The 57,671-nt window shown below is 55.2% G+C and carries 50 protein-coding genes (2 of these 50 cut by a window edge); 32 read left to right on the forward strand and 18 right to left on the reverse strand.

Going from position 1 to position 57,671, the window contains the following annotated elements:
• From ISX93_RS00760 to ISX93_RS00820, 13 genes are all read left to right on the forward strand, one after another.
• A protein-coding gene (locus ISX93_RS00760) for an AAA family ATPase (RefSeq protein WP_195776778.1) crosses the window boundary here: on the forward strand, positions 1-1,471 show its 3' portion. Its footprint begins 476 nt before the window's first position; only the last 1,471 of its 1,947 coding nucleotides appear in the window; its start codon lies beyond the left edge, outside the window; it ends in the stop codon at positions 1,469-1,471.
• Positions 1,468-1,860 (forward strand): hypothetical protein, encoded by a 393-nt coding sequence (locus ISX93_RS00765; protein ID WP_195776779.1) that lies wholly within the window; start codon positions 1,468-1,470, stop codon positions 1,858-1,860. The genes ISX93_RS00760 and ISX93_RS00765 overlap by 4 nt, the downstream gene beginning before the upstream one ends.
• Positions 1,861-1,985: 125 nt before the next feature.
• Positions 1,986-2,471, forward strand: coding sequence for a single-stranded DNA-binding protein (ssb, locus tag ISX93_RS00770; RefSeq protein ID WP_195776780.1), 486 nt, complete (start codon positions 1,986-1,988; stop codon positions 2,469-2,471).
• 178 nt (positions 2,472-2,649) lie between these two features.
• A complete protein-coding gene (locus ISX93_RS00775) occupies positions 2,650-2,853 on the forward strand; it encodes a hypothetical protein (RefSeq protein WP_195776781.1) in 204 nt (67 codons plus the stop codon).
• Positions 2,854-2,914: 61 nt separating this feature from the next.
• On the forward strand, positions 2,915-3,562 hold the full coding sequence (locus tag ISX93_RS00780) for a DUF4433 domain-containing protein (RefSeq protein WP_195776782.1): 648 nt from the start codon (positions 2,915-2,917) through the stop codon (positions 3,560-3,562).
• Positions 3,559-4,266 carry a macro domain-containing protein gene (locus ISX93_RS00785; protein WP_195776783.1) on the forward strand — a complete coding sequence of 236 codons (708 nt, stop codon included), beginning with the start codon at positions 3,559-3,561 and terminating at the stop codon, positions 4,264-4,266. The genes ISX93_RS00780 and ISX93_RS00785 overlap by 4 nt, the downstream gene beginning before the upstream one ends.
• 176 nt (positions 4,267-4,442) lie before the next feature.
• Positions 4,443-5,114, forward strand: a complete 672-nt coding sequence (locus ISX93_RS00790; RefSeq protein WP_195776784.1) for a vWA domain-containing protein — start codon at positions 4,443-4,445, stop codon at positions 5,112-5,114.
• Complete coding sequence (locus tag ISX93_RS00795) at positions 5,114-5,806, forward strand: PP2C family serine/threonine-protein phosphatase (RefSeq protein WP_195776785.1); 693 nt, start codon at positions 5,114-5,116, stop codon at positions 5,804-5,806. The genes ISX93_RS00790 and ISX93_RS00795 overlap by 1 nt, the downstream gene beginning before the upstream one ends.
• 5 nt (positions 5,807-5,811) lie before the next feature.
• Positions 5,812-7,245 carry a protein kinase domain-containing protein gene (locus ISX93_RS00800; RefSeq protein WP_195777179.1) on the forward strand — a complete coding sequence of 478 codons (1,434 nt, stop codon included), beginning with the start codon at positions 5,812-5,814 and terminating at the stop codon, positions 7,243-7,245.
• A 6-nt stretch (positions 7,246-7,251) separates the two neighbouring features.
• Positions 7,252-10,653: a DEAD/DEAH box helicase gene (locus ISX93_RS00805; RefSeq protein WP_195776786.1), complete on the forward strand. Its 3,402-nt coding sequence runs from the start codon at positions 7,252-7,254 to the stop codon at positions 10,651-10,653.
• Complete coding sequence (locus ISX93_RS00810; RefSeq protein WP_195776787.1) at positions 10,637-12,127, forward strand: hypothetical protein; 1,491 nt, start codon at positions 10,637-10,639, stop codon at positions 12,125-12,127. Before ISX93_RS00805 ends, ISX93_RS00810 begins: the two co-directional genes overlap by 17 nt.
• Positions 12,127-14,574: an AAA family ATPase gene (locus ISX93_RS00815; protein ID WP_195776788.1), complete on the forward strand. Its 2,448-nt coding sequence runs from the start codon at positions 12,127-12,129 to the stop codon at positions 14,572-14,574. The genes ISX93_RS00810 and ISX93_RS00815 overlap by 1 nt, the downstream gene beginning before the upstream one ends.
• A complete protein-coding gene (locus ISX93_RS00820; protein ID WP_195776789.1) occupies positions 14,574-16,400 on the forward strand; it encodes a hypothetical protein in 1,827 nt (608 codons plus the stop codon). The genes ISX93_RS00815 and ISX93_RS00820 overlap by 1 nt, the downstream gene beginning before the upstream one ends.
• 108 nt (positions 16,401-16,508) lie before the next feature.
• On the opposite strand, the gene ISX93_RS00825 is transcribed toward ISX93_RS00820, so the two are convergent.
• A complete protein-coding gene (locus ISX93_RS00825; protein WP_229731963.1) occupies positions 16,509-16,976 on the reverse strand; it encodes a hypothetical protein in 468 nt (155 codons plus the stop codon).
• Positions 16,973-17,623: a HEPN domain-containing protein gene (locus ISX93_RS00830; protein ID WP_195776790.1), complete on the reverse strand. Its 651-nt coding sequence runs from the start codon at positions 17,621-17,623 to the stop codon at positions 16,973-16,975. Before ISX93_RS00830 ends, ISX93_RS00825 begins: the two co-directional genes overlap by 4 nt.
• A gap of 566 nt (positions 17,624-18,189) precedes the next feature.
• Between ISX93_RS00830 and ISX93_RS00835 the strand changes: the two genes are divergently transcribed.
• The 5 genes from ISX93_RS00835 to ISX93_RS00855 all read left to right on the forward strand — a co-directional run bounded on the left by ISX93_RS00835 (position 18,190) and on the right by ISX93_RS00855 (position 26,541).
• Positions 18,190-18,747: a hypothetical protein gene (locus ISX93_RS00835; protein WP_195776791.1), complete on the forward strand. Its 558-nt coding sequence runs from the start codon at positions 18,190-18,192 to the stop codon at positions 18,745-18,747.
• 821 nt (positions 18,748-19,568) lie between these two features.
• On the forward strand, positions 19,569-22,013 hold the full coding sequence (locus ISX93_RS17065; RefSeq protein ID WP_229731964.1) for a hypothetical protein: 2,445 nt from the start codon (positions 19,569-19,571) through the stop codon (positions 22,011-22,013).
• On the forward strand, positions 22,010-25,135 hold the full coding sequence (locus ISX93_RS00845) for a tyrosine-type recombinase/integrase (protein ID WP_195776792.1): 3,126 nt from the start codon (positions 22,010-22,012) through the stop codon (positions 25,133-25,135). Before ISX93_RS17065 ends, ISX93_RS00845 begins: the two co-directional genes overlap by 4 nt.
• 475 nt (positions 25,136-25,610) lie before the next feature.
• Positions 25,611-26,108, forward strand: a complete 498-nt coding sequence (locus ISX93_RS00850; protein ID WP_195776793.1) for a hypothetical protein — start codon at positions 25,611-25,613, stop codon at positions 26,106-26,108.
• On the forward strand, positions 26,095-26,541 hold the full coding sequence (locus tag ISX93_RS00855; RefSeq protein ID WP_195776794.1) for a hypothetical protein: 447 nt from the start codon (positions 26,095-26,097) through the stop codon (positions 26,539-26,541). The genes ISX93_RS00850 and ISX93_RS00855 overlap by 14 nt, the downstream gene beginning before the upstream one ends.
• 150 nt (positions 26,542-26,691) lie before the next feature.
• On the opposite strand, the gene ISX93_RS00860 is transcribed toward ISX93_RS00855, so the two are convergent.
• Together ISX93_RS00860 and ISX93_RS00865 are read right to left on the reverse strand one after the other, a co-directional pair.
• Complete coding sequence (locus tag ISX93_RS00860) at positions 26,692-31,461, reverse strand: DUF3320 domain-containing protein (protein ID WP_195776795.1); 4,770 nt, start codon at positions 31,459-31,461, stop codon at positions 26,692-26,694.
• Positions 31,462-31,578: 117 nt separating this feature from the next.
• Positions 31,579-31,719, reverse strand: a complete 141-nt coding sequence (locus tag ISX93_RS00865) for a hypothetical protein (RefSeq protein ID WP_195776796.1) — start codon at positions 31,717-31,719, stop codon at positions 31,579-31,581.
• A gap of 1,062 nt (positions 31,720-32,781) precedes the next feature.
• On the opposite strand from ISX93_RS00865, the gene ISX93_RS00870 reads away from it, so the two are divergent.
• Entirely contained in the window at positions 32,782-32,994 is a 213-nt protein-coding gene (locus tag ISX93_RS00870; protein ID WP_195776797.1) for a hypothetical protein, read from the forward strand.
• 143 nt (positions 32,995-33,137) lie between these two features.
• On the opposite strand, the gene ISX93_RS00875 is transcribed toward ISX93_RS00870, so the two are convergent.
• Positions 33,138-34,007 (reverse strand): WYL domain-containing protein, encoded by an 870-nt coding sequence (locus ISX93_RS00875; protein WP_195776798.1) that lies wholly within the window; start codon positions 34,005-34,007, stop codon positions 33,138-33,140.
• Positions 34,008-34,123: 116 nt separating this feature from the next.
• Here ISX93_RS00875 and ISX93_RS00880 point away from each other — a divergent pair, with 116 nt between their 5' ends.
• The 10 genes from ISX93_RS00880 to ISX93_RS00925 all read left to right on the forward strand — a co-directional run bounded on the left by ISX93_RS00880 (position 34,124) and on the right by ISX93_RS00925 (position 42,248).
• Positions 34,124-34,423 carry a hypothetical protein gene (locus tag ISX93_RS00880; RefSeq protein WP_195776799.1) on the forward strand — a complete coding sequence of 100 codons (300 nt, stop codon included), beginning with the start codon at positions 34,124-34,126 and terminating at the stop codon, positions 34,421-34,423.
• A gap of 360 nt (positions 34,424-34,783) precedes the next feature.
• Positions 34,784-34,924, forward strand: a complete 141-nt coding sequence (locus ISX93_RS00885; RefSeq protein ID WP_195776800.1) for a hypothetical protein — start codon at positions 34,784-34,786, stop codon at positions 34,922-34,924.
• Between the two features lie 56 nt (positions 34,925-34,980).
• The gene (ssb, locus tag ISX93_RS00890; RefSeq protein WP_195776801.1) at positions 34,981-35,469 is read left to right on the forward strand and encodes a single-stranded DNA-binding protein; all 489 of its coding nucleotides are present in this window, start codon (positions 34,981-34,983) and stop codon (positions 35,467-35,469) included.
• Positions 35,470-35,579: 110 nt separating this feature from the next.
• Positions 35,580-36,068: a hypothetical protein gene (locus tag ISX93_RS00895; protein WP_195776802.1), complete on the forward strand. Its 489-nt coding sequence runs from the start codon at positions 35,580-35,582 to the stop codon at positions 36,066-36,068.
• Positions 36,065-36,889, forward strand: a complete 825-nt coding sequence (locus ISX93_RS00900) for a PGN_0703 family putative restriction endonuclease (RefSeq protein ID WP_195776803.1) — start codon at positions 36,065-36,067, stop codon at positions 36,887-36,889. The genes ISX93_RS00895 and ISX93_RS00900 overlap by 4 nt, the downstream gene beginning before the upstream one ends.
• 280 nt (positions 36,890-37,169) lie before the next feature.
• Positions 37,170-37,700: a DUF4184 family protein gene (locus ISX93_RS00905; RefSeq protein ID WP_195776804.1), complete on the forward strand. Its 531-nt coding sequence runs from the start codon at positions 37,170-37,172 to the stop codon at positions 37,698-37,700.
• The gene (locus ISX93_RS00910; protein ID WP_195776805.1) at positions 37,693-38,250 is read left to right on the forward strand and encodes a hypothetical protein; all 558 of its coding nucleotides are present in this window, start codon (positions 37,693-37,695) and stop codon (positions 38,248-38,250) included. The genes ISX93_RS00905 and ISX93_RS00910 overlap by 8 nt, the downstream gene beginning before the upstream one ends.
• A 995-nt stretch (positions 38,251-39,245) precedes the next feature.
• Positions 39,246-40,001 carry a class II aldolase/adducin family protein gene (locus ISX93_RS00915; protein WP_195777182.1) on the forward strand — a complete coding sequence of 252 codons (756 nt, stop codon included), beginning with the start codon at positions 39,246-39,248 and terminating at the stop codon, positions 39,999-40,001.
• A gap of 29 nt (positions 40,002-40,030) precedes the next feature.
• Positions 40,031-41,077 (forward strand): 2-dehydropantoate 2-reductase, encoded by a 1,047-nt coding sequence (locus ISX93_RS00920; RefSeq protein WP_195776806.1) that lies wholly within the window; start codon positions 40,031-40,033, stop codon positions 41,075-41,077.
• An 874-nt stretch (positions 41,078-41,951) separates the two neighbouring features.
• A complete protein-coding gene (locus tag ISX93_RS00925) occupies positions 41,952-42,248 on the forward strand; it encodes a DUF4143 domain-containing protein (RefSeq protein WP_229731965.1) in 297 nt (98 codons plus the stop codon).
• Positions 42,249-42,609: 361 nt separating this feature from the next.
• Here the strand turns inward: ISX93_RS00925 and ISX93_RS00930 are convergent, their stop codons facing one another.
• Positions 42,610-43,497 (reverse strand): MaoC/PaaZ C-terminal domain-containing protein, encoded by an 888-nt coding sequence (locus ISX93_RS00930; protein ID WP_195776807.1) that lies wholly within the window; start codon positions 43,495-43,497, stop codon positions 42,610-42,612.
• A 178-nt stretch (positions 43,498-43,675) separates the two neighbouring features.
• On the opposite strand from ISX93_RS00930, the gene ISX93_RS00935 reads away from it, so the two are divergent.
• The gene (locus tag ISX93_RS00935) at positions 43,676-44,119 is read left to right on the forward strand and encodes a thioesterase family protein (protein WP_195776808.1); all 444 of its coding nucleotides are present in this window, start codon (positions 43,676-43,678) and stop codon (positions 44,117-44,119) included.
• A 12-nt stretch (positions 44,120-44,131) separates the two neighbouring features.
• On the opposite strand, the gene ISX93_RS00940 is transcribed toward ISX93_RS00935, so the two are convergent.
• The 4 genes from ISX93_RS00940 to ISX93_RS00955 all read right to left on the reverse strand — a co-directional run bounded on the left by ISX93_RS00940 (position 44,132) and on the right by ISX93_RS00955 (position 47,851).
• Positions 44,132-44,305 carry a hypothetical protein gene (locus tag ISX93_RS00940; RefSeq protein WP_195776809.1) on the reverse strand — a complete coding sequence of 58 codons (174 nt, stop codon included), beginning with the start codon at positions 44,303-44,305 and terminating at the stop codon, positions 44,132-44,134.
• 382 nt (positions 44,306-44,687) lie between these two features.
• On the reverse strand, positions 44,688-45,485 hold the full coding sequence (locus ISX93_RS00945; RefSeq protein ID WP_195776810.1) for a transglutaminase family protein: 798 nt from the start codon (positions 45,483-45,485) through the stop codon (positions 44,688-44,690).
• Positions 45,482-46,429: an alpha-E domain-containing protein gene (locus tag ISX93_RS00950; RefSeq protein ID WP_195776811.1), complete on the reverse strand. Its 948-nt coding sequence runs from the start codon at positions 46,427-46,429 to the stop codon at positions 45,482-45,484. The genes ISX93_RS00945 and ISX93_RS00950 overlap by 4 nt, the downstream gene beginning before the upstream one ends.
• Before the next feature lie 12 nt (positions 46,430-46,441).
• Positions 46,442-47,851 carry a circularly permuted type 2 ATP-grasp protein gene (locus ISX93_RS00955; protein WP_195776812.1) on the reverse strand — a complete coding sequence of 470 codons (1,410 nt, stop codon included), beginning with the start codon at positions 47,849-47,851 and terminating at the stop codon, positions 46,442-46,444.
• Positions 47,852-48,117: 266 nt separating this feature from the next.
• On the opposite strand from ISX93_RS00955, the gene ISX93_RS00960 reads away from it, so the two are divergent.
• The gene (locus ISX93_RS00960) at positions 48,118-49,788 is read left to right on the forward strand and encodes a WS/DGAT/MGAT family O-acyltransferase (RefSeq protein WP_195776813.1); all 1,671 of its coding nucleotides are present in this window, start codon (positions 48,118-48,120) and stop codon (positions 49,786-49,788) included.
• 123 nt (positions 49,789-49,911) lie between these two features.
• Here the strand turns inward: ISX93_RS00960 and ISX93_RS00965 are convergent, their stop codons facing one another.
• The 4 genes from ISX93_RS00965 to ISX93_RS00980 all read right to left on the reverse strand — a co-directional run bounded on the left by ISX93_RS00965 (position 49,912) and on the right by ISX93_RS00980 (position 53,609).
• Positions 49,912-50,316 carry a ribonucleotide reductase subunit alpha gene (locus ISX93_RS00965; protein ID WP_195776814.1) on the reverse strand — a complete coding sequence of 135 codons (405 nt, stop codon included), beginning with the start codon at positions 50,314-50,316 and terminating at the stop codon, positions 49,912-49,914.
• 293 nt (positions 50,317-50,609) lie between these two features.
• Positions 50,610-51,308: an anaerobic ribonucleoside-triphosphate reductase activating protein gene (locus tag ISX93_RS00970; protein ID WP_195776815.1), complete on the reverse strand. Its 699-nt coding sequence runs from the start codon at positions 51,306-51,308 to the stop codon at positions 50,610-50,612.
• Positions 51,309-51,312: 4 nt separating this feature from the next.
• A complete protein-coding gene (nrdD, locus tag ISX93_RS00975; RefSeq protein WP_195776816.1) occupies positions 51,313-51,471 on the reverse strand; it encodes an anaerobic ribonucleoside-triphosphate reductase in 159 nt (52 codons plus the stop codon).
• Positions 51,472-51,590: 119 nt separating this feature from the next.
• Positions 51,591-53,609 carry a ribonucleoside triphosphate reductase gene (locus tag ISX93_RS00980; protein ID WP_195776817.1) on the reverse strand — a complete coding sequence of 673 codons (2,019 nt, stop codon included), beginning with the start codon at positions 53,607-53,609 and terminating at the stop codon, positions 51,591-51,593.
• A gap of 205 nt (positions 53,610-53,814) precedes the next feature.
• On the opposite strand from ISX93_RS00980, the gene ISX93_RS00985 reads away from it, so the two are divergent.
• Positions 53,815-54,207, forward strand: coding sequence for an MAPEG family protein (locus tag ISX93_RS00985; RefSeq protein WP_195776818.1), 393 nt, complete (start codon positions 53,815-53,817; stop codon positions 54,205-54,207).
• 38 nt (positions 54,208-54,245) lie between these two features.
• Here ISX93_RS00985 and ISX93_RS00990 read toward each other — a convergent pair whose 3' ends face one another.
• From ISX93_RS00990 to ISX93_RS01005, 4 genes are all read right to left on the reverse strand, one after another.
• Positions 54,246-54,680 (reverse strand): OsmC family protein, encoded by a 435-nt coding sequence (locus ISX93_RS00990; RefSeq protein WP_195776819.1) that lies wholly within the window; start codon positions 54,678-54,680, stop codon positions 54,246-54,248.
• A gap of 317 nt (positions 54,681-54,997) precedes the next feature.
• Positions 54,998-56,038, reverse strand: a complete 1,041-nt coding sequence (locus tag ISX93_RS00995; protein WP_195776820.1) for a tetratricopeptide repeat protein — start codon at positions 56,036-56,038, stop codon at positions 54,998-55,000.
• Between the two features lies 1 nt (position 56,039).
• The gene (locus ISX93_RS01000; RefSeq protein ID WP_195776821.1) at positions 56,040-57,008 is read right to left on the reverse strand and encodes a type II secretion system F family protein; all 969 of its coding nucleotides are present in this window, start codon (positions 57,006-57,008) and stop codon (positions 56,040-56,042) included.
• Positions 57,009-57,037: 29 nt separating this feature from the next.
• Positions 57,038-57,671: the 3' portion of a type II secretion system F family protein gene (locus ISX93_RS01005; protein WP_195776822.1), read on the reverse strand. 353 nt of this gene lie beyond the right edge of the window; only the last 634 of its 987 coding nucleotides appear in the window; the start codon falls outside the window, past its right edge — the gene reads right to left on this strand; the stop codon is at positions 57,038-57,040.

Raw genomic sequence — 57,671 nt, forward strand, 5'->3', positions numbered from 1 at the left:
CGATAAAAAATTTAAAGATAAAAAAATTGAACATGACCAATATGATAAAAAACGGGTATACCTTTCAGGCAAGAAGAAAAAACTTGACCGTGATACAGGGCAAATAGCGATCACGCAAGATTCACTGAAGAGAATTGCATTCTCCGGTGGAAGGCAAAACCCCCTATTTGAAGAAAGTGTTTATACAGAGCTGATGCGCTTGCTTCAGCCTCCATATCATTATGCCAATGAAGGCAAGCCAATAGTCTATACACAGACCCAGTCGCGACTCACCGAGAGCGAAGCAAATGCTCGCGCAAAAATATGTGGGATCGCCGGCTCGGGAAAAACTACAGTACTCGCAAAGCGAGCGGTAAATGCGCATAGAAGGCATGGCGACTCAGTGTTGATATTGACATTTAATCTGACTCTTCGAATGTTTGTTAAAGACAAGATAAATGAGGTTCGTGATGATTTCGACTGGGGCAGCTTTCACATAATCAATTACCACAAGTTTATGACCATTGCACTCAATGAGGCCGGGATCAACATTCATGCACCGCAAGAGACTGAGGGAGATGATGGTGACGCTGCAATGGATTACCTTGAAAAAAATTTCTACTCGAATGTAGATATATTTGATGAACACGACACAATAAAATACAAAACTATTTTGATTGACGAGGCTCAAGATTACAAACCTGAATGGCAAACGATAATTAGAAAATACTTTTTGGATGACGATGGCGAAATGGTTCTGTTTGCTGATGAAAAGCAGAATATTTATGACCGGTCTATCGATGATGAGAAAAAAGTCCGGACGATTTCTGGCTTTGGGCGATGGCAGAAACTATCAAAAAGCTTTAGATACAAAAAGGACTCTCCCGTATTGCAACTAGCCAATGCATTCCAGGAACAATTTCTTTCCGAGAAATATAACTTTGAGGGAGATGAATCCTATCAGCACTCAGCATCCTTGTTCGGTGTTAGCATTGTAAGCAAATGGCATATAGAAAAGTTAAATGAAACTGCCAAATTAATTATTTATATAGCTCAGAGGGAGAGAATACATCCGAACGATATTGCAGTTGTACACTCAAAAGAAGACGTTTTAAGAAAGTTAGATTTTATCCTCAGGGAGGGCCCTGACCATCAGGAAAGGACCATTACCACATTCGCCTCCGAAGAAGAGGCCAAGATAGTCCGAGCTAAAAAACTTGAGCCTAAAGCCACGAAAGAGCTATTACGCAAAATCGGAATAAAGCGTAAGCAAGGGTTTAATCTAAACAGTGGAGTTATGAAGCTGACAACCATGCATAGCTTTAAAGGCTTTGAGTCTCCGACGATTTTTTTATTGATAGATGAATTCGACGCTCCAGAATTAATTTACACTGGACTCACAAGAGCTAAAGAGAACATAATTATTTTGCTAAACGATGGCAGCCGATATGAAAGCTTTTTCAAACGTTACCTACAGGAAATTATTCCATGAATTCATGCGCAATATCATATGGCGATGGGAAACCAGCACCTCCCATTGTCTGCCGCGAAATAATTGAATTACAAAGAGCTTCAAATAAAATCGCAAGAACAATTACAAAAAAATTACTGGACTCACATAGCTTTGATTTTTCTATCAGCATTTCACCAACAATTGTTAGGTTTGTTGTAGCTTACGGAATTAAAAATAAGCCCGATGGAGTTGTTGAGCTAAACTTTGTTATTGGCGATCCAATTGATGACGCAAAATGGATAAAAGAAGTAGCCAATCGAGTTATTGCGACCATTAGATCTGACGAATCCGAATTATACATTTATAAAATTGTCGACGAATTATTAATTGATAGCAATGATGGATCTACCATTTATCAGTATCGATAGAGCAATCAAGATACAAATATTAATAAATTTAGCGCTCAGATAAAAGCATAGAAATCACTTCCCATTGCTCCAATCCCCGCATCAATTAAGATATTCAGACCACGCCAATTAAAAGGAGCATCCTCATGGCCCGAGGCATAAACAAAGTAATTCTAATAGGAAATGTTGGCATTGATCCTGAAACGCGCCATCTGTCTAACGGCAATCAGATCACTTCGATAATGCTGGCGACCACTGACAGCTGGAAGGACAAGCAATCAGGGCAGCAACAAGAACGGACTGAATGGCACCGTGTGGTTTTCTTCGGAAAGGTTGCAGAAATTGCTGGCCAGTATCTGAAGAAAGGCTCCCAGTGTTACATCGAAGGCCGAATTCAGACGAGGGAGTGGGATAAAGACGGCATCAAGCGCTACACCACCGAGATCGTGGTCGACATGAGCGGCACCATGCAGTTGCTGGGTGGCCGAGGAGATAGCCCTGGTGCGATATCACATTCTGATAATGAACCATTCAAAGCCAAAGACAGCATGAATACTCAGCCCAAGCAGCAGAGCCCAAGTGGCTGGCCCGACGATGATTTCGCCAATGATCTGGACCGAGTTCCTTTCTAGGCAGCACTCGACATTCCTGATATTTGATTAGCTATGAATTTTCAATTCAGTATGCGGCTAGACTGATCCAGTTGGCTCCCGCTGGGAGGCGGATTTAGATGGCTCTTCGTTATCCTTGGAACAACCGAAGGCCATGGGGAAAAGTTAAGTACGATTCCTAACTGCCCCGGCCGTTTATATGGCGAGGGTGTTTGACCAGTGTCAACAAGGTGTACCGCACTATGGTGCGATCATCGGCCTTGACGACCTGAAAGCCAACTTGGCTGTCAACTGCCTCCCCGAAGACTTAGCCGCCTACCAGCCAGATCAATTCGAAGCCTTCCTGACCGAATGCCGCCGGCTCATGGCGCAGAAGATCAAGCAGTATTATCAGGGGCTGTGAGGGCTGGAGAGCTGGGAGCTGACTGGGTTGCGCACATAGAAAGGGTATACAGGGGACGAATATGAAGAGCAGTGAGCTGATGCAATCCATGCTCGAAGGGATGTCTCCGATGCCCGGCTTACCACCATGCTTGTACTACATGATGCCGTTAGAGAATTTCCAGACCGTTCGTAAGCATGGCCTTGTGTCACGCAGTACTGCGATAGAAAAGGGTCTTCACGTTCAGGACTACTCAGACCAAGAGGTGCAGGCCCGGCGCGCCCGCAGATACGAACCGATTTTTCAGCGCTGTTTGCATGATTACGTTCCGTTATACCTGAATCCGAGAAATCCCATGCTGTACAGTCTCCGCGATCAGGCTGCTGATCTGGTGGTGCTGGGGCTTTCGCCAAGTCTTTTGGATTACCACGATCAGCATTGTTTTACGGACGGCAATGCAGCCAGTGAACTGACATTGTTTGCAAAAGATCCGTCAGTTATCGAGCCTTCGCTACAGGCACTCAAGGCTGCTTACTGGAACGATGTGCCGGATGGTAAGCGTCGACGCTGTGCTGAGGTGCTTGTAGCTCCCAGTATTGCCCCCGGATTTATCGAGGTTGCGATCTGCTCAAACGCAGAGACAGCAGCGGCTGTTAACGACTCAGGACTTAACCTGGATGACAGATTGATTGTCGATCCGGGCTTCTTTTTTGCCGGGGCTATTAGATGAGTAATCTCGCCGTAGTCACGGGCAATATTTTTCGCTCGCGCGCCCAGACATGTGTCAACACTATTAACTGCGTTGGCGTGATGGGTGCCGGCATCGCATTTGAATACCGCTTGCGCTATCCGGAAATGTTTCAGCAGTACCGTCTTCTGTGCGAACAAGGGCAGATTGCTATTGGGAAGTTATGGATTTTCAAGGCAATGGATCGTTGGGTTTTGAATTTTCCGACCAAGAAACATTGGCGCTACCCCAGCCAGGAAGACTTCCTGCACGCAGGTCTAGAGAAGTTTATGAGCACCTACAAGTCTCGCGGGATTAGCTCTGTTGCCTTCCCGCTCTTAGGGGCTCAGATGGGAGGGCTATCAGCTGAACGCTCGCTGGAAATCATGCTGGATCACCTCAGCCCTTGCGCGATTCCGGTTGAAATTTACCATTATGACCCTTTTGCTCCAGATGATCTGTACGAAGCGTTCAAAAACAGATTTCTCGAACTCAGTGACGAGCAGATTAAAGCCAGCAGTGGTTTGCGCTCTCAGTCTGTCGAGGCAATCAGAAAGGCTCTTGCAGACGAGCGCGTCTGTCAGCTGAATCAGCTATTGAAATTCGAGGGGATCGGAGACAAGACTCTGGAAAAGGCTTACAGCTTTGTCACGCAGTTATTAAGGGGCTCTGATCCTGAAACGCCGGCGCAGGCTTCCTTGCTCTAACCGTGGTTAGGCATCAACGCACCAAGATAAGGAACCTTGCATTAGAGTAAGAATTGTAATGCGCATAAAGGATGTCGACCCAGCGATATTAAACCTAACTTATTGATTAATATGAATTTTTATAATTGGCATGCATTTCGCTGTAGCTCTGCGCAAACCCAACAAGGAAATTACAGATGTCTGAACTTAGAAAATTCCAAGCACAAAATGCCCGCCCCCTGCCGATCATCGTATTGGCCGACACAAGCGGCAGTATGTCGGTCGAAGGCAAGATCGAAGCCCTGAACAAGGGACTCAGTGACATGATTCAAAGCTTTGCCAGTGAAAGCCGTTTGCGCGCAGAGATTCAGGTCAGCGTGATCACTTTTGGCGGCAGCCAGGCGCAGTTGAACCTTCCGCTGACCCCAGCTCATCAGTTACAGAGCTTCACGCCCTTGGCGGCAGAGGGCATGACTCCGCTGGGGGGGGCTCTGTCGCTGGCCAGCGAGATGATCGAAGACAAGGACTGCATTCCTGCCCGCGCCTATAAGCCTGTGATTGTGTTGGTCTCTGATGGCCATCCCAATGACGACTGGCGAGGCCCCTTTGCCCGCCTGATTAACGGCGAGCGGTCTTGCAAAGCCACGCGTCTGGCAATGGCAATTGGTTCTGACGCGGATGAGTCCATGCTCAGCGACTTTGCTAACGATCCTGAAGCGCCGCTGTTTCATGCTGACAATGCCCGGGATATACATCGATTCTTCCGCGCCGTAACCATGAGTGTCAGTGCCCGCAGCCAATCAGCCACCCCCAACCAATCAACACCCTTACAGATTCCTAGCTCAGACGACCAAGACTGGGAATTCTGATGCGCTTGCTGGCAGGTGGGGCCTCCGTGCAAGGCCCCGCACATCAATTGGATGGATCCCCAAACCAGGATGCTCTTTGTGTTAGCGGCCTGCGTGGCGGATGGTGCATTGCTGTGGCTGACGGGCTCGGCAGCCGCTCGCGAAGCCATCTGGGCTCTCTCAAAGCTGTCCAGCTGTTCAGACAACTAGCCCGTCAACAGCAAGATATTTCTCATGGATCGGTTACCCCGGCTTTACGTGACGCCTGGCTGTCTCACTTTGGCGAGCCCTTCCGGCTCTATGAAACAACGTGCCTGTGGGCCCGAGTTAATGACAGCGGCCAAGGCATAGCAGGTCAAATCGGCGATGGATTGTTACTCGTTAGAAGTCAGGGTGTGTTCAGGGTCATTACAGGGCAGCGTTCTGGCTTTGGCAACCAGACCAGGACCTTGGCGCAGGCAGCAACTGGGGCTGACTGCAGTATCGACTTCGACCTGCGCCTTCCGGGTGACGGCGTTTTAATGATGACGGACGGCATCTCTGACGACTTGATTTCAGAACAGCTGGAGCCTTTTTTTGAGGCGATTTATCAGCGTCAGTTACGCGCCAGTAAGCGCTGCATGCGCCAGTGGCTGTTACGAGAACTCCATGGCTGGACCACGCCACGCCATGGTGACGATAAGACTATCGCTGGAATTTTCAGAACGGATTGAAGCAGATGACCCCGACTACAAACGCCCAAAACAAGCGCATGGTGCAGGACACGAAAGGCTCATCTTACGAGCTTCGGGGGGAAATGAGCCGGGGCGGACAAGGCATCGTGTACCGTACTCAGTACCCCCAAGTCTTGATCAAAGGCTTCACCAATAAGGATCAACGGGCCCGCTTGCGCTGGCATCAACATATCGCCTGGTTGATTCGTCAGGATCTTAGTGATCTGAAACTGGCAAGACCTCTAACGCTGCTGGCTGAGCCCCGCTTCGGCTATGTCATGGAGCTAATGGACGGCCTGGTTCCGCTGCAAAGCCTGTTCGATAGTTTCATCACCGCTGAAGATGAGGCAGCCGCCGATTATGTCCGCCAAGGTGGTCTACGACGCCGAATCCGCATCTTGAGCCAGCTGGCCCGAACACTGAACCAATTGCACTCCCGCGGGATGCTTTACGGAGATCTGTCTCCAAGCAATATCTTTGTTTCAGATGACCCTGGTCATGCAGAGACCTGGTTAATTGATTGCGACAACATCAGCCTCGAGTCGCACAGCGGTTTGACCGTACATACAGCGGACTATGGTGCGCCGGAAGTAGTCCGCAGTGATTCATTGTTGTCCAGCCTGACTGATATTTGGAGTTTTGCGGTCATCGCCTATCAGTTACTGACCCATAACCACCCTTTCAAGGGCGAGCTGATCAGTGACGGCGATCCCGAGGAAGAGGAGGCGGCACTTCGAGGTGAGCGTCCATGGATTTATGACACTCAGGACGACTCCAATCAGTGTTTCACCAATTTGCCGATCCAGTTGATCGAGCACAGTAAATTACCCGCCCTGTTTAGCCGTTGTTTCGAGCAGGGGCTTCATAACCCGTCAAGTCGCCCAAGCATGGCAGAGTGGCTTGAGGCGTTTACGGAAATTGATGAACGTATTTACTGCTGCGCAAGTTGCGGTGGCTCTACCTTGCTGTCAGCTGAACTAGGCTCTATTAGTGAAGCCTCATGCTTTTTCTGCGATGAACCTACTGATAGTCGGCTGGTGTTGTTCGAAGAGTTCATCTCCTTACCGGCAGAGACCGAGGGCTCTACTAATGCATCTGGGGAGATGATTGCGACTGGTCGCATGGTATGGCTGCAGCCTGGTGTCGAAATTGAGCTAAAGCGCTTGATGCCAACCTTCAGCTACGACCGCTGGCCTTCAGACCATGTCCGTATTGAATACAACGCTCAGGGACTGGGAATTCACCCGCTGCCCAGGAGCAAACTGCATATTTCACGCGGAGCTGTGAAAAAGCCGATAGAGCGCTACCAAGGGCTCAAGGAAAGTTTACGCGGGCAGCATGAAGAGCCCTACTGGATTTACATTGGGGAGCCTGAAAAATCCAATCTCGATGCTGTAGCGCTTGGAAAATCTTATGTGATTTGGCAATTCAGGTGGTGATGGCATATGGAGCTTAAAGAATTCCCCATGCTGTCCGTGGATGTGCTGGCTCTTTCAACCAAAGAGTCTATAGACGGCTTTTTAACAGGACAGCCGATTTCTCTCCAAAGCTACCAAGATGAATGGCTTGCTGTTCAGGGCAACGAAAGTATCAAAGTGAAATGCTCTGCGGTAACACAAGATTTGTTTAGCAGGCTGGTGCTTCGAGATCAGGTGCGCTGGCTACTAACCAGTAAGGAGAACACCAAGCAGAGTAGCAAGCTGCTGGTGCAGTACTGTGCACCTGTTGAAGTGACAGCCATGCAGCTTGAGATTGGGGTCGATGAGCTGATTGCAGACGACCTCTACAGCAAGCATGAAATCCGGGATAAGAACCTAGCCTCGGCCTGCCAATGGTTAACAGATCAGTTCCTTGTGAGCGGCCTTGCCGAAGGCAACTGGCTGACGGTTGCCCGTTTCAGTAATAGCGCCACGAAAGGAGGCTTCCAAATCCTTGGCAAGGGTTGGCGTGCTGATGTTGAGCAACAGCAGAACGGCGGGCTTCTGATCAAACGCATTACGCGTCACTCGCGTCGAGACGGGGCCTTCTCATTACTGATCGGCCAATTCGAATTTCGGGATGTCTCTGTTGCGACGGTTCTCAATAGTCCCAGCCAACAAGCCTTGCTGAATGCTGCGTTGCGAGACAGTGCCACTTATCTGGAGCTGTGGAATCTCTATAACGACAAGGAGTGGAAGAGCGCGTTAAAAAAGGCAGAAACCTTACGCTCACTTCGCTTCGTTCAATGGGAGGGTATTGAAGAAGGACGTGAGAACGTATGGCGCCTGACTCCGAAATCTCAGGACGACTACCAGGAATTCCGTGACCGTTGGCGAAACCTTGAGCTGCCAGATAACACTCAGGTTGATCTCGGTCTGGAACCCCCAGACTGGGCGGAAGAACTGGCTACGGATGAGACAAATGCCGACCAGAATATTCCGCGCGGCACCATACGTTTTGAACGTGAAGGTGTTGTTTTTAAACCGACTACAACCCGGCGCGGTGTTCGCCTTAAAAAGCCTGATGGCTGGATGTACCTGTCACTGGCCGGAGACAGGACTATCGGTAAAAGGCGCCACGCGGCCAAACAATCGATTGATTCGGGCAAACGACTTCCGCAATTAAAGTGGTTACTGGAAGGCGTGACCGTACCAGCTTCAAGGCGCCGGCCAATTAATGGATTGACGCCATATGCACTGGAAACCTTTAAAGGTGGAAAGCCGACAGAGAAGCAGGCGCTTGCTCTGGATACCGCACTCAATACTCCCGACATGGCCGTCATCATTGGCCCCCCTGGAACCGGAAAGACGCAGGTGATCGCAGCATTACAGCGACGTCTGGCGGAGGAAGCTCAAGACAGGAACATTGCTGCACAGGTTCTGATCAGCAGTTTCCAGCATGACGCCGTGGACAATGCACTGGATCGCAGCGACGTGTTCGGATTGCCCGGAGCGAGAGTGGGCGGTAAGCGCGGAGCGCAGGATGATGGGCCCGTGATTGATCCATGGCTGGATCGTCAGGTCAATCACCTGCAGGAGAAGGTTGCAGAGCAATACAGCAAATACCCCGAATTGGAGCGACTCAGGGATCTATCAACCCAGCTGGCTCTGGCCAGAATTTCCGGTACTTCACCAACCCTTCAAGCCGAGACCTTCGCCAGTATTCTGGACGCATTGCGTGAGCTGAGTGACAACGGCCTCTCGTTGAAACTAGAGCTTGAAAGTCAGATTGAGGACCATATCGAGAACCTGCAAAGGCAGAACCCGGGAACGAAATCGAGTGCGCAGCATGATCAAGCCTTGAGACGAATCCGTGCGTTAAGGGTTGAGAGAAGCTCATTCAACGATGATGGTCCAGATCGCGCCTGGGACTTGTTTAGCTGGTTGAAGCGCGACAACACCTACACGAGTAATGATCTGCTTTCCTTGTTGCAGGATGCAGCGGATAGCACGCAGCCCCCAGACTCCATTTTGCATGATTTGGCAGTCTGGAAAATCCAACTACTCGATCAGTTCATGCCCGATTACCGGCCGGCAGAATTGAGACACCAGGTATCACCTGAGGGGTTGGCGTTGCTTGATAAAATTGATCGCGAACTTAAGGACAGACTTAGCGAGCGAAAGCTTGGCGTGGCCTGGGTACTGGAGCAGCTTGCAGACAGCCTAGAGATGGATCGAGCGGCTGCACTGGCAGTCGTGCACGAGTACTCCATGGTAGTAGGTGCCACTTGCCAGCAGGCAGCAGGCAAGCAGATGGCTAGTCTTAAATCAGTTTCTGGCCTCGACAGTACTGACATTGAGTTCGATACCGTGGTGGTCGATGAGGCTGCCAGAGCCAATCCGCTGGATCTTTTTATACCCATGGCCATGGCCAAGCGCCGAGTGGTGCTGGTAGGTGATGACCGGCAGTTACCGCACATGCTTGAGCCGGACATTGAAGGTCAACTGCAAGAAGAGCATCAACTGACTGAACTTCAGTTGGTGGCCTTCCGTTCCAGCCTTTTCGAGCGCATGCGCGTGAAGCTGCAGGAGCTTGAGAAAATAGACAACATTCGCCGCGTAGTAATGCTGGATACCCAATTTCGCATGCATCCACTGCTCGGTGAGTTTGTCAGTAAGCAGTTTTATGAAGCCGTGGGCCTTGGCCAGATTCACTCTAAGCGATGCGCGGATGATTTCGCATTTTCAGAAGACTTTCTTAGTGCTCTTGGCCCGCTGGCATCCAACTATCGTGACCGGGTTTGCCAATGGATTGATGTGCCCGCCTCTCAGGGTAAGGATCAGCGCAGGGGTACAAGTCGGATAAGAGAGATTGAGGCAGAACGCATCGCGGATGAGGTAGTCAGGCTGCTGAGGGCAGGAGGCGATGGCCTTTCGATCGGTGTGATTACCTTCTATGCACCCCAGCGAGATCTGATCATGGAAAAGCTTTCTGAGCAGCGCATTGACGAGATGCCGCTGATGGAGTTGCGGAACGGTGCATACGAACCCCATGAGCATTTCAGATGGGCCCGAAAAGTACGCGGGGATGGTTCTGTCAGTCTGGAAGAAAGATTGCGGGTGGGCACAGTCGACGCCTTTCAGGGTAAAGAGTTCGATGTTGTGCTCCTGTCCTGCGTTCGGACCTATAAGCCTTCAAAGCCAGGGCAGGAGAGCGACGATACCGCAGCCCGCGAGAAACAACTTAACCGGCAATTTGGATTTTTAAGGTTGCCCAACAGGATGAACGTGGCCATGAGCCGTCAACGGCAAATGCTGATCTGTGTCGGCGATGCAGCATTAGCCACGTCGGCTGAGGCGCAAGAGGCAGTACCTGCGTTGGCAGCATTCCATCAGATGTGCGGAGGCGCGCATGGCAGCCTTCGTTGAGTCCGGCATGTTTCTAAAGTTTGGTTCAAAACCGAGAGGCAAGATAAGGGCGGTGCTTTGGCCGGTACTGGTGCATCGCGTTTTGTATCCGGACATCAAACGGACGTCATTGAATCTATTGCAACGCGCGGTGCTTGGTTTGATTCGTGCCAAAACAGTACGCGCAGATGATCTTGCCTCGTTAACTGGTCTTCACCTCAACCTGATCAAGTTGATACTGGCGCAGGGAGTCAGTAACGGGTGGCTGGTTGATAACGCTGATGAACTGACACCCAACGGTAATAAATTGCTGAATGACGAGGATTTCGACGAGGCCAATATGAAATCCGGCTATTTGCTGCAGGATGCGCTAACCGGACGGTTCTGGCCTCGTTTTGTTGTACAGCTTAGTCAAATGGAGCCTATAGACCAACTGGCCCGCTTCCCCGAGTTCGTGGAAGAGCGAAAAAAAGGCAAAAAGATCAGCCCCTTCATGCTGGCTGCCAAGCGTACAACGCTGCCCGAACTCGACCATGAGTCTTTGATGCTTGTCTACCGTGATTACCGTGAAGATTATCGCGCGAGCCAGCAGTTGGGACAGTCGGCTCATTTGCCAGAGCAAATCAGCTTGCAGGGTGTTCAGCGTCTGGATGCCTCGACTCAGCCGGCCCGTGTTCTTGTTTGGGTGTCAGCCGATGAGGACGGGTTGGGACTTTGGTCGGTCAAGGACCCCTTCGAGTTCCGAGGCAATGCATGGTGGTTGCAAGAGACACTTATGCAGGCAATTGAGGATCATCCACACCTGCTCGCCCATCTTGAGTCGCTGGTAAGCATTCCGCGAATCGATAACCAGAGTGTTGAGCAATGGCTGGAAGCACTGCACAAACAGACTGAGCTTCAGGTGTTGATTGAATACCCTTGGGTTGAACGCCAGCCCGATATCAAAAGGCATCTGGCTGCATTGCTGGTGCGAAGGGAGAAACTGCTGCAGGGCGATACCAGTCCGCAAGAGTTAGATGCCGCACTGGTGGAAAGTCAGAAATTGCTGGAAGTGCTCATGCAATGGCTGATTCGTGCTTATCCGGCTGACGTAGGGCTGTTACCAAGTCAGCAAAGAGCCGACTACAGGCTTAATCAGAGGATTCTCAATGCGTTGCAGATTCCTGCATTAACTGTGGGCGTGATTAGTTTACTGGCAAGGCAGAAGCTTGATCAGGTGATTCGAGCCTGCTCCAAACCAGTCTCTTCGCTCAAGGCTCTGCTATTTGCTGCCGTCATGGGAACGTTCAATGAACCTGGACACCCGTTCAAGGTTATGGGCCCTGCTGAATTGCAGCTTGAGAAGCTGCTGGATCTGGCGGACCTGCGGAATCAGAGCAGCCATGCCCAGAGCAGTTTTACTGGAAAAGAACAAACCCAACTCACGGAGCGTATGGCATTGGACAGTATCCAGTTCGCCCTGAGCTTCACCGCACAGTTTAAGGAATGGATGTAATGGGTAAGAAGAGCGCGAATAAGTTTGGCCCTCAACAGGTGCCTGTAGCTGCTACGGTAGTGCCACGTCCTTCGCTGGAGAAGCAGCTACATACTTGGGAAGCTTCATTTGAGAGCGCCTCCAAGGTTTACCAGTCGTTCGATATGAGCATGGACATCCATGTGGAACAGGACTGGTTACGCAGTGTTCTTGAAAGGTTTCAGGCCGATGGGGACACTGATCTAGCACGCTGGATTGAGCGATTCGCAGATTTCAGCAAAGAGTTGGTTAAGTTCAAGGATCGTTTACACGAGGAGTCCGCAGAACGCTGGGAGCAGGCAAACAGCCTAGTCGCCGGTATCGGCGCAAGGGAGCAGATACTTGCCGTGCAACAGGACACGTTCGAGGCGGGAAAAGCAGCCTTTGACGATGCAAAGGCTGCTTTAGTCGCCGAGCAAGCACAGTTGGCCCGCAGAAAATCAGAACTGCTGGATGCCGAGCGCTCACTGAAATTGCGTGAAGCTAACGCTCAAGCCGGTTTTGTTGAACAGAATGAACAGGCATTACGCCAGCTTGAGGAGCGTCAACATCAACTTATCAAGCAACAAGAAGGCTTCCTGCAAGACGTGCAGGATGAAAAGCGCAAGCTTGATTCCGAATTAGCACAAGCTGCCCGGCGCTTGGCTGAGATCAAATACAGCTGCTCCGAGGAAGAGTCTGAGCGCATAAAGCGGCTTGATGATCGTGAACATGAAATCAAGCAGAGCAAGATGGAGCTTGATCGTGCGCGCAGTCGACAGGATCGAGAGTGGGCTGATATCAAATCTGCAGAGGCCAGCCTTGAACATCGTGTTGCAGCTGAAATTGAAACGGAGCGTGCCAGCCATGAGCATGCATTAGCAAAGCTCGAACAGCAGCGTGACAACGCATGGAAAAAGGCAGAAGCCCTCAAAGACAAGCTGTCGAATATGCAGGAGCTGGCCCAGGTACTCGGCGAAAGATCTGCGGCCGATATCCTTGAGGAACTTGATGTTCTGAAGCATGACAACGTGACGCTGAAACGTAGTTTTGAGCAGTCGGATACTTCAGAGCTGCAGCGGGAACTCGACTACCTTCGCAGCAGCAAGGCTGATCTGGAGCGTGATCTTTCTGTGATCAGGCCCGAGCTGGATGAGTGCCGGCGCGAATTGAGCAGCAAACGTGTTGCTTCGACTGAACTTGAGGCGGTGGCGCGGGAAAAGCGCGTGCTTGAGCAACACAAGAACACACTAACTGTGCATATTGATGATCTGGAAAGCCGGATCGACCAACTGACCAATGCCCAGAAAACTCAAACGCCGTTCCCGGCCATGTCTCTGATGGATGCTGAAAGGGAATACCGGGCAAGTATGGAGCTTGAATCCGTACCAGGACTCAAACAGTTTGCAGAAGAGTTACAACACCGAATTGCCAGTGCAGAAAAGCCTGTCGAGTTGTTTTATCCACTTGAAGATATTCGCTTACTGCTTGGCGGCTTGGCCATGAGTCAGCTACATGTGTTTCAGGGAATTAGTGGTACGGGCAAAACCAGTCTGGCAAAGGCCTTTGCCAAGGCCATGGGAGGTTTCTGCACCGATATTGCTGTTCAGGCAGGTTGGCGTGACCGAGACGACTTGCTCGGCCATTACAACGCCTTCGAACGGCGTTTTTATGAGAAGGATTGCCTGCAAGCTCTTTACAAGGCTCAAACGCCGCGCTGGCGAGATACCTGCAACGTGATTCTCCTTGATGAGATGAATCTCTCGCGCCCAGAACAATACTTTGCAGAATTCCTTTCGGCCCTAGAGAAAAACAATCGGGATGAACGCCTGATCAGCCTGGCAGAGACGGCCATGCCCAATGCTCCAATGATGTTGCGGGAAGGGCGCAAAATTCTTGTGCCCAACAACGTTTGGTTTATCGGAACCGCCAACCATGACGAAACTACAAACGAGCTTGCAGATAAGACCTACGACCGTGCGCATGTGATGACCCTGCCCAAGCAGGACCACAGTTTCACTATCAAGCACTACGATCCTGCTAGCTTCTCGTATACCTCTCTGAACAAGGCATTCGACGAGGCATGCAATAAACACCGCCAAGAAGTCGGTGATCTGCTGAAATGGCTCAGTGAGGACGACCTGACCGCGCGACTTGAAAAAGATTTCGGGCTAGGCTGGGGTAATCGCTTTGAGAAGCAAGCGAAGAGATTTATTCCTGTGATCAAGGCGGCGGGGGGCTCCGAGGGAGAAGCTCTGGATCACCTGTTGTCCACGCGTGTCATGCGCAAGGGTAAGGTTACCGGCCGTTACGATGTGAGCCTTGATGCTCTGAAAACGCTACAGGATGCATTGCTTTCGTTCTGGGATGCCTCCGGTCTTGATGGTGTGCCAGAACGCTGCAATCAGCTGCTGGAAGTCGACATCCGCCGCCTAGAAGGCGTTAGCTGATGTGGCTGGACCGACTGACAGGAAAGCCGCTGCGTGACCTTCCGGAAAAGGTTGAGCCTGGTCGATATTGGGCAGGCTCAACCGGGCTGACACTGAATGGCCATACGCCCAATTTCTCGGGCATTTTGGTAGAAGATGAAGGGCAGCGGTGCCAGCTAAATGATCAGGTTCGGTCGTTCGTCCTGCCAAGCCAGATTGATGTTGCAAGCACCGAGCTTTTGTTCAAGGCAATATCCACGCTCGATGCTTATCATCAGCAGGCCGACGCACTGATATCCCCGCTTATGCCAGCTGCGATTGTCGATGATCAAGGGCACCTCCAGCCGTTCGAGGAGCAGTTGCTGGAGGTCGTAAGTAAAGGTCATTTGCATCGAATTTCCCAACACCCCCGGCTGGACATGCACTATGAGGATGAAGTCACGGATATTGCTCGCGCTCGGAAGCTTTCCAAAGGAGCACTGGTGCATCTTGCGTCCCACTCGGAGTGCTGGCAGCGTCAAACACTCAGTGGAGTTATCCCCAGAAAGGTTATGGCCCGATTCAGCCAGGACGATTTCGGTATCTATGAAAACCGAGTATATGCAAGGCTACTAGACAAGATTGACAGATATCTTCGAGTCAGACTCTCAACCCTTAGCAGCTTGCATGCGACCCTTGAACAAGCGATGGAGTTTTACAAATCTGCAGACATAAACCATCGACTTGCCCACGCGGTATGTGATCTATGGGGCATGACCTTTGGAGATCAGATTAAGACCAGCAATGCTTCTAATCTTTTGAATAAATCACTGGAAGAGCTGCAGAAGCTTCACAAAACCATACGCCAGTTGCAGCAAAGTGGTCTGTATACGTTGGTTGATCGCAACGCCCGGGTCGAAAGCGCTCTTCATCGCACAAATATTCTTAGCCATGACCCTGACTACAGGCATGTGGCGACGCTATGGGACCTTTTGGGGCGAACCCAGGGGAGTGTCGTTGTTACTGCCGAGGAACGTTTCAGGAAGAATCAGCAACTTGCCCAGGCATATTCGAGTTATACGGGCCTTGTAATACGCAGGGCACTGCAGCCTTATTTGGGCGGAAATAAACAGGGTATATGGGGTGGCAGAACTCTACAGCTTCGCCAGAGTGGTCTGGAGTGGGAACTACTGAGTACCGGAGCCGGCTCATCTGAGGATGAAGTGTTACTGACAGTAGTTCCCTGGCTGACAACTGGTACACCCTCTGAGCAAGCAATGCCTGCCAACCGTTTCATAGCCTGGCCAGCGATCGGCCAGGACCTGCCGGAGGATGCTTTTTCTGGGCAATGGGTGCCATTGTCTCCTTCAGACATGTACTGCGAGGAGAGATTTGGATTGCTGATTGATCGCACTCTGCAGCGCCTTTTGTTGGAAAATTATGGCCAGCCGCTGGAGAAAGTGCCGACGGCTGTGCTGAGTCTTGCTGAGGCTTTACCGGCGATTCGCGTTGACCTGAAAGCCAAAACGTTACAGCTCAAGGAAATGCTGGCAGGCGAACCCCTCAATGAGCTCCAAGCGGCATTGAAGTCTGCCAACGCATTACGACTAGGTACTGACTTGCTAAGGTGCAACGAAGACATTATCGCATTGCAGATATGTCCGGTATGCAGGAACAAAGTACGCTTGGTTTTCCAGGATCCTTCTGGCTTCAAAGCAAATTGTGACGAATGTGGGACGGAGCGATATCTGCGAGGCCAGAAGGGCCAGCGTGAATATGAGCAAAAAGTTGCTGGAAAAAGAGATTTCCGGACATTGGGTCGCAGGGGGTGGGCGATGCTCATTGAAACACCCAAACTTGTCGATTAGAACCGCACCTGGCTCACTAGACACTGGCTGCTTCCGGTTGCTCGAAGCACCCAGGGGGTTGTCAGCGCAGGTCTTACAGACTCGGGCCTCAACAGAGAAGAACGACGTCTACTCGTCCCACTGATTGTCGTCATCCAGATCGCGATCTATCCCGCCAGCATCCCGATCCCAGGTTCCATCGTTGTCGGTATCACGGTCTATTCCCCCGGCTCCCTTATCCCAAGTGCCATCGTTATCCAGATCACGGTCGATGCCGCCCTTGTCGTAATCCCAGATACCATCATTATCGGTATCACGATCAATGCCACCCTTTTCGTAGTCCCAGACGCCATCGTTATCGAGATCACGATCCTGGGCTCCGGCGGTCCCTGCAAGCAGCAGAACGACAAGGCCTATGCTGCGTAGACAGATCGGATCCATGATTTTTCCTTTGCGCAGAAATGACCATTGCACACCCAAAACACTGCTGCCTTGGTCGACAGGCAGAGGAACGGTAATGTTGTCATTCTTGACGTATACAGGCTGTTTGCGCGCACAGGTAAAGTTATCGAGCAGGGCCGGGCGGGTGGTACTCATGCCTGCACAACAGGGAAACAGGCATCGCCCCAGAGGGTATTCGGATTGTCCAGCATGATCTCGATCACCAACGGCACCAACTTGCCCAGAAAGCGCGCGCAATCGCGAAGCTGGTCTCGGTTTACCTGACTGCTCCAAGTGGCCCCGCCATGCATCATCTGGTTGCGCAGCACGTAGATGCGGTTGAACACCACCGCAAGGACTTCGGCCGGGTTGCCACCGGCCAAAGCCATGCTGGCTGACCGCTTGCCTGTATCGAAACGGCTCTGCCAATCTTCCGCGCTGATCCGGCCGCGCTGGAACTCCCAGAAGCTGTGAAACACGAAGGGATTATCGAGCAGTACACGGATACTGCCGGAAAACTCGTTCCAGACCAGTTCACTGATCCGGGACTGAGTGTCCAGATCGCAAAGCTTTTTCAGAAACGCTTTGAAGGTCTCTTGCTCAGACAATCGCGAGTTCTCGTCGATCTCTGTGGCATAGGCAGCATTGAAGGCAATCCAGAGAAAGATGAAGCGACTGTCGTCATCTTCACTGCTTTCCGCCTTACCCAGCCAACTCAGGGCGCGGTGCACTCGCAACGCCAGATTTGGGGGATGGTTTTCCCTTTCTTTCCGTTGACGCGCCTTCAGTTCTTCATGTCTCACAGCGTGCTCTTTATCTGGATGCCAGATGATAGGGTTTGGTGGCGAAGTCAAACGGTGACTAGCAATAGCAGCATAGCCTGCAGGACTCTCAGTAAACTCTGACCGAGATCATTACTTACAGGGGCGACTCTTTTTTCTTAAAACCGCCTGATTTTGGGCACTCACTCTCCGCTATTAGGGTATTGGTTCAAAGGAGAGTTCTAAGTCTGGCCTTTTTCACACCCGCCCCATTACCGCCGCTGCATTCGCATCGATGATCGCCACCCCAAATACCAAATCGCTATCGAGCAAATGGCCTGCCCTGCTCGCGCCCTTGCGGCGCCAAAGATAAAGCATCCAAGGTGCAATAAAAACGGGACAGTTTTTTCGACTTCCATGTGGAGTCCGGAATTAGTTGGCCAAAAAAATAACTCGTTTTCTCATGCCATTTTGGGTTGAGAACTTTCCCGCCACACCAAAGAATAAGCCTGTCATTTGACCTAGACATCAGCAGTCAACCGATATACCAGCGCCTAAAGCGATCTAACAATAAGCAACGCTGGCACCAAGCGATCATGAGGTTATGCATGTTTAACGACTGGAAACTATTGGCTGGAAAAATAAGTGACCGTGAGGTATCCAAGCGGTTTGGCATTGGGTCGAGCACCGTACGGCGTTACCGACTTCGTCATGACATTACTACCTACGACCCTCGAAATATTGATATCCCAGAGGCACTAAGAGAGCAACTGGGGACAAGGAGCAATTACCAACTGGCTCAGGATTTCAAAATCCCGACCACCCACATTGCAGACTTAAGAGCCGAAATTGGCGTTCCGGAGCCGAAAGTATTCAGGGCTCCGTTTAAGCCGCTGGAAGAGGGTATCTGGACCGCCGAAACGCTCGCCCTGTTAGGAACGATGCCTGATCCAGCGCTGGCCGACCGCTTAGGCGTCAGCAGCTTTCCAGTGAAGAAAAAGCGACATGAACTTGGAGTCGCGCCATATCAGACTTCTTATCCTGAGATTACAGCTGAGCTTGCCGCAGAGTTTGGCATAAGCTCTGACAGAGCCCTTGCCACGCGCTTAGGGGTATCCGCAAGCTTCATTCGCCGGGCTCGATTGAAGTGGTCGGAAAACCATTAAGCTTTCTGCGACTACGTCCCGCGATACCCTGTGTAATTACCCCTGCATGCCCATTGATTGCGCCCAACTTGACCAATGGTAGAAAAGAAGTGCTACCAGCAACTCACAGCCCGCTCTTGTTTGGAGTTGAACGACTTACCGCTTAATAGCGGCATTGAAGGGAACAAAAACGCAGAATTGGACAAAAATAATCTCGGCCTGTTGTTCGTCGGAAATTATCGAGGCAGTTTTTTACTAAGCCACATCACTCATTCGCGCGATCGGTTAAAAAAAATTCATTTTTCTGAAATTTTTGCTCGAATTTGGGCACTGCAGCTCCGCTATTAAGATAAATCACTCAATAGCGGAGTACATATGCTGGAAATAAAGTTGGCGGAGATTCGGGGGATACATCCAAATTTCGCCCGGGTTGAGCGGGAGCTTGACCTTGCCCCCATTGAAATTCCTGAGCGTGCATTGATACCCCCATCAATGGCGCAGCTCATAAATAGAACATACCCGCTGGTGGTCAGCAGGCATCCAGATTGTTTCTGCATCGGGCAAACAACAATTTATCGTTGGCTGACTGCTTACGCTGCCCCGGATAGCCCGGTCCGATGCATTGTATTGCCAGGAGTAATCGCGGAAACCACGCTACATCAATTGGTGCTGATCGAGCGTCTGGTTGCCCCTGCGCTGGCGAGGATTACGCCACAACAGATTCGCGATTTGTACCGGCACATCAAGGATGCACCAGATTGTTGGCCTCATACATACCAAAGCCACGCACATCTAGCGCGCCTGGTTGGCGTTAAGCCTCTCAAGGGGCGGGGGGGTGAAGAATGATTACGCAGGATGCTCTTCTTCAGCTGGCCACAGAGCGGGGGCAGTCTTCTCAGGTTATCTCGAAAATTCTGGAAGCCATAGGCGCCCATCCTGATCTGATCGATTTGCCTCGCATTATCACTGGATTTTTGAGGGTTCTGCTGGCGGCTGAGACTAACAGTCCGATTCGCATCGGAGATTGTGATCCAGCAGTATGGCGTGAGCAGTGTAAGTGGTTGATTGCGCTGCGTGATGACCCGTCTGCATTAAGCATGCTGGGCGAGCAGTTCTGGTTCGGACATCCTGCCCCAGTGCGTAACCCGGTGTTAAACCGCGGAGTTACGCGGTTCGGATTTCCCTACGCGGCGCTCTGGTTTAGACCCCGCAATACTGAACTTGTTCTGGATTATGAGCGGCTACTGGCACAGATTCTGGCAGCTACGAAACTGCAACTTCCGGATCAACTAGTCACACAGCGGTATGCGGTATTTCTGGATCTGCGCCGTTTATGCGAGTTGAACTCTTGCTCGATTCCAGCCGAGCTGGAAATCAGCGGAACGACAGAGGAGTTCATAGTAGCCTGCCAAGATTTTTCACCTTCGGAGTCAATGTCTGAAAATGCCGAGCTTTTTGCTTCAATGGCGCGCTTGGTTCGGTATCACCATGGAGAAATCCCACCCACCAGATCGGGTGGTGGTGCTCGAGGCCGAAATTTGAGCCCAGATCAGCCGGAGCTGACACACCCCGTCAGCGAGGATCCGCTGGGTTTCGTATTTGATGATCCAGATGATCCAGACCAATTACCCGGCTATTACAACATCTTCACCGAGCCGTCGGACTCCTATGACGGAGAGCTAGCGCCAGATGAGCTGAGTCCGTCGGCCGAGATGTGGGTTCTGGATGACAATGACTGCGATCGACCCTATGTTGCAGACAAGCTAAGCCAGCAGGGCATAGAGGCGCATATCGTCCGGGGTCGGCAAATGCCGCCCTTTTCCTATAGCCAGTTCTCCCTACTTGAACTGCGAGACTTGCTATTCGGTGCCAGCAACTTGTTTGAGTTGTGCCAAGAAGAGCTCCGTTTTGCGAAGGAACCATCCCGGACTCAGCTCAGGATGGAGTCCATTGTGTTTTTGCATATTGGGCTATGGCTTGGACAGCCGACCACACAGATCGTGCAGATGCTGCGCGTTGATCACGCGGATGACTGTACTGAGGCTTTGGTCCTAGTCCGAGGCGATCCCGCCGCCTTCAGTTTAATTGTTCGCCGTCCTGACTTGGCGGGGGATACTCGCCTGCAACCGTTGAGAGAATTCCGTCAGCACCAAACTCGAATCCTTCTGCCCGATCTGGCCGGCAGTGCAAGGCTAGTGGATATTCTTTTTACGAGTTTTCCTAGATCTTCCAACCAGATATTTCAATTTCAGACCGCGGAATTGGAAGCGGAGGCCAAGGCGGTTTTGGCCATGCTCGGGAAAGGGAACAGCCGCTTCACGCTGACTAAGATCCGTAACTACGTCTTTAACCAGATCGTGTCTGACACCCATGATATAGCCGTTTCATCTATGTTGTCCGGGGTGCGTGTACCGTCCGCCCAGACACCGTGCTATTACCTGCAAGTTGATACTAACCATCTGACAAACATCTATGCGCAATCGCTTGTCCGAGTGCTGCGTAAAGTCTATGCCTGCTGTGGGTTGGCATATGAGCCAGCATTGATACAGACCTTCCAGCACGGTGCAGTGGGGGCAAACCACTGTCTGCTGCACGAAACTATTGCTGCGAATGTGAAGGCATTGGCTGGAGTTCTCAGAAAACAGCCTACAGGCCGTCTCACTGACATGCTGACTTGGCACAATCACTACAGTCTTTGGGTTGTTCAGATGTTCATGTTCTTGACAGGGTGTCGGGCGATTCGCAATCCGCTTAGGCATGTCGCCGAGTTTGATCCGATGCTGTGCATGGGAGCTATGTCTGACAAGGACTCGGATGATCGACATATGAGCAGACTAATCTGCATGCCGCCAATGCTTAAGCGGCAACTGGAGCATTACACAGAGCATTGTTGTGCAATCACAAAACAACTGACTGGTTATTTGCCTCAGGACGATAGCGATGGCAGGTGGTCTCGAGGATTTTTCCTCATACGCGGGGGTGGGGGTATTCGCCGCGAGGAAATTAGGCCACTGACAATTCGAAAACAAATGGAGTTGGTTGTCGGATATACCCCGCACCCTATCAATTCCTTTCGCAAATTCATCCGTACTGAACTTGCTGAGCGTGATTGCCCTGCCGAAGTAATGGCTGCATTTATGGGGCACTGGTTGCGTGGCGAGGAGCCTATGGACTCCTTTTCGTCGTTTTGTCCATCGGCTTACGCCGATTGTCTCAACAAATGGATTTCTAGATTGCTGACCAAGATGGGCTGGTCAGCAATCAGCAGTCCTTGGAGTATGAAATGAGCGTGATTCAACTGAGCGAGCAGCAGGTGGAAACTCTCTGGTCACCAGTTGATCACGAGCCGACTTGGAGTCAGCCGGTTCGGGTGCGTCTCAGAGAGATAGCCGAGCAATCAAATACCCAGTTCGGACAGTGGTTGCTTGGAAAGACTGCCATGCAAGAAGTGCGCGTCGAGCATGTTCGCGAACTCGAAAGCCATCTTGGCATGGATCATACGATGAGGAACATGCTCCGAAGTGTCACTCATCGCCTTAGGAAGCGGATACCCAGATTTCCTCTTGCAGGCATTGCCATAGCAGTCAAACGTGCAGCCAACCCTATCAATCCCGATACCTACACAGCTTCCCGTATTGAGCGCAGTCACCGGTTGCTCTTGGCGCTTAAGGATGGATTGAAGCTCGATCTGGACTCAGTAGATGCTGAAACTCGCATTGGCTTGCTACTTCTCAATGCAGCTTACAGTGGTGGACTCCTGGACATAGCCCAACTCAATGCCTTGCTCAAGGTGTCTCTGGAAAGCATTGAATGGTTAGCGGGAATTCCTGAAATCCGTCTCTCACTTTCTATCCAAGGGGTGGGTGATGCCGAGTATCGGCAGTGGTTTCCAGATCCTGCCTCCTTGGCTCTGCTGATTCGGTGTGCGGATGATGTTAAAACACTGAATGCTCAAGCGCTGGGTAAAGATGGAAAACTCAAGTGCATCCAGGCGCTTTTGAGCGCGTCGGGTATGCCGGTACATGACCTTCCCTGCAGTCTCACTGAGTTACTGGATCTACTTCGAATGCAAATGCAATTGCGACTTCCGCAGTTGCTGGTGAATTTCGCCTGTCGCAAATCGTTCGTATCTCAATCGCTTCGTCCCTCATCCTGGGGTTACCTGTTCGGCGATGCCTTTCAGGAAGATCCAGCCCAGGTCTATGGAGATGACATTCGTTCTGATACAGCAAAGGATTCCGATGCTCCCGTCTGGGTGTTGGAGCTGTGCCAACGGGTTCGAGCAGGGGAATCTATAGAGCCCTCGCTTCAAAGCGAAACTCAAACAGAGCTTGCCGCTCTCTTTCGGGGGTGGATCGCATTCATGCTCAGCGGAGCATCCGCATACGGTCATCAGGTCGGTCGCAAAACGATTGCCCGGTATGCTCGACTTCTTGGCCCTGCGCTGGCATCGCAACTGGATGGCGTGAGCATTTTTGAGCTTGAATCCGATTCACTGGAAATTGTCTATGAGATGGCCCTAGAGGCTCAAAGCACAGATGGGAAACGGCGGACTCTGGCCAAAGCTGTATACGAATTCCATACATTCCTGCAGCGCCGTTATAGCTACCCCCCAATAAGCCCTTACTCTCTGCTTGGCATAGGTAAAGGTTTGACTCGAGTGGATGCACACGTACTCAGCGAGGAGCAGTATCAAGCAGTGCTGCAGGCTCTAGGAAATTGCGGGTTGGAGTTGCGGACACCTAGGCTGGTCACTGCCGCCCGCTTGTTCATGATTCTAGGTTTCAGGTTGGGGTTAAGAAGGAGTGAAGCGCTTAAACTCCGCCTCAGCGATATTCATTTTCCTGAGCTATCTCTTGATGCGAGCGCGCGTATTCTAAAGCGGCATCCGAACATGCGCAGGCTATCCAGAGATGAATTGGCCTGGCTGGATCTTCCAGTCGATCTGCTCGTTCGCCCCCATGCCCAGCGCAATGTTAAGAGCCAGAATGCAGTCCGGCGTCTACCGCTCCACGTACTGCTTGAGCCAGATGAGCTTGAGCTACTCAGAGAGTGGTATAGGCAGCGGGAGGAGGAAGCCGAAAGCCCGGCGTCAGAGTACCTATTCTGCATCCCTCAGCTTAGAACACAGTGGATAAGTGAGAGCTACCTGCTCCCTGCGCTACACGCCTGCATGCGTGAAGTCACTGGTTCTGATAGCGTTCATTACCATCATCTGCGCCATTCCTGCGCAACTTGGCTTCTGCTCAAGTTGATGGTGACGCTTAACGAGCTATCTCCTGGTCTGATCCTCCGCGATCTGCCCTTGACTACAAGTTGGCTGGAAAATGGCCAAAAACTAAGCCATGAGATGTTCGCTCGGAACGGCGGCCCCACGAGGCGAATTGTGCACATGGTTAGCGCGATTCTTGGCCATGGCAGCCCGAAAACTACGTTGTTGCACTACATTCACAGCCTTCCTCTAATAATGGCGATGGCTTGGCAGTGGAACCCAAAATGTTGGCTGTTTAGCGCAAGCAACGTGACTTCAATTGCCAATGTAAGCCAGCCGACAAAGCCCACTCCCCCTGCTGGTGTGCCTGCTGAGTGTCAGCGGATGATCGAGATAATTGGCCGTATCAAACTGCTGAAAGCGCGGAAGCAGGCGCGAAAAAAGGTTAGGGCTCGCCCTATCGAACGGCAGCCGTCTAACTGGGCAATTGAGAGAATCGCAATGATTGAATCAATGCTCGCTTATGTCTCATACGGCGAACAAAGTAATCGCCCCGTGAATCTGGAGTGGCTCGAATTTTCTGCCGAGAGCCGCGCATTAATGCTAGAGCGTGCTCGTCATATTCGAGATTTGCCCGATGCGTGCGGCCGCAAGCGTGGGGGGCGAAAGCACAGAATGCTAACTTCCGAGGATGACAGCAGTCGATCTTACGTTACCCTGAGACCAATGCCGCCTAAACATGGTGGCCGTGAAGCCGTAGCCCCTTATGCTCAAAAGCTGTATGAACTACTTGATGGCCCAAAGCACGAAAGAGCTATCCGCGTAATCGATTACTTTGTGGAGAACAGTTGGGCTACTGATACATGTCTGCGTTTTAGGCGAGGTGATGATGAAAAGGCCGCCAGAGACTACCTGTGGTTACTTGAGGCTATCGGTATCCCTGCTCGATCTATTGAGCTAGTCATTTACGACAATCAGACACCCACACAGACAAAATCCTACTGGCGTACGGTGATTCGAAAAGCTCGTTGTCCAATCGCAAAACACGAGCCCTTTGGGTCTGACCATAATGGCTATCCTCTGGGCATCCGAGCAAGCCTGAAGGTTGCTAGTGAGGATCGGAATAACCATCATTCAAATGCTGCGCTGCGCTACCTTTTCCTGATGGCATCTATTGATTGGCATTTTCGCGGTTGATCTGATTCGGAGTGCGTTTTAACTTCCGGCACCCATGTGAAATGGCGTAAAGGGCATGCCGTTGAGGGTAGTGCTGCGGACACCAAACTACTGAACGGGCGTCATTGCGGAATATTGGTGCGGGCGTATGCGCGCATAGCGTGGTCGTATTAATTGAGAGCTTGGTTATTCCGTGTGCCTCATCGCACTGATAGCCGCCGGCAAGACTTCAGACCACCGGAATGCCACGGGCAGCACGGCGCGAAAAATCAGTTCGTCATGGCGTAGAAGCTGCTCCGTGGTTAGGTTCATTCATCGGGTCATTGATGTGTGTCAAGCAAGCGAGGCAGCCTGACACAACAGCAAACAAAAACAGGTGGCAGATATTTTTGCATTCTTGTTCTGACACGCAAAAGTCTGAAGCAGCATATGGCCTCCAAACCAATGAGAGGCCGCTGCTATGCACCACACGCCCACAACATTCGAAACAGCCGTCATGGACATGCTCTGCACGGTTTACGCCGTCGAGGCCAGTTACCGGACGGGCGGGAAACCGAAGCAATCCTTACTGCTGTCATCACAGGGCAAAGAGGAAGGCCGAAGGTCCTGGATGTCACATGAATGCCCACAAGAGCTGATTCAGCGGCTCCAGCTGGAGTGCCAAAGCAGGGGCCTGTTTGCCCACGCACTGACCTCGCCGGCCAAGCGCCCGCTCATGACGACCCTCAAAAATGTGATTTTCACCTACAAGCACCGCCGCATAGGCAGGGCCATATTTGCACACCGGTCGGCAAAGGACATTGTGGCTTGCGCCGATGGCTATGGGCAGCTATATGCCGACGTCACCCGGCAACTGACCACTCTGTCGCTCACCATAGGGGCTGGGCTTGGGGAGATTCGTCGTGTTGAGAAGTACGCGAAGTATGTTCGACTCAGCGCCAAGCATGAGCTCGTCGCCAGGGCGCTAGAGGATCAACTCCATGAGATGGATTGAGATTGATACGGATACTCGCTACCTCGAAGATGCGGACCTGAGCTATGAGATGTGCATGGCGCACCGAGCGAGAGCCTGGCCACCGGCGGTCAATATCTTCGAGCGCCGGCTAGCTTTTAATCTGCGCGAACAATGCCGGTTAGATCTGGACCTAGATACGTTCATCCGGGTCATCGGGAAGTCCGCTCAGGACATGAGCGCCTGTGTGACACTGGAGGTAAGCTTGATCAATGGGCTGATTCAGGCGCGGGCCGTGGCCATCGATCGAAACGTGATGCCACCGATTACGGCTGACGTCGCGGGCAGGCTCGCATTTGCTTTGAGATGGTACGGAATGCGGGAACCCGTATTTAGGGTGACTGTTTCTCCGCAGAATTTGTTCTGGATACTGCCCCTGCAGTGTTTCAAAAGCCGGTCGGAATGTAGCAGATGACATCGCGGCGAGCATGAAGTAGCAGCTTGTCGACTGCTTCATAAAAGTCGATGGCTGCTTTGCAGGTCGCCGGGTGAAAGTGCTGGAACGGCTCAGGGATCGAGTTTATTTCGACGTTGCCAAGAGTAATGGATCACTCACCAATAATGCCTACACAGACACGGGTCTCAGAACGCCATTGACATAAACCAAGCGCCCACTAGCCGCTAGCTTCTGTATACGCGTTTCTAGAACTCCTGATATTTTTGTTGTAGCACGACCAAAGCCAAGCAAGCCTAAAGCCCCGGACACAGCCTCCTCACTCCTCATAGAGAACCCCAAAGCGACCGTTTCAAGCAGTGCCATGTCTATCTCCTCAGGAGCAACTAGCTCAATTCTTCGTTCACTAGCGTCCAGCTGTGCGCGACTCCTGATTGGTACAGTCTGATCTTTGTTGGAGTAGGCGAATCCGTCGCGATGTTGGAAATGATTCTGCCGACAACCTAAGCGTATTGCCTCAGCTACTGCCGTAATGACCCTAGACCCGGCACGACTAATTCCAAATGCATCCATCAGTCGGCGCGTGATATCGCTCTCATGCACCGGCGACTCAATTTCCACGACTGCTTTAATCATTTGAGTCAGCTTTTCAGGCTGGATTTGATGCAGCTGAATGGTCATATCCAGTGGCGGACTCAAACGCACCTTCACATATGGGCGACTCGAACTTGGAAGCTTTTCCTCCGCTGGCTGCCCGCGCACTATCTCATGCGGTTGTACCGGCACTACTTCAGGCACACAAACGTCTAGCTGCTCAGTAAGGCGCTTTCGTGCCGCTTCGATGGCCGCAACTGCTCTGGTAATTTCTTGTTGAGGATTTCGGAACCAGTCCGTACTCCAGATACGATGGAAGTTCCAACCAAGGCCTTCCAAAACGCCCTGACGTAAACGATCTCGATCACGTGCTGAACGCGAACTGTGATACGCGGCACCATCGCATTCGATGGCAAGTACATAACGCCCAGGATAATCGGGATCCTTAACAGCGATATCTATGAAGTAACCCGCCGTACCCACCTGCGCTTCAACTACATAGTTACGCTCACGTAAGGCTTCCATTACCTCAAGCTCAAACGGTGAGTCCGCCGGCTTCCCGGTTTCGGTAGCCACCTCTAACTTGCCGGTTTCGGCAAATTTTAGGAAGTTACGCAGAGCCCTTACACCGTGACTTGCATCAGCTTCAAGCTCTAGCTCATCAGCCCTGAAGTTACAGAACACTCGCATGGCCATTTTCGCACGAGTGATCAGTACGTTAAGTCGACGATGTCCGCCTTTTGAGTTCAACGGACCGAAGTTCTTGGCGATACGGCCAGATTCGTTACGACCGTATCCGACGCTGATAAAAATCACATCGCGCTCATCACCTTGGATGTTTTCAAGGTTTTTGGTGAAAAATGGTTCGCTGTTATCGCGCGTGAAAAATCCCTCAGCCTCCGGCATTTTTCTGCGAAGTAACTCGACTTCGACTTGAATTAAATCGCGCTGCGCCACACTAAATGCGGCAACCCCTAATGAAAGTTCGGGTGTGCGCACTGCGTGTTCCATCACCGCTCGTGCGACAGCCTTAGCTTCCTCTTTATTGGTACGGGTACGCCCACGATCGAAAAGAGCCGTAGGTAAATATTCAAAACTCACGCCTGTGGCATGGGGGTGCTGGCCGGCGGAAGGGAACACCACCAGTTTGCTATCGTAAAATTCAACGTTTGAAACGGCGATCAAAGACTCGTGGCGGCTTCGGTAGTGCCAACGCAGATAGCGTTCCTGACTACCCGCTGCTTTAAACATCGCCAATATACTTTCGATGTCGCTAGTTGCGCTGTCTTCATCATCTATCTCGACTTCACGGCTGAAAAAGTCCGTGGGCGGCATCTGGCGCGTATCGCCGACCACTACCACCTGTTTGCCACGCATGATCGCGCCAAAGGCATCTACTGCCTTAACTTGGGACGCTTCGTCGAAAACCACTACATCAAACTCCACCTTCCCTGGCGGGAGAAAGTTGGCAATCGACATAGGGCTCATCATAAAGACAGGCTTGATCTGCTGAATTGCGCGGCCAGCCTTCTCAATCAACTGTCGAATCGGCAAGTGCCGCCGCTTCTTGTTTAGCTCGGCCCGCAAAATTGCCATTTCGCCCGGCTGATTTATATTCGGCATGCACTCCCAAACCTGCTTAGCCAAACTAGTCTGCGCATGCCGTAATGAGGCCAGGTCAAGCTGACGGAAACGGCTGATTTGATGCTCATGCTTAATTCGATCAAATTGCTGCAAGGCGGGCTTGTCTGCATATACACGCTGTACCAAGCCGGAGTACCAAGACAAATCTAGAATATCGGTCAATACCTCAGGCTCATCACTTGTTGCGGCCAGCTGCAGCAATTCATCAAGACGCTCTGCACGTAACTGCCCTGCAAGTACATTCCATCGCGACATCTGATACAGCGCTGTCAGATTATCCACCCACTGTTGTAAGCGGGCTCCAAGCGCCTCTAGACCCAATGCGCGCACGCAGTCCTTGTCTTTCTGCATCCCGGTAACATCAAGCGAGCCCCGCAATGCCTTGTCCAATCCAGCCACATGCTGCTCGATATCCGTGACGGCTTCACCCAGACCACTGGCATCGGAATGGCCCGCTAAGAAGCTAATAATGCCTTGTGGGATTTGGCCATTACCTAGGTCGTCATGCAGCCGAATAACCCAACTGCTTAAACGCTCCAGAACAGCCCAATCAGATTTCTGCCGCTGCCACTGAGCGCCGAATAGGGCACTGCCCAGCGGCTCATGCTGGTCGTAGACTTTTTTGCCTTGTTGGTATGCCAACACACCATCAACAAGGGCTAACTGCTCCCTATTTTCTTTGGGTAGCACCTCGCGAGCCAAACCCTGCAAGCGAGATCGCGCGGCACGGAATCGGGAGGAGAAAATTCGCCACCATTTGTCACCGTAGGCCAGCAAACTCTGGCGAACGTCGAGTAAGTCCTGATCCCAGGCAGCATCAATCAGCTGGCGATCATGCTTCTCGCGGCACGCTGACATTAGCTGGCCAGCCTCAAGTAACTCGCGGATAACATCGCGCCGCGACTGCCACTCACCAGTCGACAACTGAACCCCGTCCAACCTCGGAGCTTCGGCGGCCCTGCGAGCAGCGCGGCAGATCACATCAACGTCCGGTAACGATGCCGGAAGGGTCAGCATCAATCTCTCGGATAAAGCACGGGCGGCAGACTGCAAAGCAGTCAAGTGTGATACCGCCAGCTGTAACGCTTCCGCCGCTGTACTTTGTTCAATGGGTGAGAAATAAGTGCGCTCAGTTCCCCAAAACACGCTTTGATCAGGTCTCCCCATCTCTTGAAGATGCAACACCAGCTCTTTAATCAACTCGCGTTGTTTTAATTGCTCGGCATGGCTCCAGCTGGCCATGGGAGTAAAGGACAAGACGGGTAATCCTGGGCGAGTACGCTTTAACTTCAAGTAACTACCCAGCACCTCAACAAACGGTAAGCCGCTGGCGCCAGCAGACGAGCTCACCGCCTCGCAATAAAGGTTCAGAGCATCTTGTAGCTCTTTAAGGCTTTCCAGATCCTCAACACCCACCTTAGTGAGCGGCCGCCCCTGTTCAAGGGTACGAGCTAATTCTTTAAGTACTGATTGTTTTGTGGATTTGTGGCTGTGCAGTTCAAACACCGCATCGCCCAAATGGCACTCATCTAGGCGGCGCTTAACTACCTCAAGTGCAGCCATTTTTTCGGCAACAAACAGTACCGTCTTCTTTTGCCCAATCAACTCCGCAATCACGTTAGTAATGGTCTGTGATTTGCCCGTGCCAGGAGGCCCTTGAATCACCAAGTTCGAACCTGCTCGGATTTCAAGAATCGCCTCGGTTTGGCTGCTGTCGGCGTCTTTAACAAAACGCACATCGCCGGGGTTAATCACCGAATCGATATTCACATCTTCAGGATAAGCGCTGCGCTGATCACCGAAACCACTACCGAGTAAACGCTTCATCACTGCGTGTTCACCAGGCTGCTTATCTTCTGGCCAACTCTTCGGATCAAGGTCCTTAAACATCAAAAACTTGCCGAACGAGAAGAAGCCAAGCGCAGCCTCGTTCGCGGCAATCTTCCAGCGCTTTTGCTTGCTGATCACATCAGCCACATTGGCAAAATACGCCGTTAATGCTTCGCTCTGTTCAGAGTCGGTAACGGCCTCAAGGCTGCACGTAGACATATCCAAGCCGAAATCAGTTTTAAGCTTGGCTACCAGCGATAAATTTTCAACCAGATCATCACCGGAGTACTTCAAGGCGAAGCCGTCTTTAGCCCCACTTCGCTCAAGATTTACCGGCAGCAATACCAAGGGGGCTTTACGCAAGCTCTCCGAACTGTCGGCTTCGTACCAATGCAAAAAGCCCAGCGCCAGGAACAAGGTATTAACACCCTGCTCTTCAATGTATCCCTTCGCTTCGGTATGAATTTTGAGCAGTTGCAGAAACAGTCGTTCATCGTCAAGCGCGGTCTGCAAACGACTGTCGAGGTGGCGCCGCGCTTTACTAGCCGTTGAATCTGCATCGTCCTCGGCGTTGCAAGACCAATCCAACGTATCCAGTTCGTGCAGCAACTGCTCGTCACTGGCCGAGTCGCCATCCTCGTTGCCATCCGGATTGATTGACTTAGCCAGATCAGCCAGTTTTTGCCGTGCCATCGAGGCAAAGGACATCGCCTTTTCTTGGCGATAGAGGATATTGAAAACCTCTTCCGACAGCTCATCCACCACAGTTAAGGTTTTGGCTGTCTTGCGGAAGTTGAGCATGTTGTTACGAAGCCCGATATCCAAAAGCTCTTTACGGCTGGTCTGTAGCTTCTGGCTAACACCTGAACTCATAGGAACACTCACCATCTGAAACTGTAAACCTAGCGATTAAACAAGGGCTGCATTAGTCGATTAGGACTTCTCCCCGATTACGCTTTCTTCAAGGATCAACTGCAGAATTTAGACTCACTACATCTCTTTGACGCTTTCTACTGAGGTAAATCCGAGGCCATAGGCTTTGTGTTCCGCTTCACCGGCGGTTTGCGCGGTAATAATCTCGCTGTGATATGCGGCGCCCTTGTAGCCTGAAACTAGGTAGGTACGGTACATGATCTGCTCCTGATAATGCCTAGCCTGCGCGCGCAGAGAGTATTCAGGCCCTCCCTTGGACGCGCACCGCTACTTTTTATGGCAAGCGACGAATGATCCAGCTCTAGTAACTGTCTGTCAGATTCCGGAACTAGGGTCTCAGCATGGCAGATATGCCGGGTGTGTAAGTGACGGTCGTCAAAGGAACTGAGTAACTGCTTCCGCCGACTCCTGCCGGTTACGACCGCCGCAACCGGCCCATTGCAGCCGTACAGGTTTTAAAAATATACCCGCTTTCTCAGAGCTATATGCTGAACAGCTTGCGCGCTGTGCACAGTGAGTATTCGTTTAGCAGCTGTAACTCCGGGTGGTCAGCTCGCGCAGCGATTGGCCACCATGCGTTGCCGCGGCTTGCCTGGCGGCCAAGATAGTGGCCGAGCCTACGGCGTTGACCACGAGTCTCCGGACTACTTGCTGCAGGTGTTTGACCTCAAAGATGCAGAAAGGCAGAGACCGGTATTTAGCATTCAAGCCAGCCAAATTGATCGCGGGTGATTGATCAATGTTTAATACCGCCAACTGGCCGCCCACCATACTGGCTAGTGAGCCTTGTCTTTGACTCCCGTCACATGCACACACTGCATATCAGCCATGCTGAAAGACCGGTTCCGGAACCTGACAGACAATTACTAGAGCTGGATCATTCGTCGCTTGCCAAAAAAGTAGCGGTACGCGCCAAATGAGAAGCTCTCTGGTTTAGTGAGCGCGTACTAGCCAATACCGTCATGCCGAGGTGTTTTCCAAGGACTGAACGAATTTACGGGGCTTTTTGCATAGTGTTGACCTGGTCAGCAGAGTACAGAAGGTTGAATCGCCTCTAGCGTCTTAGGTACTCGACGACTGCTTTGGCTGACTTCTGTCCGTCGTGATAGGTCGAAGTCGATCCGAAGCAACCATTTACAAACCCCGAGTGTCTAGAGGGCTAGGTGCGACTCAGGTAACTGGCTCTCTGCCTCTCGTTTCAAGCGCTGCACTTATTCTGTGAATTCCGGCGCTGTTAGCAGCATCAATGGAGAATCAAGCATGAGTAAAGATATTAGTGATTGGCGTTTCATTGAAGAACATATGGGAGGGCATGATGAAGATGGCATGCCAAATTTTATGAATCAGCCGGGATTTTATGACGAAAAGATATCTGACTTTGATACATTTCAAGACGCAATGACTTGGGCAAAAAACAATCCTGGCAAAGCTATAGCTAGGTCACCAGATGGAATTGGATATATAAAGAAATGAGCCAAAAGAGCCTTTTCTACAAAACAAAGTAGCTTAGGACGCGACATTTACTTTGGTCGGGAATGTCTATCGTTCTGGGGGCAATCTAGGCTCTAAAGCCAGCGCCCGCTGAAAGCGGGAGGATGCCTAACCCACTGGGCTTACTAATATAGCCAGCCCGAAAGTTCATCCAGATTAGCAACGACAATCTGCTGGGCAGTCGCCTTGGCCTGCACCATATTCGGATCAATTTGGTAGCGCTGCAGCACGTACTGCACTAGTGCCCCGTGGGTGTTGACCACCAACTGCCCATTGATCATCCCGTAGTCGATTTCAATAATGCTTTTCTGTTCGGGTTTCAGGCGTGCATCCGGTTCGATGATGACCTGAACCTCGGTGTTCCAAGCCTCATCCTGATCTCGTCCGAAGTCGGACCTGTCCAGCAGGTCTGGGATGCCACGAAACCGGCTGAGTACAAAGTCTCGATAGGTGCGATTCTTTTCGCAGTACGCCCGTACATGCCAGCGCATCCCCGAGTAGACCAGAGTATGCGGTGCTATCAACCGGATCTCTGAAGTTGGCGTGTTGAATGAAACGTACTCGGTCTCCAGGCGCAGGCCGTCGCGGCAGGCTTTAAGGAGGGGGCGTAAAATCTCGGCCTTGATCGAGCGGTCAGGTACACGCAGTACCTCAGTGTGCGCGTACGCCAGCGCCAGGCCTTCGATATGTGGCGCGCGCTCATGGTTCTGGTTGAGCAGGTGCAGATACGCACTGGCGCTGTCGTCAATGAACAGTGGCTTGAAGTGCTTGCTGGGCACATACCCCTTCAAATACTTGTCGTACTCCAGGTTCTTCGGCGCGTGGTCGGTGATGTAGGTGTTGATGTCTTTGGAGGCTTGTTGCCGGCTTATGCCAAAGCTCTGCATCAGGTGGTTGGTGGTCAAACGGCCTTCCCACCAGGCAACGGTCTCGATAAGCCTATAGCGCAAAGCCAAATCCCAGCGCACTTGTTCGATCGACTGCTGACGTTTCATGCCTTCCCCACCTGCTTGAAAACTTTACCTGTACGGGTAAACACTCTGGATGTGTCTAGTAAATCTACATACTCTGCGGCCGTGGAGCAAGTATGCGCATTTGAAGTGGAGTTCGCGTGGTAAACGAGTTGGCAGTTTTTGTGATGTTTTTGGGGAGCGTCTTCTGTTTGCTATTGATGCTCGGAATTGTGCTGTTGATTTTGATCAAGCAAATCATTGCGCTAAACAAAGATTGGTTGGAATTGATCGAGCGAAATCAGGCCCTGAGAGAGTTTGCGAAGCCAACGTCCGAGAATGTGCGTGAGTTGCTTTGCGGTCTGCAGGCTGAAAAAGCGCATGTTGAACAACTGCAGCGAAAAGTCCACCTGATGCAGGTGCTGCTTGATGAGCTTCAGGCCCGGTTCCAGGTGAAATAGATATTGGGGCCATAGGCATGCACCGCAGAAGACGATCCGCCCGATGCGCAGATCTGGGAGCTATCCCCTGGATGGTGACTCCCGTTAGCAACCCTCAGAGCTTCCAGAAGCCAGGCATTAGCAAAATCAACGAGGTCATGACAGTTGGAAATTGAATTTGATATCTATCGATTGAAAGTGCGGCTGTTGCCTGGCGGGAATTGGGCAATCACATCCAGTCAATACATTGAGGTAGATGGAAGGCTTGTCACCATGTCGCCCAGTGATCTTCAGCAGTTGTGCAAGTTTCATTTCAGCCAGATAGACGAGTTGGTCAAGAGCGCTGTTGTTGAGCGGTAAATAGCCCAAAGGAGACACGTAATGTTCAAAACCTATCTGATTTCAGGCTTCAAGGGCGCCGAGTTTCACAGCGAAATCTTCACTGGATACTCGGAAGGTGACGCGGAGCTCAAGGCGTTCAATAGCGGCTACACCTCGATCACGCGCATTAAAGAAATGTAAGGCCTCGACACTGTGCCGGAGCTTTCAAACATCACTGGTCATCAAGGAATACACCCATGGCAAGAGGCATCAACAAAGTCATTCTGATCGGCAATGTCGGCGCAGATCCTGAGACTCGGTATTTGCCCAATGGCAACCAGATCACCACCATAAAGCTGGCCACGTCAGATAGCTGGAAAGACAAGCAGTCTGGCCAGCAGCAGGATCGTACTGAGTGGCATCGGGTCGTGTTCTTTGGAAAGATTGCCGAGATTGCTGGGCAGTACCTGAGAAAGGGTTCCCAGTGCTACATCGAGGGACGCATCCAGACCCGGGAGTGGGAAAAGGACGGCATCAAGCGATACACAACGGAAATTGTCGTCGACATGAGTGGCGTCATGCAGTTGCTGGGCGGTCGTGGTGAGGGGGGCGCTCAGGAAGAACGCTCGGATCGTAAGCCATCAAAACCAGCCGTGGCCGAATCCGGCAATCAGCCGAAGTCGAAAAGTTCGGACGGCTGGCCTGATGACGATTTCGCCAATGATCTCGATAGGGTTCCTTTCTGAGTTGCCTGGCTTTTTAAAAAAATCCAATCGGATGAAGCAGTGCCTCACGTGTTGAGGCACTGGCATTTGCATCATGTCACCACACATTGATCATCCATTGGAGTTACCTGATGCAGCTTTCCATTCACTATACCGATCACATGGTTGCCGAGGCCGGCAGCTATTCGCCCAGCGCGGCTAAACCTGCTCAGGTCATGGCTTCTTGGGCAAAGCTCGGACTGCCCATACAAGTCATTGAGCCATCGCCGGTGACCCTGGAGCATGATGCGCAAATGGTCAGTGACATCCTGTCATGTCAAATAAACAACGGCTTCAGTAATCGGAGTTCCAACGTAGCTGAATCCTTGCCTTACACCACCGGAGCTATGCTCTCGGCTGCTCGAGGAGCACTGGACAATGGCTACGGGGCGATTGCCCCCTGTTCGGGGTTTCATCATGCCGGTTATTCCTTTGTTGGCGGGTTCGGTACCTTCAATGGATTGCTCCGGCTGAGCACAGGTTTGCGGGAGGACAGAAGTGGTATACGACAGGGAACGCGACACGTCATACCGCCTAATATTAATTCGGCTTCAAACCTGCCAGTCGGAGAATCAGAGTGAATGTGAAGTCCAAAATCCTTAACAAGCAATTGGAGTGGGCTACTGCGGCTGGCTTGAGTCCGGATCAACGCGGCTACTTGAATAGCTATGAGAGCAATCTATTTCAGACGTTGAGTCCCCAGTCCAAGCTCGCCTTTGATCAAGGTAGTGGGTCAGAGCTACGCGATCGGCCTAATGGCCCGGCCAAGATGCGGGCCCTTCACTCATCATCGGCGCTGGCAGTGAACTTTTTCGATGCTTGGGTCGACGCGGATACCAAGCCATTAATGGAAATCTTTGATCTGGAGGCCGAGCCAGTAAATGTTCGGTTCGAGGGGCAGTATCCAACGGGCCTGCCCGGAAATCCTCCCAATCTGGATGTGATTTTCGAACTTCAGAATGGCTTGGTCGTGGGCATCGAAAGTAAGTTCACTGAATGGCTTTCGCCAAAGCCCGCGAGCAAGCCGCCGTTCAAAGAGAAGTACTTCCCCGCAGGTATCGGCGTTTGGGAAAACGTGGGGTTGCCGGAAACCCAGCGCCTCGCTGAAGAATTTCAGTCAAAAGAGCTTATTTTCCGTCATCTGGATGCACCGCAACTGATGAAGCACGCTTTGGGCATTGCGACTCACTGCGGTTCAAAATTTCGATTACTTTACGTCTATTTCGATGCGCTTGGACAAGAAGGTGATGCTCACCGAAATGAGATCGAGATATTCACCGCCCGACTGAAGTCAGAGCTGGGGTTCCGAGCGTTTTCGTATCAAGAACTCATCGGAAAGCTGCAAGGCAGTTTTGGGATACCCAACGAATATCTGGGGTATCTTCGAGCACGGTACGGCTGAATTGACGCCGAACAAATCGTTGTAGTGGCCATTTTGCCTGCCTCCCATTTTTGCTATCGCAACACAGGCGTCGCCCTCAAATGCCGCTGAACTCAGCAGTTATCGACCACCTATATCGGGTCGAGAGCGGTCCATTGCGACCGCCTCAAACCGGCCAAAAGCAGCCTCTGGTGATAGAGTGCCGTCAGCTACAAGTCGAACCTAGAAGTGAACACCGAACTAGGTCGATTCACTCAGTAGTTCGGCGTCCGCAGCACCTATCCATAATGTAGGTACCTAAATGCCCTTCACGCCATTTCACATGGGTGCTGCTCTCTTTGTTAAGCCTGGGCTTAACAGACGATTCAGCCTGATAACCTTCGGCATTGCTCAGGTAGCAATGGATATTGAGCCTGGAATCGGAATGTTTGCTGGGGCAGAAGCGCTTCATGGTCCGTCACACACGATTGGGGGCGCGCTGGTCATTGCGCTCCTCGTAACGCTAGTTGCGCCCAGTATTTGCAATTTCTTGCTGCGACGGTGGAACAAGGAGGTCATGCACCACAAGCTGCCTTGGCTGCAAGAGTCTTTACCAGTGTCAAAGGTGGCAGTGATTGTTGGCGCCCTCATAGGCACCTCCAGTCATATTTTGCTCGACAGCTTGATGCACCATGACATCAGGCCTTTTTCGCCAATTTCGGATGCGAATCCGTTCCTGGGCCTAATGACGCACGACGGGGTTTATCAGCTTTGCGCGATTTTGGGTGTATTGGGTGCCATTGCTTGGCTTGGGATGAAATGGATAAACCGGGATCAAATGAATCATGAATGACGATGTTAGCGTGCCGCCCTTGTTCGCCCCGAGGAGTGGGCCTTCAGACTCGAAAAATGAGGGGGGCAAATTAGGATTTACTTGGTTCTTCGCTTTTTTCTTTTGTGTGCTTCCGTGTCTGCTTTGGGGAACCGCCTTCTTTTCGGCGGCCGCCTTGTTGGGCTCGTTGCTGATTGGCATTCCAGCTCTTCTGCTGGCTCGTGGCTCTGATAAAGCATGGAGACGATTCACGATTTGGCTAGCAATGTCTTTCGTAACTGTTTTCTTGATGCATGCAGTGGACGGACGACTTCACGAAAGAGCCGCGCCAATTGCAATCGCAATAGAGGCATTCAAAACCGAAGCTGGCCATTATCCTGAGTCACTGGACATGCTTGTACCAAAGTTCCTGGCGGAATATCCGACTTTGAGGTACAGCTTAATTCAGCCATATCTATCTTATGGCCTCCAGGAAGGAAAACCGTACCTGAGAATCCCAACTGTGAGTGGCGATCAATTTGCCAACATCGAATACGATTTCGACAAAAAAGTCTGGAAAGAAAACCTCTGACTTCGCGGTGTGCCTGATCGGTTTCTGTCCATCTATACCATCCATAAGTTCAGTCGGTCGCAATCATAGGCTGGGAATGTCTATCGCTCCGGGGGGCAGTCCAATGTGTTATTCGGCTAGCAGCTAGTGGTCAAAAATCGATTTCACCGTATTCTTCTATTGCGGCCATTATGGGTAGCACTAAGTGTCGAAATGAGATGTAAACTGCCGCCAGGTTTAAAAGCCGAAGACTATACAGCGCGGGGCTTAGAGTAACTTTATGCATCATTAGATCAGGCTGAATTCATGTACCGCATTGCCCTCCGAAGGCAGGGGTCGTGGGTTCGAATCCCGCCTGGTGCGCCATAAACTTCAAGGGCCTGGATGAAAATCCAGGCCCTTTTGTTTTGAGCTGTGCCAATTCTGTGCCGAATCCGTGCCGTCTTTGAGACATCTAAAGCGCTTCTTCTGACAAAAAGACCACTAGCCAAAACTGGATGGAGCCTCCATCCAGCTTCTACAGTCCTCCATTCTCTAGCTCAAAGAGCTCGCCGACAGTGCAGTCGAGTTATCGGCAAAGTGTTTCAACGTCGGCCAGGTCAACACGCGAGGCAGTCTCTTGATAAAGCTGCTGGCCAGCGCGCCGAAGCCGGCATACTCGAGCGCATTGGCGATAGCGATGCCATAGCCGGCGATGACGCTGGCGGCGTGCGGGCGAGGCGAGGATGCTGGTCACGGGCCGCTTGATTCTGCCTCAGAAATGACAAGCAATCTAACGCCAGAGACAAGACCCGCCACGGCCGCCTTCCTACAATGACTCTCTATTGTGCAGGCGCTTGCAGGAAGACATGAGCGAAGCGATGAGTTGCTGGTGGCCCGGGATGGTCCGGTCGTCAACCTGAAAGCCTTGTTGCTCAAGGATGCTTCGGAGTCAACCGTCAGTTTCCGCACATTTGTGCCGGGATCCCGGTTAGACGTTGATCGCTACCAACATCAACCAACAATATGAGACGACCATGAACATCCCATCCCTGCAATCCAGCGTCAGTCCCGAAGAATGGCAACTCCGTGTAGAACTCGCTGCAGCCTATCGCCTGGCCGCGATGTATGGCTGGACGGATCTCGTGTATACGCACATCAGTGTGCGCGTGCCCGGGCCGGAGCATCAGTTCCTGATCAATCCATTCGGAATGATGTTCGACGAAATCACCGCCAGCAGCCTGGTCAAGGTGGATCAGCAAGGCAACTTGCTCTCCGAGTCGCCCTTCCCCGTGAATCCTGCGGGGTTCACGATTCATAGCTGCATACATGATGGCCGGCTGGATGTCGGCTGTGTGCTGCACACCCACACGCGCGCTGGCGTGGCGGTCAGTACGCAGAAGTGCGGCATCTTGCCGATCAGCCAGCAGTCCACCTTTGTCATTCCGCAATTGGCCTACCACGATTACGAAGGCGTGGCGCTGCGCGAAGACGAGAAGCAGCGCCTGCAAGCCGATCTCGGCAGCAAGGATTACCTCATGCTGCGCAATCACGGCCTCCTGACCGTGGGTCGCACCGTGGCCGAGGCCTTTGTTGGCATGTACGTGTTTGAATCGACCTGCCAGATCCAGGTCAGCGCACAAGCGGGCGGCGAACTGATCATGATCGATCCAAAGATCATTGAAGCGATGCCGGCAGTGATTGAAATGGCATCAAAGGGGCAGGCCGCCAACATCACCTGGTCCGCCCTGATCCGCAAGCTTGACCGGACGGATCCAAGCTACAAGAGCTGATTATCCTGAAAACCAGAGTGCCAATTACTATGCGCTACATCATTCTTGGCGCCGGTGCCATCGGCTGCTATGTCGGCGGGCGCCTGGCCCATGCCGGCCACACTGTGTGTTTTGTCGGGCGGCCGCACGTGCTGCAGCCGCTGTCTGCGCAGGGCCTGCGCGTTACCGGCAATGACGGGCTGGATACGCTGATCCCGCCGGCGCAGATTTGTCTGGCCGCGACGCTACAGGAGGCGGTTGCGGCGCTGGCCGCCCAGTCCGGGCGGCCCTCCCACGACGACAACGCGCTGGTGGTGCTGGTCTGCGTTAAGGCCACGGCAACTGACGAAGTTGCGCTGGACATTGCCGCACACTGCCCCGCTGGCACTACCGTGGTGTCCCTGCAAAACGGCGTCGACAATGTCGCCCGCCTGCTCGCAGGCGCGCCGACGATGACAGTGCTGGCCTCCGTGGTCGCCTTTAACGTGATTTGGCGCGACGCCAACCACGTGCTCCAGACCACTGACGGGAGTTTGCTGGTGCAACAGGATCCGTCTTCAGAAGTCTTTGCACCAGTGCTTCGGCAGGCTGGTGTGCCAGTCGATTTGTACCGTGACATGGTCGCAGTAAAGTGGGGCAAGCTTCTGCTGAACCTGGTCAATCCGGTGAACGCATTGGCCAATCTCCCGCTGCGCGACACGTTTATGCAGAGGGACCTTCGGTGCGTGATGGCAGCCTTGATGGATGAAGGCTTTCGCGTCCTGAACGCCGCCGGCATTCGTCCGGCGCAAATCGCCCACGCACCGCCGCCCAAGCTGTTCGCGATCGCACTGCGTTTGCCAAACTGGCTGTTCATGCGCCTCGCCCGCAAGATCATGCGCATGGATCCGGTAGCGCGCGCCTCCATGTGCGACGATCTGCATCAGGGCAAGCCCACCGAGGTCGATGATCTGTGTGGCGCCATCGTTCGTCTGGGCCAGCGCTACAACATTGCCACGCCGGCGAACGAAGCCATGTGCAATCTGATTCACCAATTTCAGCCGGGCCAGCAGTGGAGCGGCAAGGACTTGCTGGCGGCGCTGGATAAAAAGCGATAGTTGAACCAGTAGCTTCCAAGTAATGGAGAGCACAATGCCAACGCAGACATTCCTCATCAGCAGATTGTCTCGATTTGTGTTGGCAGCTGGCCTTGCGCTTGTGCAGCCCTCGCTTGCGTACGCGCAAGGCACGCTCTAGTCAGCGTCTGCGCAAGCGCTGGTGCCGTTGCTTCGGATGAAGGACTCGTCCGCCTTGGTCGCTCAACGGCCAAAGCCGGCTTCGCGGCATTGGTCAATCAGTTCGAAGCGCAATCAAACGGCGCAGGTCGTGGGTTCGAATCCCGCCTGGTGCCATCAACATCAAGGGCCTGGATGAAAATCCAGGCCCTTTTGTTTTGCGCTGTGCCAATTCTGTGCCGAATCCGTGCTGTCTTTGCGGTATGCAAAGCACTTCATCAGACAAAAAGACCACTAGCCAAAAATTGGATGCAGCCTCCATCTAGCTTCTACAGTTCTCCATCCTGTAGCTCAAAGAGCTCGCCGACAGCGCAGTCGAGATATCGGCAAAGTGTTTCAACGTATCACCACTTGCCTTTACCCCCCATCAAAAATCACATGAGAGAAATGCTCGTCTCATCATGATCAAGGTAGAAATATCTTTGGCAGCTGATAACCCAACCTGATCCATCGTCCTTTCGAGGACTGTTCCAATAATCGGCCCGTTTCCAAGCTGTTCAACTGACCAGACGCTTGGAGAGGCTGTGGTCGACTACATGAGTAACACGTGGCAGCCATCCCATAGCGCGTCGATGTAGGCGGTTAAGAAACCTATGCTGTTGCAAATGAGGGAAGGCTGCATTCCGAGCTTGCGAAGGCCGGGCCTTTAGGATCGCTCGCTGGAAATGCCTTAGCCAGCCAGTGCCCGGATGACGTGTTGCGGGTTGCTGTGGATGGCACGCAACAGCGCTTCTCTCATTACCGCGACAAGGACCAGCTCGAAGTGGATCTGGTCATTGAGCAGGACGATCGCCTATGGGGCGTGGAAATCAAAAAATCTGCTTCCGTGCAGGGCAAGGACGGCCGCGGCCTGGCACGGCTGGCAGAGCAGGCTGGTCACAGCTGGCAGGGCGGCATCCTGCTCTATACCGGTACCAGCACGCTGCCCCTGGCCCACATACCCAATGCTTTTGCTGTTCCCATGGACCAGCTGTGGCAAAAGGACACCCCATGAACACCAGCCACATCAAAAGCCACGCCCCCAATGCCCGCAACGCGATGGCTCGGACGGCCTTGAGCCCGCGACCCGGCCGTCAAATTTTTGGTCAGCTTGTGGTCGGTTCGGCTCACAATTAGCGTGTCAGAAATTTTGCCAACTCTTCACGACCATGTTTTGCGTGAAAAATAAAAAGCCTTAACCGGCACAGACTACACGTGCCTAATATCATTGTATTTCAATGACATACCGGCATTACCGTCACTTTTCTGCAAATTATGCAATTTAATAATCCGCAATATTGATCAATATTCCTGCACTCCGAAGCGGGGCTTTGCCTGCTGCTACTGCGCAAGCTGCGCTGCAAGCACTTTGGCCATCAGGCCCTGCCAGGCACGCTTACCTGCACGTCGATGAGCTGCTGGCGGGCATCCGCGCTGGTCACCTGCACGCTGTGCTGCTGCAGCGCGTTGGCGTAGGCGCGGATCAGTATCTGCGAGGGCAATTCCACCGGACGGCGGAAGGTCGCCTGCAGTTCATAGGCCGGCAGTTGCGACAGCTCGGCTACCGCCAGTGCGCGCGCCAGCGTCCAGGTGCCGTGCACGATTGCCCGGCGAAAGCCGAACAGCCGGGCCAGCAAGGCGCGCTGGTGGATCGGGTTGAGGTCGCCGGCAATCGCGGCATAGCGGCGCCCGCAGGACTCGGGCAGCGTCACCAGCGCCTCGCGGCGCAACGTGGGGGCATTGTCGGCGGACGCCGCCAGTTTGCCGTGGCGGGCGGTTGCCTTGGCATGCCGCGAGCGGTCGAGCGCCAGCGCCCGGGTTTCACCGCGCCAGACCACCTCGCCGTCCAGGCTGGCCTCGGTTATCAGGCCGAAGCTCATACCGCGCTTTTCCCAGCGCGCCGTGCCGGTCCAGGCGCGCAGCGCCAGCGGCGCATGGTCCGGCAGCACCCGGGACTGCGTCACGCTCTGGGTCATGTGCACCAGGCCCATGGCCGGAAAGGGAAACCCGCGATCAGCGAGGATCGCCATATGCAGCGGCGCTGCGGCAATCTGCAGCGCCAGGGGCGGCAGGCAATCCTGCGCCTCCAGGCCAACGCAAGCGCGGTATGCCTGCAGCCACTGCGGATCAAGCCGGCCGGCCGGCAGGGCCCGCTCGATATGCGGCAACTGCGCCGGGTCCGCGAGGCCGCGGTGCGCATGACGAAACAGGCCCAGCGTGGACACCAGCGTGGGCAGCAGGGCAGGAGGGCGAATGACCGGCATGGGTGGACGATCCGGAACTGAACGGGAGCCGCAGTCTAGTCGCTAATCACTGCGCTTCACACGGTTCCACGGCGAGCAAAAGCGCCAGAACGGGTGCTGATTTTGCCGATCTGGCCGACAATGGCGCTTCGCCACTAATCCAGACAACGCCGCTGCGTTGCTACCGAGACCAGCCACCATGGCACGCCTGAGCCTGCAGTTTCCCGAAGACCAGTACTGCTACAGCACCCAGCTCACGGTGCGCGTCACCGACATCAACGGTGCCAACCACCTGGGCAATGACTCGATGATCTCGATGATTTCCGAGGCCCGCGCGCGCTTCCTGTTCGAGTTCGGCATCCCGGAAACACCGGTTGCCGGGGTCGGCATCATCGTCACCGACCTGGCAACCACCTACCGGGCCGAGGCGCATGCCCGCGACCTGCTGCTGTTCGAGGTCGGCGTGATGGATTTCAACCACTATGGCGGCGACATCACCTTCCGCGTCAGCCGGCCGGCGGACGGTGCGCTGGTGGCCATGGCCAAATCCGGCTTCGTCTTTTTCAACTACGCCAGCGGCATGGTCACCGCCATGCCGGGCGAATTCCACCGCAAGTTCGCCCGGGTCAACTGGCTGGCTTGAGCCGCCCGCGTCTCACTGGTTGTAGTGCCCGCCAATCAGCATGCCGTGGCGAATCACCACGGTTTGCCCGAGGCGCACCAGGGTCAGCGGATTGCGCGAGGTGATGACCCAGCCTTTCGCCAGCAGTTGCGCCACGTGTGCGCGCATGGCGTGAAATTCGCGTTGCTCGACCCGTACAAGTTCCATTTGCGTGTTGCTCCCTTTGTTGAACACTCCTCGTCCAGACCCGCAGGGTCTGCCGCCGGTGCCTCGCTTGCCCCGGGCTGTGCCCGGAATGCGCCGTCGCGCACAGCTTAGCAGCACAACGGCTGTGGATGACACCGGCGCAATCGGCCGCGCAGCTCGGAGCAGCTGCAAAAAAATGGCGCTGTACCCTTTATGGGTTGGTTCATATAAGTGGGCCTTGTAGGGTGGGTTAGGCCAGCGGCCGTAACCCACCAACCGGTCGCAAGGCCGGCCACAGCGATGCCTTGGCATCGATGGTGGGTTACGCCGCTGCGCGGCTAACCCACCCTGCAAAAGCACGTTCAACCACTAACACAGGCATAGCCAAAAATATGCCGGCTGCTTACTGCTGCTGTTGCTGCAGCTGCGGATGCACATGGACCCGGGCATGCATCTGCTCGCTGCCGCCACCGCGGCGCATGCCACGCACCGGGCAGGCGTCAAGGTAGTCCATGCCCACCGCCAGCTTGAGATGGCGCTCGGGGCGCGACAAGCCGTTGGTGACGTCAAAGCAGTACCAGCGGCCATCCAGCCAGGCTTCGGCCCAGGCATGGCTGGCCAGGTGCGCGAGGTCGTCACTGTACAGGTAACCGGAAACATAGCGTGCCGGAATGCCGAGGCTGCGCACACAGGCCAGGAAGGCATGCGCATGGTCCTGGCAGACCCCGACGCCGGCGGCAAAGGCGCCCGCTGCGGTGCTTTCCACGGTGGTCGCACCCGGGCTGTAGGGCATCGCCTCGAGCAGTGCCTCCATCAGCTTGATCAGGTCGGCGCGCTGGCGTCCGGCGCCGCAGATCCGCAGGGCGAATTCGCGCAGCGCGGCATCGGCCTGGGTCAGCCGGGTGGGGCGCAGATAAGGCAGCGGCGAGCCGCTCTCGCGCTCGGAGTCGCAATGCTCGTCGATGTCGACCAGGCCGCGCGCACCGATGATGATCGAGTCATGCGGCTGGTCGAGCGTCAGCACGTGCAGGATGTTGCCGTAGGGGTCACGCTGCGCCTGCACGCTGCCGGGCAGGTCGAGATGCCAGTCGAGCACATGCTGGCGCAGGCTTTCCTGCGGGGTCAGGCGCAGGTACTGGATGCTGGCGCGCACCTGATCGGCGTAGTTGTAGGTTGTCTCATGACTGACCGAGAGTCTCATGCGGCCTCCAGATAGGAACTTTGAATGGCGTCGGCCAACTGGCGCACCAACAGGATGAAGTCCGAGAGCCAGCCGTGCAGGCCCGCGGACAGGATGTCGTCGATGCCGGTGTAGCGCAGGCGCGCATCCAGCTCGGCGACCAGGCGTTGCGCCGGCCGGCCGTTGTTGCCCGGCAGGCTGGCGAGAATTTCATTGATTTCGTCGAGGCAGCTGCGCAGCGAGCGCGGCACGTCCTCGCGCAGGATCAGCAGCTCGGACACCTGGCGCGCGCCCGGCGCATCGCGATACAGCTCGGTGAAGGCCTCGAAGGCCGACAGCGCACGCAGCAGCGCAGTCCACTGGTAGTAGGCGTAGGCCGAACCTTCGGTGAGGCTGGCGGCCTCGTCACCAAGCATCTCGTAGCGCGAGTCGAGCAGGCGCAGGGTGTTGTCGGCGCGTTCGATATAGGTGCCCAGGCGGATGAAGCGGTAGGCGTCGTGGCGCATGATGGTGCCGAAGGTGGCACCACGGAACAGGTGCGAACGCTGCTTGACCCAGTCGCAGAAGCGGCTGGTGCCGTAGTGGCCGAGGCCTTCGGCGGCAATGCTGCGCATTTCCAGCCAGGTGGCGTTGATGTTCTCCCACATGTCGGCGGTGATCCGCCCGCGCACCGCATGGGCATTGCTGCGCGCCGCACGCAGGCAGCTGTAGATGCTGGTCGGGTTGTTCGGGTCGAGGGCGAAGAACTGCAGCATGCGCTCGCCATGCAGCTGGCCATGACCGTCGAGGTAATCGTCCAGGGTGCCGGTGATCAGCAGCGGCATGGCCAGTTCGTCGAGCCCGTCACGGCCATCCTGCGGCATCAGGGACAGCGAATAGCTGATGTCGAGCATGCGCGCGCGGTTCTCCGCACGCTCCAGGTAACGCGACATCCAGTACAGATCGGCAGCGGTTCTACTCAGCATGCAATGTGCTCCTTAATCCTCGACCACCCAGGTGTCCTTGGTCCCGCCACCCTGTGACGAGTTGACCACCAGCGAACCCTCGCGCAGCGCCACGCGGGTCAGGCCGCCGGGCACCAGGCAGGTTTCCTTGCCGGACAGGACAAACGGGCGCAGGTCGATGTGCCGCGGGGCGATGCCGTTCTCGACAAAGGTCGGGCAGGTCGACAGGCTCAGGGTCGGCTGGGCGATATAGCCGGCCGGATTGGCTTTCAGGCGTTCGCGGAAGGTCTCGATCTCGGCCTTGCTGGCCGCCGGGCCGACCAGCATGCCGTAGCCACCGGAGCCCTGGGTTTCCTTGACCACCAGCTCGGGCAGGTTGGCCAGCACATGCGACAGCTCCTCCGGCTTGCGGCATTGCCAGGTCGGCACGTTGGCCAGGATCGGCTCCTCGTCGAGGTAGAAGCGCACCATGTCCGGCACGAACGGGTAGACCGACTTGTCGTCGGCCACGCCGGTGCCGATGGCATTCGCCAGCACCAGATTGCCGGCCAGGTAGGCGCTGAGCAGGCCGGGCACGCCGAGCATGGAATCCGGATTGAATGCCAGCGGGTCGAGGTAGAGGTCATCCAGCCGCCGGTAGATCACATCGACATGCTTGGGCCCGGCAGTGGTGCGCATGTACACATGGGCATCGCGGACGAACAGGTCGGCACCTTCGACCAGCTCCACACCCATCTCGCGGGCAAGGAAGGCGTGCTCGAAATAGGCGCTGTTGAACATGCCCGGGGTCAGCACCACCACGCAGGGGTCATCCACCGGGCTGGAGCTTTTGAGGGTCGACAGCAGCAGACCGGGGTAATGGTCGATCGGCGCAATGCGCTGGTGGGCGAACAGCTCGGGGAACAGGCGCATCATCATCTTGCGGTCTTCCAGCATGTAGCTGACCCCGCTCGGCGTGCGCAGGTTGTCCTCCAGCACGTAGTAGGTGCCATCGCCGTCGCGCACCAGATCCACCCCGGAGATGTGCGAGTAGAGGTCGCGGTGCAGGTCCAGGCCCTGCATGGCGATCTGGTAGCACTCGTTGGCCAGCACCTGCTCGGCCGGAATGATCCCCGCCTTGATGATGCGCTGGTCATGGTAGAGGTCGGCGAGGAACATGTTCAGTGCCTTGACCCGCTGGATGCAGCCGCGCTCGACCATCCGCCACTCGCTGGCGGGGATGCTGCGCGGGATGGTATCGAACGGAATCAGCCGCTCGGTGCCCTGCTCGTCGCCGTAGAGGGTGAAGGTGATCCCTGCCCGGTGGAACAGCAGATCGGCTTCGCGCCGGCGCTGCGCCAGCTGCTCGGGCGGAGTGGCCGCCAGCCAGCGGGCAAATTCGTGGTAGTGCGGACGGACCTTGCCGTGCGCATCGTACATTTCGTCATAGAACTGACGGGCCATGCCTTGCTCCTTCTGTTTCAAGCAGGAAAGACTCTGCAAGGCCCGCGCCATCTATAATTAGTCATATATTTCAGTTAGTTATGCCTGTATTTTGCGCGCGCCGCACCATCGCGGTGCACGCCTCGGCAGCTGCAGTGCAGGCCGGCAGCGGCCTGCACCGCTTCAGGGCGAGGCCGGCTGACGCACGCCCGCACAAATGCCGTGGACAGCGGCGTAGCGAAGCCGGATGCTAGGCTGACAAAAACAAGTCGAATCGGAGTCAACCCATGAAAGCCATGAATCTTCAGGATTCCATGTTCCTCCTGATAGAGCAGCGCCAGCAGCCGATGCACGTCGGCGGATTGAGCATCTACACGCCGCCCAAAGGGGCAGGCCCGGATTATGTGGAGAACATCTACCAGGCCTGGCGCAAGCACGTGAAAGCCAACAAACCCTTCAACCAGCGGCCGGTGAGCAAGCTGGGCATCTGGTATTGGGAAGAGGACCAGGACTTCGATATCGACTATCACCTGCGCCATCTGGCCCTGCCCAAGCCCGGGCGCATCCGTGAACTGCTGGCGATGGTTTCGCGCCTGCACGGCACGCTGATGGACCGCTCGCGCCCGCTGTGGGAAGTGAGCCTGATCGAGGGCCTGGCAGACGGGCGCTTTGCCATCTACTCGAAGATGCACCACTCCATGGTTGACGGCGTGACCGCCACCAAGATGGCCATCAATATGCACGCGTTCAATGCACAGGAAACCAAGCTGCCGCTCTGGGCCCAGGAACATGGCCGGCCAAGAAGTGGCCACCGGGAAGCTCCCGGATTGCTCAAGCAGGCCGCCGAAGCACTGCAAGCCGGCCGCGAGATGCTGCCCGGCGTGGTCAGTGGCTTGTGGGATCTCCTGCGCCCGGCGGAAGCGGATGCGGCGCTGTCGCAACCCTTCAAGGCGCCGCCCAGCCCCTTCAACGTTCCCATCACCGGCTCACGCCGCTTTGTTGCGCAGTCCTATGAACTGGCACGCCTGAAGGCCATCGGCAAAGCCGCCAACGCGACACTCAACGATGTGGTCCTGGCACTCTGCTCGGGCGCCCTGCGCCGCTACCTGCAGGAGCACAATGCGCTGGCGGAAGATTCGCTGATCGCCATGCTGCCGGTGTCCATGCACGGGGATACCGATAAAGGCGGCAATCAGGTCGCCACCATCCTGGCCAACCTGGCCACCAATGAACGTGACCCGCTCAAGCGCCTGGCGCGCATCGTGGCCTCCACCAGCGCCGCCAAGGAGCGTATGTCGAAGATGGTGCGCCTGGAAAAGGTCGCCCACACCATGATGATGATGAGCCCGATGCTGCCGGGCATTGTCACCGGGCGCGCCGCGACCCATCCGGCGTTCAACCTGGTGATTTCCAACGTCCCGGGGCCGAGCAAGGACATGTACCTGAATGGCGCACATCTGGACGAGTCCTATCCGGTGTCGATCCCCATGGAATATCAGGCGATGAACATCACCGTCACCAGTTATGTTGGCGAGATGGCCTTCGGCTTCACCGCCTGTCGCCGCGCAGTACCCAACATGCAGCGCATGATCGACTACCTGGATCAGTCCTTCGTGGAACTGGAGCGGGCACTGGGGTTGGCCCCTGCAGCTAAAGCCGCGCCCCCCGCCACGGCTGTTGCGGCCAAGCCGAAGGCGCTGCGCATGGCCCCCGTCGTTCCCGCCAAGCCCAAGCGCGTGGCCAAGGCAGCCGCCGTGTCGGCCGAACCCAAGGCCGCGAACAAGACACCGGCCACTCCAGCCAAGCCCAAGGCAGTGCGCAAGACACCCGCCGCCCCTGCCAAGCCCAAGAGCGTGACCAAGACAGCAGCCGTCTCGGCCAAACCCAAGGCCGCAAGCAAGACACCGGTGGTTCCGGCCAAACCGCGCGCCCGCAAGGCGGCGGTCACGGCCGGGTAACGTCAGGCAGCGGCAACCGGGCGGGCTCGGAGCGCAGCGAAGAGCCCGCCATTGACCTCGGCGAACGCCGGCAACCCTGCCGGGTGCGCAGGCTTTACCGCGAGACCAGGCCAGGCCTGCATTTCAGAAGAACGACACCGCCTGCCCGCTACGGTCGAAGGCGATGAAATTGCCAATGCTGCCGGCTTCGATGGCACCCACCATCATCTTCAGCGGCTGCTCGGCTTCATCGCTGCCCGGGGCATGACCACCGCGCCCGGACAGGCCGGCAGAAAACACCAGATCCCAGCGCAGGCCGGTACGCTCCGACTCTTCCCGCAAGCCAGCAAAATCAGCCACCTCGGCCGGCAACTTGTCCACACAGAGCACCGGGCGCAACGAACCCCCTTCGCCGTCAGCATGCCGCTGTTGCTCGGCACCCGTGGCGTCTTCCGGAAGCTCGGCCGCGACGAACACGAACAACAGCCGCTGTGGCTCTTGCTGGGCCTTGGCGGCACTGAGCAGATCGGCGAAACAGGCAATATCCATGGCAGGTTTCCTGATAGCGAATGAAAAGGCTATGTCCGCGTTGGTGGTTGAACATGCTTTTGTAGGCTGGGTTAGCCGCGCAGCGGCGTAACCCGGCATCGCTGCCAACGGCATCACCGTGCCCGGCCTTGCGGCTGCTTGGTGGGTTACGGCCCCTGGCCTGACCCACCCTGCAAAGGCCCACTTTCATGAATCAACTCATAACGAGTACAGCGCCAATGAAAAACCGGCGCCGCACTCACTTTGAATGCACGCCTGCTGCTTGCCAATATCTCCAAAGGCATAGAGGCGGTTCAGGCCGAACGCAGGCTGAAGCGCGGAAACAGCTGTTCCAGATAGGGCCACAGCGCCGCAGCCGCCGGCGGGCACAGCGAGGGCCCGAGCCCGGCGTCGAGCATGCTCTGGCTGCGCACCTGCTGCACCACAAAGTGCTGCACGCCAATCCCGGCCAGGCGCTCGGCCAGGCGTTGCAGGCGCCGGCAGTCGGACAGTTGCCAGTGCACCGAGGTGCGGCACTCGTAGTCGACACCGCTGGCCAGCAGCAGCTCCAGGCTCTGCCAGTTGGCCCGGCCACTGTCGGCTACCCCGGTAATCAGGGCAGTGTCCTCCTCCAGTGCCTTGACGTCGAAGCCGACCCAGTCGCACAGCGGCAGCACCCGCTTCAGCGCGGCCGGCTTGATCCCGGCACTGTGCAGGCCGACCTTGAAGCCCAGCGCGCGCACCTGCTGCATGGCTGCCGGCAGACCCGCCTGCAAAGTGGCCTCGCCGCCACTGAAGACCACCGCCTCGAGCAGGCCCTGGCGCCGCTGCAGGAATGCCAGCACCTCGGCCCAGGGCGTTTCCTGCTCGCCGCGCGCGCAGATCAGCCCGGGGTTATGGCAATAGCGGCAGCGCCAGGCACAGCCCTGGCAGAACAGCACGCAGGCCAGCTGCCCCGGATAATCCAGGGTGGTCAGCGGCAGCAGGCCGCCGACCCGCAGTGCCGGGCTCACGCGCTCAACTCGCCGCCGCTTCGCGGAAGTGCAGGCGCTCGCGGTGTTCGGACTGCTTGCCCGGATTGAACGCGCTGACCGGCCGGTGGTAGCCCATCACCCGGGTCCAGACTTCACAGCGCTGGCGTTGGGCTTGTGGCAGTTGCTCGATGGAATGTTGCATGGTGTGACTCCTTGCGTGGGTGAAAATAACAATCCGCAGGGTGGACAACGGCAACGCCTTGTCCGCCAGACTGATCCGCTGGTGGAAAAGCCGCAGGCGGCGTTTTCCACCCTGCGCCATCAGGCACAATTTGCCGCCATGCACGCCTGCTGCCGCAACAACAGCTCATCGCACTTCGGACAGAATTCGTGCTCGCCATCCAGGTAGCCGTGCACCGGACAGATCGAGAAGGTCGGGGTGATGGTCAGGTACGGCAGGCGGAACCGGCTCAGCGCCTTGCGCACCAGCTGCTTGCAGGCCGTGGCCGAGGAAATCCGTTCGGCCATGTACAGGTGCAGCACGGTGCCGCCGGTGTACTTGCACTGCAACTCGTCCTGCAGCTCCAGCGCCTCGAACGGGTCGTCGGTAAAGCCCACCGGTAACTGCGAGGAATTGGTGTAGTAGGGCGCCTCGCTGCAACCGGCCTGCAGGATGTCCGGGTAGCGCTTGCGGTCTTCCTTGGCGAAACGGTAGGTGGTGCCTTCCGCCGGCGTGGCTTCGAGGTTGTACAGGTGGCCGGTGTCCTCCTGGAAGCGCACCAGGGTGGCGCGCACATGGTCGAGCAGGCGCACGGCAAACTGACGCCCGGCTGCGCTGTGCATGCCCTCGCGGTCGGCGCTGAAGTTGCGCAGCATCTCGTGCAGGCCATTCAGGCCGATGGTCGAGAAGTGATTGCGCAGGGTGCCCAGGTAGCGCTTGGTGTAAGGGTAGAGGCCGTTGTCCATGTGCTGCTGGATGACCTTGCGCTTGACCTCCAGGCTCTGCATGGCCAGCTCCATCAATTGGTCGATACGCAGCAGCAGGCCCGCTTCATCGCCCTTGTGCAGGTAGCCCAGCCGTGCGCAGTTGATGGTCACCACGCCGAGGGAGCCGGTCTGCTCGGCCGAACCGAACAACCCGCCGCCGCGCTTGAGCAGCTCGCGCACATCCAGTTGCAGGCGGCAGCACATCGAGCGCACCTGATTGGGCTGCATGTCCGAGTTGAGGAAGTTCTGGAAGTACGGCAGGCCGTAGCGCGCGGTCATCTCGAACAGGCGCTCGGCGTTCTCGCTGTCCCAGGGGAAGTCGTGAGTGATGTTGTAGGTCGGGATCGGGAAGGTGAACACCCGGCCCTTGGCATCGCCGGCCATCATCACCTCGATATAGGCGCGGTTGATCAGCTCCATCTCGGCCTGCAGCTCGCCGTAGGCGAAGGGCATTTCCACCCCGCCGATGTAGGGGATCTGCTCGCGCAGGTCCTCCGGGCAGACCCAGTCGAAGGTCAGGTTGGTGAACGGCGTCTGCGTGCCCCAGCGTGACGGCACGTTGAGGTTGTAGATAAATTCCTGAATGGCCTGACGCACCTCGGCAAATTGCAGATTGTCCTTGCGCACATAGGGTGCCAGATAAGTGTCGAAGGAGCTGAAGGCTTGGGCGCCGGCCCACTCGTTCTGCAGGGTGCCGAGAAAATTCACCATCTGCCCGAGGGCGCTGGACAGGTGCTTCGGCGGCCCGGCCTCGACCCGTCCCGGCACACCATTCAGGCCCTCGTTGAGCAGGCTGCGCAGCGACCAGCCGGCGCAATAGCCGGCGAGCATGTCGAGGTCGTGGATATGCAGATCGCCTTCCCGGTGCGCAGCGCCGATGGCCTGGCTGTAGACCTCGTCCAGCCAATAGTTGGCGGTGACCTTGCCGGCCACGTTGAGGACCAGGCCACCGAGCGAGTAGCCCTGGTTGGCATTGGCCTGTACGCGCCAGTCCTCGCGGCGCAGGTATTCGTTCATCGAGGCGGCCACCTCGACGATCGCCTTGCGGTCGCGGCGCAGCCGACCGTGCTGCTCGCGGTAGACGATATAGGCGCGCGCGGTGCGGAAGTAGCCGGCATCCAGCAGCACCTGCTCGGCCAGGTCCTGCACCTGCTCGACATCCACCATGCGCTGCCCGCGCAGGCGCGCCAGCAGGACGCTGGTCAGCGCCTGGGCCTGCCCGCTGTCGAACTCGCCAACCGCCTGGCCGGCCGCCGCCAGGGCGCGGCGGATCCGCTGGGGGTCAAAGGCAGCCTTGCTGCCGTCACGCTTGTAGATCTGCACGGGCAACCGCAGGTCGGAACAGTCGTTCATGGAACACCCCCTAAAACACAACATGGTGCTATTGATGTTTTTATCAACCACTACATGTTGTGCAATCTACGACTAATTGCCGAAGCTGAATTGACCGTTATCAAGAACCGCAAAAAACCGCTGCCCATCCGCCGCAGGCTTGCCTAGACTGGTCACGGCAAGCCCATCAACCGGCACAACCCGCCGCCCCTACCGGAGAAACACCATGACCCCATTGCTTGAACTGGTTGTCTATATGACTCTGCTGACTTTTGTCGCGATCATGCTCGGCGCCGTGCTGCGCAACCGCGAATGGACGCTGGACGGCATGAAAGTCGGCCTGAGCAATCGCGACCAGCTGCCCGCAGCCACTGCCCTCGGCGGGCGTGCCGAACGGGCGGCACAGAACACCAAGGAAAACTTCATCCTGTTCACCGCGCTGGCGCTGACAGCACAGCTGGCCGGTCTCGGCGAACAGGCCACGGCGGGTGCGACACTGTTCTTCTGGGCACGGGTGGTCTACCTGCCGCTGTACATCCTCGGCATCACCTATGTCCGCAGCGCGGTCTGGGGGGTAGGTATCGCCGGCCTGGGCATGATGGTGCTGGCGCTGATCTGAAGCACAGCCCCCTGCCTGGCGGGCGAGGGGGCAACCACTCACGCCAGCCGGCTGACCAGCTGGGTCCCGTGCAACAGGTTGTCGGCCAGCGGACAGCGCTGTTCGATCAGTTCGAGAAAGGCCTGCTTCTGCGCGGTGCTCAAGTCGGCATCGATCGTCACCGCCACACGCAGCTGCTGGAAACCCGGCCGCACGTCGGGATTGCGCCCGAGCAGGCCGTCAGGGTCATAGTCGGCCTCAAGCTCGAACTGCATCCCGCGCAGCTCGAATTTCTGCTGGTGGGCGATGAAGCGGCCGATGGTGCCGAAACAGCCGGCCACCGCGGCCAGGATGGCTTCCAGCGGGGTCGGCCCGAGATCCTTGCCGGCGGCATTCTTCGGCTGATCCATGACCAGGGTGTGATTGCCGCACTGCACTTGCACAGCCATGCCGCTGTCCATGCGGCCAGTGGCGACGATGGTCTTGAGTGTCATCAACGTTCTCCTGCCAGCGCTGAAATAACCTGCCCCGCCACCTTGCCAGTGGCGATTTCAGCAACAGGATAAGCACACCGGCAGCGCTCCGACTTGACCGGCATCAGGCATTGCGCAGTAGCGAAAATATCGGCTATTCCCAACAATAAAGGCTATGTGTGCGTTATGGGTTGAAGAGCCGCTTGTCGTAGGGTGGGCCTTGGCCCACCGCTGCCAACCTCTGGCCCGTCCTGCCGTTTCGCGCTTTTGGTGGGCTGAAGCCCACCCTACGACAGGCGAGGATTCAACCCGTAACGAGTACAGCGCCAATCACCACCCTACTCGGCAATCGCCGCCGGCTTCACCTCGGCCGCGGCCACGGCGTCAGCACCGGTGGCAGTGGTACTGGACTGGCGAAGCCTTCTGATCTGCTGCACGCGATTGAGGTTATCCCAGGCGATGTTGTAATAGGACGGTGACTGCTCGATGGCGCTGCGCAGGAACTGTTCGGCCTGATCCAGCTGGCCTTCGATCAGGCACACATAGCCCACATCATTGCTCGCCTCGGCACGGCTCTCGATCTGCTCGAAGGCGGAAAGCGCCTCCTCGTAGCGCCCCTGGCGCGCCAGCAGCAACCCGTAGTTGCGCCACAGTGGTTTGTTACCGGAGTCGTACGTGATGCCGCGCTTGTAGGCCGTGGCGGCTTCATCCCAGCGCCCGGCCAGGTAGAAGGAATAGCCCAGGCTGTTCTGCACCAGCGCCGAGCGGGGCTCGATCTGCAAGGCCAGCCGGTAATAAGCCTCGGCCTGCGGGAAGTCATTGCGCAGGTCGGCCAGCACGCCCAGGCCGTTGTAGACCTTGACGGGTGAGCGGCTGTCAACCTTGAGTTCAGCCACGCTCGGTGGATTGCTGATCCCGCCATTCGCCTGGCGCTGCTGATCCAGCGCCACGGCCTTGAACAGCAGCTCTTGCGCCCGTTCCGGATTACGCCCTGCCAGGTTCAACAGGCCCAATTCGGCCAGGGCGTCGGGATTGTTCGGGGCGCTTGCCAGTACCTCATTGAAAGCCAGTTCGGCGAGCTGGAAATTACCCCGCTCGCGATGGATACGACCCACCCACACCAACGCCTCGTAGCGTTTCGGATCCAGCTCCAGAGCGCGCAGATACTGGAACAGGGACTGATCCAGATCGCCTGCCTGATACGCTTGTGCGGCCATCCGCATGGCCTCGTCCGGTGAGCTGATTTCCCTTTGCGCCTGATACAGCACTGAATTGTTACCGTTGTAGATCGCGCGACTGCCGTCCGCCTTCTCCACCTCCATGCTCTTGCATGCCGATAACGCAATGATCATCACCAGTAGCAGGCCATTCTTGTTCATGTCATATCTTCCCGAAGACTTTCAATACGCTCAGCAACGCAGGGCCGATGGCCACCAGGAAAAAGCTTGGCCACAAGCAGAAGACTAGTGGGAATATCAGTTTGCTGCCGATTTTCGCTGCCTGTTCCTCTGCACGTTGCATGCGCCGATCACGGAACTCTTCGGCATAGATGCGCAAGGTGGCACCGACACTCGTGCCAAAGCGAATACTCTGTGCCAGCAAGCTGACCAATCCGCGAATATCTTCCAGCCCGGTGCGCTCGGCTAATTGCTTGAGCGCATCGCTACTGGAGATACCGGCGCGCATCTGGGCATTCACCAAGGCCAACTCCTGAGCCAGTTCGGCCTGACTGACCGCCATCTCATCGGCCACCCGCTCGATCGCCTGCGGCAAGGCCAGACCGGACTCCACACAGACCACCAGCAGATCCAGCGCATCCGGAAATGCACCCAAAAGTCGCGCCATCCGCGCCTGCTTGCGCCGGTCAACGTAGACTGCCGGTAGCAACCAGCCCGCAGCGATGGCGATTGCGACCAGACCAACCGTCCGGGTCATGGACAACTGCGGCATGAATGGCAGGACCAGCAAAGTCAGGCCCAATAGCAACAGCGGGAGCAACAAGCGAACCGACCAGTACACCTGGACTGCCGCAGACGAGCGATAACCCGCATGTGTCAGCAGGGTGCGCGTAGCCGAATCACTAGCCCGCTCTGCCGAGGTGAAACGCTGACCAACCTGCTCCAGCATCAGCTGCAAGTTGCCGGGGCTCTCCTGGCCATAGCTACTCCCGGCCTGGCCGTGCTTGATCAGGCCAAGCCGACGCCGCAACGGATCACGCAGACCAAGCACCAAAAGCGACACCGTAACCGCGGCCAGCACTGCGCTCAGCCCAATGGCAAAGACAAACAGCAGGCGGGCCAGTGCTTCATTTCCCACCACCCGATTGAGCAGACCCAGCAGATAGTCCATACCCTACGCCTCGCTACTCGCAGTCGTTGTCAAACCTCGATGCGGATGATTTTGCGGATCCACAGAATCCCCAGCAGCATGGCGGCAAAAGCCGCCACAACAAGCTTCTGCCCCAGCGGCTCCTTGATCAGCATGGGCAGATACGCAGGACTCGTGATCATGATCATCGCCGCCAGCACAAAGGGCACCGCCACCAGAATCCAGCCCGACATGCGCCCTTCGGCCGACAAGGTCCTGACCGTCCGCTGAAAGCGAAAGCGGCCGCGAATCAGGCTGCTCAGTCGCTCCAGCACCTCAGTCAGGTTGCCGCCGCTGTCGCGATGGATCAGCACCGAGGTCACCAGCATCATTACCGTCATGCTAGGCATGCGCTCCAGCAAGCCGAGCATGGCCCGGCGGACGTCATTGCCATAGCTGATATCGGCGAAGGTCAGGCCGAACTCATGGGCAACCGGCCCTTTATGCTCCTCGGCTACCAGTTGCAATGTCTCGTTGAAGGGATGCCCGGCACGCAGCGCCCGGCACATTGCATCCAGAGCATCGGGCAGCCCCTCCTCGAATTGCGCGAAGCGCTTGCTGCGATCTGCGGATATTTTCAGCAGCGGCAACCAGAACACCGTCCCAGCCACCAGCAGCGCCAGCCACCAAAGTTGCGTAAACAGC

The sequence above is a fragment of the Pseudomonas sp. N040 genome (assembly GCF_015637705.1).
Classification (GTDB): domain Bacteria; phylum Pseudomonadota; class Gammaproteobacteria; order Pseudomonadales; family Pseudomonadaceae; genus Aquipseudomonas.

What these genes read in the sequence shown, in the direction of transcription:
- ISX93_RS00765 (WP_195776779.1), top strand. Translation starts at nt 1,468, where the DNA reads ATGAATTCATGCGCAATATCATATGGCGATGGGAAACCAGCACCTCCC.
- ssb (WP_195776780.1), top strand. Translation starts at nt 1,986, where the DNA reads ATGGCCCGAGGCATAAACAAAGTAATTCTAATAGGAAATGTTGGCATT.
- ISX93_RS00775 (WP_195776781.1), top strand. Translation starts at nt 2,650, where the DNA reads ATGGCGAGGGTGTTTGACCAGTGTCAACAAGGTGTACCGCACTATGGT.
- ISX93_RS00780 (WP_195776782.1), top strand. Translation starts at nt 2,915, where the DNA reads ATGAAGAGCAGTGAGCTGATGCAATCCATGCTCGAAGGGATGTCTCCG.
- ISX93_RS00785 (WP_195776783.1), top strand. Translation starts at nt 3,559, where the DNA reads ATGAGTAATCTCGCCGTAGTCACGGGCAATATTTTTCGCTCGCGCGCC.
- ISX93_RS00790 (WP_195776784.1), top strand. Translation starts at nt 4,443, where the DNA reads ATGTCTGAACTTAGAAAATTCCAAGCACAAAATGCCCGCCCCCTGCCG.
- ISX93_RS00795 (WP_195776785.1), top strand. Translation starts at nt 5,114, where the DNA reads ATGCGCTTGCTGGCAGGTGGGGCCTCCGTGCAAGGCCCCGCACATCAA.
- ISX93_RS00800 (WP_195777179.1), top strand. Translation starts at nt 5,812, where the DNA reads ATGACCCCGACTACAAACGCCCAAAACAAGCGCATGGTGCAGGACACG.
- ISX93_RS00805 (WP_195776786.1), top strand. Translation starts at nt 7,252, where the DNA reads ATGGAGCTTAAAGAATTCCCCATGCTGTCCGTGGATGTGCTGGCTCTT.
- ISX93_RS00810 (WP_195776787.1), top strand. Translation starts at nt 10,637, where the DNA reads ATGGCAGCCTTCGTTGAGTCCGGCATGTTTCTAAAGTTTGGTTCAAAA.
- ISX93_RS00815 (WP_195776788.1), top strand. Translation starts at nt 12,127, where the DNA reads ATGGGTAAGAAGAGCGCGAATAAGTTTGGCCCTCAACAGGTGCCTGTA.
- ISX93_RS00820 (WP_195776789.1), top strand. Translation starts at nt 14,574, where the DNA reads ATGTGGCTGGACCGACTGACAGGAAAGCCGCTGCGTGACCTTCCGGAA.
- ISX93_RS00825 (WP_229731963.1), bottom strand. Translation starts at nt 16,976, where the DNA reads ATGAGTACCACCCGCCCGGCCCTGCTCGATAACTTTACCTGTGCGCGC.
- ISX93_RS00835 (WP_195776791.1), top strand. Translation starts at nt 18,190, where the DNA reads ATGTTTAACGACTGGAAACTATTGGCTGGAAAAATAAGTGACCGTGAG.
- ISX93_RS17065 (WP_229731964.1), top strand. Translation starts at nt 19,569, where the DNA reads ATGATTACGCAGGATGCTCTTCTTCAGCTGGCCACAGAGCGGGGGCAG.
- ISX93_RS00845 (WP_195776792.1), top strand. Translation starts at nt 22,010, where the DNA reads ATGAGCGTGATTCAACTGAGCGAGCAGCAGGTGGAAACTCTCTGGTCA.
- ISX93_RS00850 (WP_195776793.1), top strand. Translation starts at nt 25,611, where the DNA reads ATGGACATGCTCTGCACGGTTTACGCCGTCGAGGCCAGTTACCGGACG.
- ISX93_RS00855 (WP_195776794.1), top strand. Translation starts at nt 26,095, where the DNA reads ATGAGATGGATTGAGATTGATACGGATACTCGCTACCTCGAAGATGCG.
- ISX93_RS00860 (WP_195776795.1), bottom strand. Translation starts at nt 31,461, where the DNA reads ATGAGTTCAGGTGTTAGCCAGAAGCTACAGACCAGCCGTAAAGAGCTT.
- ISX93_RS00865 (WP_195776796.1), bottom strand. Translation starts at nt 31,719, where the DNA reads ATGTACCGTACCTACCTAGTTTCAGGCTACAAGGGCGCCGCATATCAC.
- ISX93_RS00870 (WP_195776797.1), top strand. Translation starts at nt 32,782, where the DNA reads ATGAGTAAAGATATTAGTGATTGGCGTTTCATTGAAGAACATATGGGA.
- ISX93_RS00875 (WP_195776798.1), bottom strand. Translation starts at nt 34,007, where the DNA reads ATGAAACGTCAGCAGTCGATCGAACAAGTGCGCTGGGATTTGGCTTTG.
- ISX93_RS00885 (WP_195776800.1), top strand. Translation starts at nt 34,784, where the DNA reads ATGTTCAAAACCTATCTGATTTCAGGCTTCAAGGGCGCCGAGTTTCAC.
- ssb (WP_195776801.1), top strand. Translation starts at nt 34,981, where the DNA reads ATGGCAAGAGGCATCAACAAAGTCATTCTGATCGGCAATGTCGGCGCA.
- ISX93_RS00895 (WP_195776802.1), top strand. Translation starts at nt 35,580, where the DNA reads ATGCAGCTTTCCATTCACTATACCGATCACATGGTTGCCGAGGCCGGC.
- ISX93_RS00905 (WP_195776804.1), top strand. Translation starts at nt 37,170, where the DNA reads ATGCCCTTCACGCCATTTCACATGGGTGCTGCTCTCTTTGTTAAGCCT.
- ISX93_RS00910 (WP_195776805.1), top strand. Translation starts at nt 37,693, where the DNA reads ATGAATGACGATGTTAGCGTGCCGCCCTTGTTCGCCCCGAGGAGTGGG.
- ISX93_RS00915 (WP_195777182.1), top strand. Translation starts at nt 39,246, where the DNA reads ATGAACATCCCATCCCTGCAATCCAGCGTCAGTCCCGAAGAATGGCAA.
- ISX93_RS00920 (WP_195776806.1), top strand. Translation starts at nt 40,031, where the DNA reads ATGCGCTACATCATTCTTGGCGCCGGTGCCATCGGCTGCTATGTCGGC.
- ISX93_RS00930 (WP_195776807.1), bottom strand. Translation starts at nt 43,497, where the DNA reads ATGCCGGTCATTCGCCCTCCTGCCCTGCTGCCCACGCTGGTGTCCACG.
- ISX93_RS00935 (WP_195776808.1), top strand. Translation starts at nt 43,676, where the DNA reads ATGGCACGCCTGAGCCTGCAGTTTCCCGAAGACCAGTACTGCTACAGC.
- ISX93_RS00940 (WP_195776809.1), bottom strand. Translation starts at nt 44,305, where the DNA reads ATGGAACTTGTACGGGTCGAGCAACGCGAATTTCACGCCATGCGCGCA.
- ISX93_RS00945 (WP_195776810.1), bottom strand. Translation starts at nt 45,485, where the DNA reads ATGAGACTCTCGGTCAGTCATGAGACAACCTACAACTACGCCGATCAG.
- ISX93_RS00950 (WP_195776811.1), bottom strand. Translation starts at nt 46,429, where the DNA reads ATGCTGAGTAGAACCGCTGCCGATCTGTACTGGATGTCGCGTTACCTG.
- ISX93_RS00955 (WP_195776812.1), bottom strand. Translation starts at nt 47,851, where the DNA reads ATGGCCCGTCAGTTCTATGACGAAATGTACGATGCGCACGGCAAGGTC.
- ISX93_RS00960 (WP_195776813.1), top strand. Translation starts at nt 48,118, where the DNA reads ATGAAAGCCATGAATCTTCAGGATTCCATGTTCCTCCTGATAGAGCAG.
- ISX93_RS00965 (WP_195776814.1), bottom strand. Translation starts at nt 50,316, where the DNA reads ATGGATATTGCCTGTTTCGCCGATCTGCTCAGTGCCGCCAAGGCCCAG.
- nrdD (WP_195776816.1), bottom strand. Translation starts at nt 51,471, where the DNA reads ATGCAACATTCCATCGAGCAACTGCCACAAGCCCAACGCCAGCGCTGT.
- ISX93_RS00980 (WP_195776817.1), bottom strand. Translation starts at nt 53,609, where the DNA reads ATGAACGACTGTTCCGACCTGCGGTTGCCCGTGCAGATCTACAAGCGT.
- ISX93_RS00985 (WP_195776818.1), top strand. Translation starts at nt 53,815, where the DNA reads ATGACCCCATTGCTTGAACTGGTTGTCTATATGACTCTGCTGACTTTT.
- ISX93_RS00990 (WP_195776819.1), bottom strand. Translation starts at nt 54,680, where the DNA reads ATGACACTCAAGACCATCGTCGCCACTGGCCGCATGGACAGCGGCATG.
- ISX93_RS00995 (WP_195776820.1), bottom strand. Translation starts at nt 56,038, where the DNA reads ATGAACAAGAATGGCCTGCTACTGGTGATGATCATTGCGTTATCGGCA.
- ISX93_RS01000 (WP_195776821.1), bottom strand. Translation starts at nt 57,008, where the DNA reads ATGGACTATCTGCTGGGTCTGCTCAATCGGGTGGTGGGAAATGAAGCA.